The sequence below is a fragment of the Pseudoalteromonas sp. APC 3358 genome (assembly GCF_030408075.1).
Taxonomy (GTDB): Bacteria; Pseudomonadota; Gammaproteobacteria; order Enterobacterales; family Alteromonadaceae; genus Pseudoalteromonas; species Pseudoalteromonas arctica.
In genome coordinates this window covers 1-57,671 of record NZ_JASDCE010000007.1, presented here as the reverse complement: position 1 = coordinate 57,671, position 57,671 = coordinate 1, and the positions used below count along the sequence as shown (strand labels likewise).

General features: G+C 40.0%; 50 protein-coding genes and 1 pseudogene (1 of these 51 running past the window's edge). 27 read left to right on the top strand and 24 right to left on the bottom strand.

Translation table 11 applies throughout. From position 1 onward, the window contains the following. The 3 genes in view from QL995_RS12295 to aldA are tightly spaced (at most 31 nt apart) and all read left to right on the top strand, a layout consistent with a single transcriptional unit that may run on beyond the window. On the top strand, positions 1 to 161 hold the 3' end of the coding sequence (locus QL995_RS12295) for an alcohol dehydrogenase catalytic domain-containing protein (protein WP_290294269.1). It extends 862 nt beyond the left edge of the window; only the last 161 of its 1,023 coding nucleotides appear in the window; its start codon lies beyond the left edge, outside the window; it ends in the stop codon at positions 159 to 161. A gap of 31 nt (positions 162 to 192) precedes the next feature. Next, complete coding sequence (locus QL995_RS12290) at positions 193 to 957, top strand: 2,5-didehydro-3-deoxy-L-galactonate 5-reductase (protein ID WP_033012689.1); 765 nt, start codon at positions 193 to 195, stop codon at positions 955 to 957. Positions 958 to 961: 4 nt separating this feature from the next. Continuing rightward, entirely contained in the window at positions 962 to 2,410 is a 1,449-nt protein-coding gene (gene aldA, locus QL995_RS12285; protein WP_290294268.1) for an aldehyde dehydrogenase, read from the top strand. 72 nt (positions 2,411 to 2,482) lie between these two features. Here aldA and yfaE read toward each other — a convergent pair whose 3' ends face one another. From yfaE to ubiG, 5 genes are all read right to left on the bottom strand, one after another. After that, a complete protein-coding gene (gene yfaE / locus QL995_RS12280; protein ID WP_007583035.1) occupies positions 2,483 to 2,755 on the bottom strand; it encodes a class I ribonucleotide reductase maintenance protein YfaE in 273 nt (90 codons plus the stop codon). Next, positions 2,755 to 3,885, bottom strand: coding sequence for a class Ia ribonucleoside-diphosphate reductase subunit beta (gene nrdB, locus QL995_RS12275; RefSeq protein ID WP_007583038.1), 1,131 nt, complete (start codon positions 3,883 to 3,885; stop codon positions 2,755 to 2,757). Before nrdB ends, yfaE begins: the two co-directional genes overlap by 1 nt. Positions 3,886 to 3,950: 65 nt before the next feature. Next, positions 3,951 to 6,233, bottom strand: coding sequence for a class 1a ribonucleoside-diphosphate reductase subunit alpha (nrdA, locus tag QL995_RS12270; RefSeq protein WP_010552863.1), 2,283 nt, complete (start codon positions 6,231 to 6,233; stop codon positions 3,951 to 3,953). Between the two features lie 408 nt (positions 6,234 to 6,641). Continuing rightward, complete coding sequence (locus tag QL995_RS12265) at positions 6,642 to 7,322, bottom strand: HAD-IA family hydrolase (RefSeq protein WP_290294267.1); 681 nt, start codon at positions 7,320 to 7,322, stop codon at positions 6,642 to 6,644. After that, a complete protein-coding gene (gene ubiG / locus QL995_RS12260) occupies positions 7,322 to 8,032 on the bottom strand; it encodes a bifunctional 2-polyprenyl-6-hydroxyphenol methylase/3-demethylubiquinol 3-O-methyltransferase UbiG (protein ID WP_008171708.1) in 711 nt (236 codons plus the stop codon). Before ubiG ends, QL995_RS12265 begins: the two co-directional genes overlap by 1 nt. A gap of 176 nt (positions 8,033 to 8,208) precedes the next feature. On the opposite strand from ubiG, the gene gyrA reads away from it, so the two are divergent. The 10 genes from gyrA to QL995_RS12210 all read left to right on the top strand — a co-directional run bounded on the left by gyrA (position 8,209) and on the right by QL995_RS12210 (position 19,490). Continuing rightward, a complete protein-coding gene (gyrA, locus tag QL995_RS12255) occupies positions 8,209 to 10,908 on the top strand; it encodes a DNA topoisomerase (ATP-hydrolyzing) subunit A (RefSeq protein WP_007583046.1) in 2,700 nt (899 codons plus the stop codon). 321 nt (positions 10,909 to 11,229) lie between these two features. After that, a complete protein-coding gene (gene serC / locus QL995_RS12250) occupies positions 11,230 to 12,312 on the top strand; it encodes a 3-phosphoserine/phosphohydroxythreonine transaminase (RefSeq protein WP_010552860.1) in 1,083 nt (360 codons plus the stop codon). Beyond that, a complete protein-coding gene (gene aroA, locus QL995_RS12245; RefSeq protein WP_024590150.1) occupies positions 12,312 to 13,589 on the top strand; it encodes a 3-phosphoshikimate 1-carboxyvinyltransferase in 1,278 nt (425 codons plus the stop codon). Before serC ends, aroA begins: the two co-directional genes overlap by 1 nt. A gap of 106 nt (positions 13,590 to 13,695) precedes the next feature. Then, the gene (gene cmk, locus QL995_RS12240; RefSeq protein ID WP_007583052.1) at positions 13,696 to 14,406 is read left to right on the top strand and encodes a (d)CMP kinase; all 711 of its coding nucleotides are present in this window, start codon (positions 13,696 to 13,698) and stop codon (positions 14,404 to 14,406) included. 95 nt (positions 14,407 to 14,501) lie between these two features. Next, positions 14,502 to 16,169 carry a 30S ribosomal protein S1 gene (gene rpsA / locus QL995_RS12235; protein ID WP_002961176.1) on the top strand — a complete coding sequence of 556 codons (1,668 nt, stop codon included), beginning with the start codon at positions 14,502 to 14,504 and terminating at the stop codon, positions 16,167 to 16,169. A 67-nt stretch (positions 16,170 to 16,236) separates the two neighbouring features. After that, positions 16,237 to 16,524 (top strand): integration host factor subunit beta, encoded by a 288-nt coding sequence (gene ihfB / locus QL995_RS12230; protein ID WP_007583054.1) that lies wholly within the window; start codon positions 16,237 to 16,239, stop codon positions 16,522 to 16,524. A 21-nt stretch (positions 16,525 to 16,545) separates the two neighbouring features. Continuing rightward, entirely contained in the window at positions 16,546 to 16,827 is a 282-nt protein-coding gene (locus QL995_RS12225; protein ID WP_007583056.1) for a LapA family protein, read from the top strand. Positions 16,828 to 16,829: 2 nt separating this feature from the next. Beyond that, complete coding sequence (gene lapB, locus QL995_RS12220; protein WP_010552858.1) at positions 16,830 to 17,966, top strand: lipopolysaccharide assembly protein LapB; 1,137 nt, start codon at positions 16,830 to 16,832, stop codon at positions 17,964 to 17,966. 351 nt (positions 17,967 to 18,317) lie between these two features. After that, a complete protein-coding gene (gene pyrF / locus QL995_RS12215) occupies positions 18,318 to 19,022 on the top strand; it encodes an orotidine-5'-phosphate decarboxylase (protein WP_165725806.1) in 705 nt (234 codons plus the stop codon). Positions 19,023 to 19,115: 93 nt separating this feature from the next. Beyond that, positions 19,116 to 19,490, top strand: coding sequence for a hypothetical protein (locus QL995_RS12210; protein ID WP_007583062.1), 375 nt, complete (start codon positions 19,116 to 19,118; stop codon positions 19,488 to 19,490). Positions 19,491 to 19,533: 43 nt separating this feature from the next. On the opposite strand, the gene QL995_RS12205 is transcribed toward QL995_RS12210, so the two are convergent. Together QL995_RS12205 and QL995_RS12200 are read right to left on the bottom strand one after the other, a co-directional pair. Continuing rightward, positions 19,534 to 20,367, bottom strand: coding sequence for a S1-like domain-containing RNA-binding protein (locus QL995_RS12205; RefSeq protein WP_024590152.1), 834 nt, complete (start codon positions 20,365 to 20,367; stop codon positions 19,534 to 19,536). 2 nt (positions 20,368 to 20,369) lie between these two features. After that, positions 20,370 to 21,698, bottom strand: coding sequence for a DEAD/DEAH box helicase (locus tag QL995_RS12200; protein ID WP_007583068.1), 1,329 nt, complete (start codon positions 21,696 to 21,698; stop codon positions 20,370 to 20,372). Between the two features lie 208 nt (positions 21,699 to 21,906). On the opposite strand from QL995_RS12200, the gene QL995_RS12195 reads away from it, so the two are divergent. From QL995_RS12195 to QL995_RS12185, 3 genes are all read left to right on the top strand, one after another. Next, positions 21,907 to 22,914: a rhodanese-related sulfurtransferase gene (locus tag QL995_RS12195; RefSeq protein ID WP_007583069.1), complete on the top strand. Its 1,008-nt coding sequence runs from the start codon at positions 21,907 to 21,909 to the stop codon at positions 22,912 to 22,914. Positions 22,915 to 23,062: 148 nt separating this feature from the next. Then, on the top strand, positions 23,063 to 24,958 hold the full coding sequence (locus QL995_RS12190) for a DUF294 nucleotidyltransferase-like domain-containing protein (RefSeq protein WP_007583071.1): 1,896 nt from the start codon (positions 23,063 to 23,065) through the stop codon (positions 24,956 to 24,958). Positions 24,959 to 24,961: 3 nt separating this feature from the next. Further along, positions 24,962 to 25,672, top strand: coding sequence for a 3'-5' exonuclease (locus tag QL995_RS12185; RefSeq protein ID WP_290294265.1), 711 nt, complete (start codon positions 24,962 to 24,964; stop codon positions 25,670 to 25,672). A 243-nt stretch (positions 25,673 to 25,915) separates the two neighbouring features. Here the strand turns inward: QL995_RS12185 and QL995_RS12180 are convergent, their stop codons facing one another. After that, positions 25,916 to 27,496, bottom strand: a complete 1,581-nt coding sequence (locus tag QL995_RS12180) for a BCCT family transporter (RefSeq protein ID WP_007583074.1) — start codon at positions 27,494 to 27,496, stop codon at positions 25,916 to 25,918. Between the two features lie 626 nt (positions 27,497 to 28,122). On the opposite strand from QL995_RS12180, the gene egtB reads away from it, so the two are divergent. Both egtB and egtD read left to right on the top strand, forming a co-directional pair. Continuing rightward, positions 28,123 to 29,394 carry an ergothioneine biosynthesis protein EgtB gene (egtB, locus tag QL995_RS12175; protein WP_290294264.1) on the top strand — a complete coding sequence of 424 codons (1,272 nt, stop codon included), beginning with the start codon at positions 28,123 to 28,125 and terminating at the stop codon, positions 29,392 to 29,394. Then, positions 29,391 to 30,365: an L-histidine N(alpha)-methyltransferase gene (gene egtD, locus QL995_RS12170; RefSeq protein WP_197151496.1), complete on the top strand. Its 975-nt coding sequence runs from the start codon at positions 29,391 to 29,393 to the stop codon at positions 30,363 to 30,365. The genes egtB and egtD overlap by 4 nt, the downstream gene beginning before the upstream one ends. Before the next feature lie 18 nt (positions 30,366 to 30,383). On the opposite strand, the gene QL995_RS12165 is transcribed toward egtD, so the two are convergent. The 6 genes from QL995_RS12165 to pxpB form a co-directional block, all read right to left on the bottom strand. Continuing rightward, positions 30,384 to 31,247: a PhzF family phenazine biosynthesis protein gene (locus QL995_RS12165; protein ID WP_290294263.1), complete on the bottom strand. Its 864-nt coding sequence runs from the start codon at positions 31,245 to 31,247 to the stop codon at positions 30,384 to 30,386. Further along, entirely contained in the window at positions 31,231 to 32,904 is a 1,674-nt protein-coding gene (gene asnB, locus QL995_RS12160) for an asparagine synthase B (protein WP_010552851.1), read from the bottom strand. The genes QL995_RS12165 and asnB overlap by 17 nt, the downstream gene beginning before the upstream one ends. A gap of 153 nt (positions 32,905 to 33,057) precedes the next feature. Further along, the gene (gene pcp, locus QL995_RS12155) at positions 33,058 to 33,726 is read right to left on the bottom strand and encodes a pyroglutamyl-peptidase I (protein ID WP_080670012.1); all 669 of its coding nucleotides are present in this window, start codon (positions 33,724 to 33,726) and stop codon (positions 33,058 to 33,060) included. Then, a complete protein-coding gene (locus QL995_RS12150; protein ID WP_231389602.1) occupies positions 33,719 to 33,787 on the bottom strand; it encodes a DUF979 domain-containing protein in 69 nt (22 codons plus the stop codon). Before QL995_RS12150 ends, pcp begins: the two co-directional genes overlap by 8 nt. Before the next feature lie 61 nt (positions 33,788 to 33,848). Continuing rightward, a complete protein-coding gene (locus tag QL995_RS12145) occupies positions 33,849 to 34,775 on the bottom strand; it encodes a biotin-dependent carboxyltransferase family protein (protein ID WP_290294262.1) in 927 nt (308 codons plus the stop codon). Further along, complete coding sequence (pxpB, locus tag QL995_RS12140; RefSeq protein WP_290294261.1) at positions 34,768 to 35,433, bottom strand: 5-oxoprolinase subunit PxpB; 666 nt, start codon at positions 35,431 to 35,433, stop codon at positions 34,768 to 34,770. The genes QL995_RS12145 and pxpB overlap by 8 nt, the downstream gene beginning before the upstream one ends. A gap of 256 nt (positions 35,434 to 35,689) precedes the next feature. Between pxpB and msrA the strand changes: the two genes are divergently transcribed. Together msrA and QL995_RS12130 are read left to right on the top strand one after the other, a co-directional pair. Further along, a complete protein-coding gene (gene msrA / locus QL995_RS12135; RefSeq protein WP_166376329.1) occupies positions 35,690 to 36,979 on the top strand; it encodes a peptide-methionine (S)-S-oxide reductase MsrA in 1,290 nt (429 codons plus the stop codon). 134 nt (positions 36,980 to 37,113) lie between these two features. Continuing rightward, the gene (locus QL995_RS12130) at positions 37,114 to 37,890 is read left to right on the top strand and encodes an amino acid ABC transporter substrate-binding protein (RefSeq protein WP_121954421.1); all 777 of its coding nucleotides are present in this window, start codon (positions 37,114 to 37,116) and stop codon (positions 37,888 to 37,890) included. 1,085 nt (positions 37,891 to 38,975) lie between these two features. Here QL995_RS12130 and QL995_RS12125 read toward each other — a convergent pair. The 9 genes from QL995_RS12125 to QL995_RS12085 form a co-directional block, all read right to left on the bottom strand. Further along, positions 38,976 to 39,857, bottom strand: coding sequence for a LysR family transcriptional regulator (locus QL995_RS12125; protein WP_165727509.1), 882 nt, complete (start codon positions 39,855 to 39,857; stop codon positions 38,976 to 38,978). A 334-nt stretch (positions 39,858 to 40,191) separates the two neighbouring features. After that, positions 40,192 to 40,848, bottom strand: coding sequence for a CoA transferase subunit B (locus QL995_RS12120; protein ID WP_077537942.1), 657 nt, complete (start codon positions 40,846 to 40,848; stop codon positions 40,192 to 40,194). A 14-nt stretch (positions 40,849 to 40,862) separates the two neighbouring features. Further along, positions 40,863 to 41,561 carry a CoA transferase subunit A gene (locus tag QL995_RS12115; protein WP_007580250.1) on the bottom strand — a complete coding sequence of 233 codons (699 nt, stop codon included), beginning with the start codon at positions 41,559 to 41,561 and terminating at the stop codon, positions 40,863 to 40,865. 261 nt (positions 41,562 to 41,822) lie between these two features. Continuing rightward, the gene (locus tag QL995_RS12110) at positions 41,823 to 42,719 is read right to left on the bottom strand and encodes a hydroxymethylglutaryl-CoA lyase (protein WP_197103346.1); all 897 of its coding nucleotides are present in this window, start codon (positions 42,717 to 42,719) and stop codon (positions 41,823 to 41,825) included. Continuing rightward, positions 42,719 to 44,722: an acetyl/propionyl/methylcrotonyl-CoA carboxylase subunit alpha gene (locus QL995_RS12105; RefSeq protein ID WP_290294260.1), complete on the bottom strand. Its 2,004-nt coding sequence runs from the start codon at positions 44,720 to 44,722 to the stop codon at positions 42,719 to 42,721. The genes QL995_RS12110 and QL995_RS12105 overlap by 1 nt, the downstream gene beginning before the upstream one ends. 8 nt (positions 44,723 to 44,730) lie before the next feature. After that, entirely contained in the window at positions 44,731 to 45,501 is a 771-nt protein-coding gene (locus QL995_RS12100) for an enoyl-CoA hydratase/isomerase family protein (RefSeq protein ID WP_165721566.1), read from the bottom strand. Positions 45,502 to 45,513: 12 nt separating this feature from the next. Beyond that, positions 45,514 to 47,121, bottom strand: coding sequence for a carboxyl transferase domain-containing protein (locus QL995_RS12095; protein WP_024590170.1), 1,608 nt, complete (start codon positions 47,119 to 47,121; stop codon positions 45,514 to 45,516). A gap of 10 nt (positions 47,122 to 47,131) precedes the next feature. After that, a complete protein-coding gene (locus QL995_RS12090; RefSeq protein WP_290294259.1) occupies positions 47,132 to 48,307 on the bottom strand; it encodes an isovaleryl-CoA dehydrogenase in 1,176 nt (391 codons plus the stop codon). A 55-nt stretch (positions 48,308 to 48,362) separates the two neighbouring features. Beyond that, positions 48,363 to 48,797, bottom strand: a complete 435-nt coding sequence (locus QL995_RS12085; protein ID WP_007580242.1) for a MerR family DNA-binding transcriptional regulator — start codon at positions 48,795 to 48,797, stop codon at positions 48,363 to 48,365. 330 nt (positions 48,798 to 49,127) lie between these two features. On the opposite strand from QL995_RS12085, the gene QL995_RS12080 reads away from it, so the two are divergent. The 7 genes from QL995_RS12080 to QL995_RS12050 all read left to right on the top strand — a co-directional run bounded on the left by QL995_RS12080 (position 49,128) and on the right by QL995_RS12050 (position 56,895). After that, positions 49,128 to 50,309, top strand: a complete 1,182-nt coding sequence (locus tag QL995_RS12080) for an acetyl-CoA C-acyltransferase (protein ID WP_024590172.1) — start codon at positions 49,128 to 49,130, stop codon at positions 50,307 to 50,309. A 125-nt stretch (positions 50,310 to 50,434) separates the two neighbouring features. Continuing rightward, positions 50,435 to 51,925, top strand: coding sequence for a CoA-acylating methylmalonate-semialdehyde dehydrogenase (locus QL995_RS12075; protein ID WP_290294257.1), 1,491 nt, complete (start codon positions 50,435 to 50,437; stop codon positions 51,923 to 51,925). Between the two features lie 169 nt (positions 51,926 to 52,094). Further along, on the top strand, positions 52,095 to 53,252 hold the full coding sequence (locus tag QL995_RS12070) for an acyl-CoA dehydrogenase family protein (RefSeq protein WP_197236705.1): 1,158 nt from the start codon (positions 52,095 to 52,097) through the stop codon (positions 53,250 to 53,252). Positions 53,253 to 53,262: 10 nt separating this feature from the next. Beyond that, positions 53,263 to 54,054, top strand: a complete 792-nt coding sequence (locus tag QL995_RS12065) for an enoyl-CoA hydratase (protein ID WP_290294256.1) — start codon at positions 53,263 to 53,265, stop codon at positions 54,052 to 54,054. After that, positions 54,054 to 55,205 carry an enoyl-CoA hydratase/isomerase family protein gene (locus QL995_RS12060; RefSeq protein WP_290294255.1) on the top strand — a complete coding sequence of 384 codons (1,152 nt, stop codon included), beginning with the start codon at positions 54,054 to 54,056 and terminating at the stop codon, positions 55,203 to 55,205. The genes QL995_RS12065 and QL995_RS12060 overlap by 1 nt, the downstream gene beginning before the upstream one ends. A gap of 10 nt (positions 55,206 to 55,215) precedes the next feature. Beyond that, positions 55,216 to 56,115, top strand: a complete 900-nt coding sequence (gene mmsB, locus QL995_RS12055; RefSeq protein ID WP_290294254.1) for a 3-hydroxyisobutyrate dehydrogenase — start codon at positions 55,216 to 55,218, stop codon at positions 56,113 to 56,115. A 9-nt stretch (positions 56,116 to 56,124) separates the two neighbouring features. After that, positions 56,125 to 56,895: an SDR family oxidoreductase gene (locus QL995_RS12050; RefSeq protein WP_149592399.1), complete on the top strand. Its 771-nt coding sequence runs from the start codon at positions 56,125 to 56,127 to the stop codon at positions 56,893 to 56,895. Positions 56,896 to 57,021: 126 nt separating this feature from the next. Here the strand turns inward: QL995_RS12050 and QL995_RS21715 are convergent. Continuing rightward, positions 57,022 to 57,304: pseudogene (locus QL995_RS21715) on the bottom strand (phage integrase N-terminal SAM-like domain-containing protein); the annotation flags it as partial. Positions 57,305 to 57,671: the final 367 nt, after the last annotated feature.

The window sequence follows — 57,671 nt, the reverse complement described above, 5'->3', positions numbered from 1 at the left end:
CCGATTTTGATTGGGCTATCGAATTAATTTCATCGGGCCAAATAGATCTTAAACCTTTCATTAGTTCGGTTAGTTCGTTAACTGATATTGGTAGTGCATTTGCGAGTATGGATGGAAATCCAGAAGGCATGAAAGCGCTTGTTGAATGTAATCCACAATAATAAAAATTATAAAGGTATGAAAATGAATCAGATGCTAGAAAAATTTAGCTTAGAAGGCAAAGTAGCCCTAGTTACAGGTTGTAAGCGCGGTATTGGTAAAGGTATTGCACTAGGTTTAGCGCAGGCTGGCGCTGATATTATTGGTGTATCTGCAAGCTTAGAGCTTGAAGGCTCAGAAGTAGAAAAAGAAGTTAAAGCCCTTGGCCGAAACTTTAAAGCCTACCAATGTGATTTTGGTGATCGTGATGCGCTTTATTCTTTTATTAATGATGTAAAAAGTGATTTTTCAAAAATTGATATTTTAGTTAATAATGCAGGTACAATCCTACGTGCTCCTGCGGCTGAGCATGGTGATGATTTATGGGATAAAGTGATTGAAGTTAACTTAAATGCTCAATTTATTTTAAGCCGCGAAATAGGCAAACAAATGATAGAACATGGCGAGGGTAAAGTTATTTTTACAGCTTCTTTGCTTACCTTTCAAGGTGGTATTACAGTACCAGGTTACGCAGCTAGTAAAGGTGCTATTGGGCAATTGGTTATGGCGCTTTCAAATGAATGGGCTGGCAAAGGCATTAATGTAAATGCCATTGCGCCAGGTTACATTGATACCGATAACACTGAAGCATTACGCAATGACAAAGAGCGTAATGCAGCCATCTTAGCGCGCATTCCACAAGGTCGATGGGGAAATCCTGAAGACTTTAAAGGGCCCGCAGTGTTCTTGGCTTCTGAGGCTGCTAGTTATGTAAACGGCGCTATTTTATTGGTTGATGGCGGATGGATGGGGAGATAGTACAATGAACTTTCATAATAATGTGAATTTTATAAATGGTGAATATGTCGCTTCTAAAGTAAGTGGCACCATTGAAATATTAAGCCCATCTACGGGTAAAAAAATTGGTGAAATACCAAAAGGCTGTATAGAAGATGCGCAGTATGCACTTGAGTCAGCGAATGTAGGCCAGAAAAAGTGGGCTAAATTGACAGCTCGCACACGTCAAAATATATTGCGCGTGTTTGCTAATAAAATTCGTGAAAATAAAGATATTCTTGCACCAATGCTTGTTGCAGAGCAAGGTAAATTGCTATCAGTTGCACAAATGGAAGTCGACGTAACAGCGACTTTTATTGACTATGCATGCGACCATGCACTTACTATTGAAGGCGATATTTTACCTTCAGATAACGAAGATGAAAAAATATACATTCATAAAGTGCCACGTGGCGTAGTTGTTGGTATTACTGCGTGGAATTTTCCGCTGGCATTGGCTGGTCGTAAAATTGGACCTGCGTTGATTACAGGTAACTCTATTGTATTAAAACCTACTCAAGAAACACCTTTAGCAACCACCGAGCTGGGTCGTTTAGCAAACGAAGCGGGGATTCCTGCTGGCGTGATAAACGTTATTAATGGATCAGGTTCTGTTGTTGGCCAAGCATTGTGTGAAAGCCCAATTACTAAAATGATCACCATGACAGGCTCTACTGCTGCAGGTAAGCAAATTTATAAAACTAGCGCAGAATATATGACGCCTGTAATGCTTGAACTTGGCGGTAAAGCCCCGATGGTTGTTATGGCAGATGCCGACCTTGATGAGGCTGTTGAAGGTGCGCTTTGGGGTCGCTTTGCTAACTGCGGGCAAGTATGCACCTGTGTTGAGCGTTTATATGTTCAAGAGTCTGTGTACGATGCGTTTATGGCTAAATTTATACCAGCTGTAAAAGCACTTCGTGTTGGGGATCCTATGAACCCAGATACACAAATGGGTCCTAAATGTAATCAACGTGAAATAGACAACATTGATCACATAGTTCAACAAAGTATTCAACAAGGCGCTTCTGTCGCCACTGGTGGTAAAGTTGCTTCTGTTGAGGGTTTCGAAGGTGGTTGTTGGTACGAACCAACGTTACTTGTAGACGTTAAGCAAGATAACATTGCAGTGCACGAAGAAACTTTTGGGCCAGTACTCCCAATTGTCAAAGTTAAAGATATGGATCAAGCGATTAAATACTGTAACGACAGTATTTATGGCTTAAGCGCTTATATATTTACGCAAAACTTTTCAGATATTAATAAAGCAATTAACGATTTAGAAGTGGGTGAAGTTTATATTAACCGTGGTATGGGTGAGCAGCATCAAGGTTTTCATAATGGCTGGAAACAGAGCGGCTTTGGCGGCGAAGATGGTAAATTTGGTTTAGAGCAATATCTAGAGAAGAAAACCGTTTATTTGAAAGAAAAATAAAACTTAGCCGTAATGCACCTTAAGAAAAAAGCCAATAACGTTTTCATTATTGGCTTTTTATTTGTCAGAAAATTACTTTAAATTAATACTTACGTTGCCATTGGGTTTACAGCAGCACAGGAGTATTTCGCCTTCGCGCACAAACGCAAGTGGCTCTTCGTTATATTCAACACTACCTGACACTAACGTTGCTCTACAGGCGCCGCAGTAACCTTCGCGGCATTGGAATGCGACGTCTATTTTCATGGACTCTAAGCACTGTAAAAGAGAAGGGCAGCCAGCGGTAAATTCTATACACTGGCTGTTTTCTGCAAGCGTTATGCTTGCAGTAGACTTGTCACTCATTATAAATCAAAATCACCAAATTCTGATGCATCAACTTGAGAGTCTATTTGACCAACAAGGTATGAGCTAATTTCTGCTTCTTGCGGTGCTACTTGCACATTATCAGACACTAACCACGAGTTTATCCATGGGATAGGGTTACTGTTATTTTCAAACTGTGCTGGCAAGCCAATGGCAGTCATACGTGCATTAGTAATGTATTCAACGTACTGACATAAAATATGTTTATTTAAGCCAATCATTGAACCATCTTTAAATAAATACTCAGCCCACTCTTTTTCTTGCTCTGCAGCATCAACAAACATTTTAATCGCTTCGTCGCGGCACTGGGCTGCAACAATCGCCATTTCTGGGTCATCTTTACCGTCTTGCATAATGTTTAAAATATGCTGAGTACCCGAAAGGTGAAGTGCCTCATCGCGCGCAATAAGCTTGATGATTTTAGCGTTACCTTCCATCAATTCACGCTCAGCAAACGCAAACGAACATGCAAAGCTTACGTAAAAGCGAATCGCTTCAAGAATATTTACCGACATCATAGCTAGGTATAGTTTCTTTTTAAGCTCAAACAAATTCACGATAACAGTTTTACCATTAATCTCGTGCTTGCCTTCACCGTATAAATTGTAAAGCGATACAGAGTTGATTAAGTCGTCGTAGTATTTTGTTACGGCATCAGCACGTTCGCTAATTTTATCGTTGCTAACAATGTCATCAAAAATAAGTTCAGGTGCTTGTGTTACGTTACGGATAATATGTGTGTATGAGCGGCTGTGAATCGTTTCACTAAATGCCCACGTTTCTATCCATGTTTCAAGCTCTGGTAGCGATACAATGGGAAGTAGGGCCACGTTTGGCGAGCGACCTTGCACACTATCAAGTAGAGTTTGGTATTTTAGGTTACTTAAAAATATATGCTTTTCGTGATCGGGTAACGCTTGAAAGTCTAAACGGTCTTTACTTACATCTACTTCCTCAGGACGCCAAAAGAAAGACAGTTGCTTCTCGATTAATTTTTCAAAAATAGGGTATTTTTGTTGGTCGTAACGAGATACGTTTACAGTTTGGCCAAAAAACATTGGCTCTTGCATTTGGTTATTATGGTTTCGGCTAAAAGTAGTATAAGACATGTTTATCACTCAAAAAACTATCAGAAAAAGCGGGCTTAATGCCCGCTTAAAATAAAAATCAGCAGTTATATTTTACACGCGCCGCCTTCACAATCATCATCTTCCACTTCTGGAGTATCTTCTTGCATATCTGAGGCACCATCACGAGTATTGTGGTAGTACAAGGTTTTAACACCTAGTTTGTACGCGCTTAGTAAGTCTTTTAATAAGACTTGCATAGGTACTTTACCGCCTTCGAACTTGTTTGGATCATAATTTGTATTTGCAGAAATTGTTTGGTCTACAAATTTTTGCATTATACCAACAAGCTGCAAGTAACCATCGTTTGATGGAATGTCCCACAGTAGCTCGTATTGATCTTTTAAACGCTCATACTCAGGAACAACTTGCTTTAAAATACCGTCTTTACTTGCTTTAACGCTAATATGTCCACGTGGTGGTTCAATACCATTTGTTGCATTAGAGATTTGCGACGATGTTTCTGATGGCATTAACGCACTTAGTGTTGAGTTACGCATACCGTGCTCTTTAATATTTGCACGCAGTGTATCCCAATCAAGATGAAGTGGCTCATCACAAATTTTATCTAAATCACGTTTGTACGTATCTGTTGGCATAATGCCTTGTGAATACGTTGTTTCGTTAAACTTAGGACAGGCACCACGCTCTTTAGCAAGCTCGTTTGATGCTTTCATCAAGTAGTATTGAATCGCTTCAAATGTTTTATGAGTCAGTGCATTTGCGCTGCCATCTGAATAACGCTTACCGTTTTTAGCTAGGTAGTATGCGTAGTTAATCACGCCTATACCTAACGTTCGACGACCCATAGTTGCATTTTTAGCAGCCGGTACTGGGTAGTCTTGGAAATCAAGTAAGTTATCAAGTGCGCGTACTGCAAGTTCAGCTAGCTCTTCAAGCTCATCAAGTGATTCTATTGCACCTAAGTTAAACGCAGAGAGTGTACAAAGGGCAATTTCGCCTTCTTCGTCATTTACGTTATTAAGTGGCTTAGTTGGCAATGCAATTTCTAAACATAAGTTAGATTGGCGAATAGGCGCAACTTTAGCAATGAACGGGCTATGTGTATTACAGTGGTCCACATTTTGTAAATAAATACGACCTGTACTTGCACGCTCTTGCGCAAACATAGAGAAAAGCTCAATCGCTTTAATGCGTTTTTTACGAATCGATTCGTCTTGTTCGTATTTTACGTAAAGCGCGTCAAACTCAGCTTGGTCTTCAAAAAATGCATCGTAAAGACCAGGCACATCTGATGGGCTAAATAACGTAATGTAGTCGTCTTTAATTAAACGAGAGTACATTAGTTTATTAAACTGTACGCCGTAATCTAGGTGGCGAACGCGGTTATCGTCTACACCACGGTTATTTTTAAGTACAAGTAGGTTCTCTACTTCTAAATGCCAAAGCGGGTAGAACAATGTTGCAGCGCCGCCACGTACACCACCTTGCGAACAACTTTTAACAGCTGTTTGAAAGTGCTTATAAAAAGGAATACAACCTGTGTGGTACGCTTCGCCGTTACGAATATGGCTACCTAGCGCACGAATTCGACCAGCATTAATACCAATACCTGCGCGTTGTGAAACGTATTTAACAATAGCTGACGACGTTGCATTGATTGAATCAAGGCTGTCGCCACATTCAATTAATACACACGAGCTAAACTGGCGAGTAGGTGTACGTACACCCGACATAATTGGCGTTGGTAGAGATATTTTAAATAACGATACTGCGTCGTAAAAGCGCTTAATGTAAGAAACGCGTGTTTCACGTGGGTAGTCAGAGAATAAGCTCGCTGCTACTAAAATATATAAAAACTGTGCACTTTCGTAGATTTCACCCGATACACGGTTTTGAACGAGATACTTACCTTCAAGCTGTTTTACAGCCGCGTAGCTAAAGTTAAGATCGCGAGAATGATCAAGATATGCATCAAGCTCGTCTAATTCTTGCTCTGTGTAATCTACTAATAAGTGAGCATCGTAGCGTTTATCGCCAACCATTTTTGTTACGTGGTCAAATAAACGTGGTGGCTCAAATTGACCGTACGCTTTTTTACGTAAATGGAATACAGCTAAACGTGCAGCTAAGTATTGATAATCAGGCGATTCTTTTGAAATCTGATCCGCTGCTGCTTTAATGATGGTTTCGTGAATGTCTTTAGTACGAATACCGTCGTAAAACTGAATGTGCGATTTTAATTCAACTTGCGAAACCGAAACGTTGCTTAAACCTTCGGCGGCCCATTCAATAACGCGATGGATCTTATCCAGATCAAGAGGCTCTTTGCGCCCGTCACGTTTGCTTACAGATAACTGTTGGTTCATTTGCCTGTATTCCTTGGGAATTATGTATTTTGACCAATGCTTTATGCCTCGCCGAAGCAAGGTACATACTCATTTATTATAGGTTTCACCGTATTGGCGAATTTAATTGAATAACATTTGGCCACAATATCTGGTGTTGTTCAATTTAGAGATCACAAGATAGTGTGGTCTGAGTTGTTTTGCAAGGGACATAATTGCCCCTGTTTGTGGATAACTTTGGGATAACGCATTTGTGTTAGTAGACACTCACCTTCGAACAATCATTTAAGTTGAAATATGCAAAAATCAACTAATGATCTGCTAAATTTACTCATTTTAAAAATAAATTTTGACTGCTTTTTTTATCAGCAAGCTTTGTGTGAAAACTAACACAATCACAATATATAGTGTTTAATAATTAACATAGCACTATATATGGTTAAAACCATCAATTGGGCTTAGCCAGTTAAAATTGGCTTCCCAAGCTATCGCTTCATCTTTACTTGGGATGTAACCCCAAAGTGCCGTTGCGGTATGCATACCTGCTGCTTTGCCTGCTTGTATGTCACGCTGTGCATCACCAATGTATAAACAACGGCTTGGTTCTACCTGCATAAACTTTGCACAGTGTAGCAGTGGTAGAGGTGATGGCTTAGCTTCAGCTAATGTGTCGCCACTTATTACTACACTGGCATTTTTTAATGCGGGAATAGCTGCCACTAAAGGATCGGTTAAAAACCCTGGTTTATTAGTCATGATCCCCCATTTGATCTTTTTCTGATCAAGGGCGATAAGTAACGATTCAACTCCGCTGAAGCAACGTGTGTGATTTGCTATGTTTGTGGCGTACTCGTCAACTAATTGCTTTATAAGCTCGCTTTGGGGTTGTTTAGCCCATAATTCTTTAAAACCAGCCTCTAATAATGCGCCTGCGCCGTTAGATGCCGCAGGACGGTATATATCACTACTAACAGGTTCTATTTTATTGCTAATAAGGACTGCGTTTAAAGCGGCACCTAAATCATCAGCGGTGTCGAGTAGGGTGCCGTCTAAATCAAATAAAAATGCATCGTATTCAATAAGGGGTCGGGGGGCTTGAGAGTTAGCCATTAAGCTAACTTCTCAAAATAAAGTATGTAATTTACGCTAACGTCACTATTGAGCGTATATTGCTTTGATAGTGGGTTATAAGAAAGCCCTGTACTTGCACGAACTTTTAAACCGGCTTGCTCTGCCCATGCAATAAGCTGTGCAGGCTTTATAAACTTTTTATGGTCGTGTGTACCTTCAGGCACCATTTTTAAGAGTTTTTCAGCGCCAACAATCGCGTATAAATATGCTTTAGGTGTTTTGTTCAGGGTTGAAAAAAACACGTCCGCGCCTGGTTTGGCAAGTGCAGCTACAGCATGAATGATAGATGCTGGGTCGGGAACGTGCTCAAGCATTTCCATACACGTTATTACATCAAAGCGCTCAGGGTACTGTGTTGCAAACTCTTCTGCAGGCACTTTTATATAATCTACATTTACGCCAGTTTCTAAACTGTGCAACTTAGCAACGGTTAGAGGCTCTTGGCCCATATCGATGCCAGTTACTTTTGCACCCATACGCGCCATGCTTTGGCTTAAAATACCGCCGCCACAGCCAACGTCGAGTGTTTCTTTATCGAATAAGCCTTGCGTTTTGTTTGCTATAAAGTCTAAACGTAACGGGTTAATTTCGTGAAGAGGTTTGAATTCTCCGTCTAGGTCCCACCAACGCTCAGCGATGGCTTCAAATTTTGCTATTTCTGCGTGATCTACATTTTGATGTTCGGTCATAAAATACTTCCTCGTCAATCTGAGGCCATTATATAGGGCTAAATTGATAAATCGCAAAGTTTTGCGCCTGTAAATTAAAATTAATTGTGATAGCATGGCTGTTAGAAATAATAACAATACTCTTAATACCCAATACCGGGTTGTTGAGAGCTGATACTGAAGGAATGTGATATCAAATGACTGATCTCGCCAATGAAATTCTGCCAGTCAATATTGAAGACGAGTTAAAAAACTCCTACTTAGATTACGCAATGAGCGTAATAGTAGGACGTGCATTACCAGACGTACGTGACGGCTTAAAACCTGTTCATCGCCGCGTTTTGTTTGCAATGAACGAGCTTAGTAATGACTGGAACAAGCCTTACAAAAAATCGGCCCGTGTGGTCGGTGACGTAATCGGTAAATACCATCCACACGGCGACAGTGCAGTTTATGATACGATAGTTCGTATGGCTCAGCCATTCTCACTACGTTATATGCTTGTAGATGGCCAAGGTAACTTCGGTTCGGTTGATGGTGATTCAGCAGCGGCAATGCGTTATACAGAAGTACGTATGGCAAAAATGTCGCATGAGTTATTAGCCGATCTTGAAAAAGAAACGGTTGATTTCGTTCCTAACTACGACGGCACTGAGTTCATCCCTGACGTGTTACCTACGAAAGTCCCTAATTTATTAGTGAATGGTTCGTCGGGTATTGCAGTAGGTATGGCTACAAATATACCACCACATAACTTAACTGAAGTTGTGAACGGTTGTTTGGCACTTATTCAAAATCCTGATTTAACTATTTTAGAGTTAATGGATTATATTCCTGGTCCTGATTTCCCAACGGCTGCAATTATCAACGGTAAAAAAGGCATTGAACAAGCCTATTTAACTGGCCGTGGTAAAGTGTACATGCGTGCACGCGCCGACGTCGAAACCGATGAAAAAACAGGCCGTGAAACAATTATCGTTCACGAAATTCCTTATCAAGTTAATAAAGCCCGTTTAATTGAAAAAATTGCTGAGCTTGTTAAAGATAAGAAAATTGAAGGTATTAGTGCACTACGTGATGAATCAGATAAAGACGGTATGCGTATCGTTATTGAAATTAAACGTGGTGACGTAGGCGAAGTTATTTTAAATAACTTGTATTCACAAACTCAGTTACAAACTGTGTTTGGTATGAATATGGTTGCATTAATTAACAACCAACCTAAGTGTTTTAATCTAAAAGAAATGCTTGAAGAGTTTATTATTCACCGCCGTGAAGTAGTAACTCGTCGTACCGTGTTTGATTTACGCAAAGCGCGTGACCGTGCTCATACGCTTGAAGGTTTAGCAATTGCGCTTGCAAACATTGACCCAATTATCGAGCTTATTCGTAAATCACCTACACCTGCTGAAGCTAAAATTGCTTTAACTGCACGTCCGTGGGAATTAGGTCATGTACAAGGTATGCTTGAAAAAGCAGGCGAAGATAATGTAGCCCGTCCAGATTGGCTTGCTGATGATTTAGGTATTCGCGACGGTCAGTACTATATTTCTGAGCAACAAGCTCAAGCAATTCTAGATTTGCGTTTACACAAGCTGACTGGTCTTGAACACGAAAAAATCTTAACTGAATATCAAGCGTTGTTAGAGTTAATTGCTGAGCTACTTTATATTTTGGCAACACCTGAGCGTTTAATGGAAGTTATTCGTGACGAACTAGTTGAAATTAAAGCGCAGTATGGCGACGAACGTCGTACCGAGATTAATGCAGCGGCTCACGATATCAGCCTTGAAGACTTAATTACCGAAGAAAACGTTGTTGTAACGCTTTCTCACGAAGGGTATGTGAAGTATCAGGCATTGTCTGATTACGAAGCACAGCGTCGTGGTGGTAAAGGTAAGTCAGCAACGAAGATGAAAGATGAAGATTTCATTGAACGTCTGTTAGTTGCAAATACACACGATACTATTTTATGTTTCTCTACGGCCGGTCGTTTATATTGGCTTAAAGTGTATCAGTTACCACTAGCAAGTCGTGCAGCGCGCGGTAAGCCAATTGTTAACTTGTTACCACTTGAAGCTGATGAACGTATTACTGCTATATTGCCAGTACGCGAGTACGCAGAAGATAAATATATCTTTATGGCAACTGCATTCGGTACAGTTAAGAAAACACCATTAACGGCTTACAGTCGTCAACGTGCAAGCGGTATTATTGCTGTTAACTTAAATGATGGCGATAGCTTGATTGGTGTTGATATTACCGATGGTAGCAACGAAATTATGTTGTTCACTGATGCAGGTAAAGTTGTACGCTTCAAAGAAGCTGAAGAAACAACAGTTGTTGATGAAAACGGCAACCCAGTATTAGACGAAGAAGGTAACCCTGAGATTCGCTTCAAAGGTGTTCGCCCAATGGGTCGTACTGCTACAGGTGTTCGTGGTATTAAAATGCCAGACGAGCAACGCGTAGTATCGTTAATTGTACCAAAAACTGACGGTGCCATTCTAACGGTAACTGAAAATGGTTACGGTAAGCGTACACAACTTGAAGATTACCCATCTAAGAGCCGTGCAACACAAGGTGTTGTATCAATTAAGGTGAGTGAACGTAACGGTGCTGTTGTTGGTGCTGTGCAAGTTGATGACAACGATGAAATAATGATTATTTCGAATCGTGGTACCTTAGTACGAACTCGCGTTAATGAAGTTTCAACGGTTGGACGTAACACACAAGGTGTTATTTTGATCAGAACTATTGACGGAGAGCAAGTAGTTGGTTTACAACGTATAGAAGAGATTGAAGTTACAGAAAGTGACTTAATTGATATTGAAGACGTTGAAACAGTAGATACGGTTATTGATGAAGTAGCGGATGATAATCCTCCTTCAGAATAATTTATATTGAAAAAGCGGCCTTGGCCGCTTTTTTTAATGTTGTTGAAAAAAATTAATAGGGTGTGAAATTATACTCATACCAATTCGCTTAATTAAGAGATCTATTTTGAGGGTGGAAAAACGTGTTGATAGCTAGGCAAAAAATTCGCTATTTAGTTGTTCTAAATGAGAATTTTTTAACGCAAGTAGCGACACGTTTAGCCCCGCAAAATGATTAAGTATTATTGCGGATTGGTATTATTCATTAAATTTTAAAGGTTTAGCGGATTGGTATTAAATGTTCATGCTTAGTAGTTAAATTACTGGAATGAGGCAAAGGTAATGAGTAAATATAATTTTTGTGCGGGGCCAGCTATGCTTCCGCAAGCGGTTATGAAAAAAGCGCAAAAAGAGTTTCTAGATTGGCAAGACCTAGGTGTGTCTGTGATGGAGATTAGCCATCGTAGTAAAGAGTTTTTAGCGCTTACAGCTAAATGTGAAGCTAGCCTTCGTCGCCTAATGAATATTAGTGATGAATTTGAAGTGCTGTTTATGCATGGTGGTGGTCGTGGCCAGTTTAGTGCTGTGCCATTAAACTTACACCAAGAAGGCAAAACAGCGTTTTATTGCGAGAATGGCGTATGGTCGAAAAGCGCCAGAGATGAAGCGAATAAGTTTACTCAAACGTCTTTTACGGATGTCCGTAATGATGCTGATGGTGAGTTTTCAATTAAAGACGTTGCTGACTGGGAATTACCAGAAGACGCTGCGTACATCCACTATTGCCCTAATGAAACTGTCGATGGCTTAGAGATTTTTGATGTACCAAGCCACCCAACAGCTCCGATTATTGCTGATATGTCTTCAACTATTTTATCGCGTGAGATAGACGTTAATAAATTTGATTTGATTTACGCTGGTGCGCAAAAAAATATCGGTCCATCAGGCATATCAATTGTTATTGTTCGTAAAACATTACTTGAGCGCGAAGGTTTGCCAAAGCCCGGTATTTTAGATTACGCACTTGAAGCAAAGCAGGGCAGTATGTTTAATACCCCACCTACCTTTGCTTGGTATTTAGCGGCTGAAGTGTTTGAATGGCTTGAAAGCAATGGTGGGGTAAAAGCCATGGAAGCACAAAATATTGCTAAAGCAAATTTACTGTATGATTTTATCGATAACTCAGATTTTTATTCAAATATAGTCGCTAAACATTGCCGCTCACGCATGAATGTTCCATTTTGGTTAAACGATGAAAGCTTAAATAGCAAATTTGTTGCTCAATCAAACGAGGCCGGTTTACTTGCACTTGAAGGTCACAGAATTGTGGGCGGTATGCGCGCAAGTATTTATAACGCTATGCCTCTTGAAGGTGTTCAAGCACTTGTAGATTTTATGGCTGCATTTGCAAAGGAGCACAGCTAATGGAGCAGCTCCGTTTAGAACCTATTTCTAAAGTAAATGGCACGGTAACCCTACCAGGTTCAAAGAGTCTATCGAACAGAATTTTATTATTAGCAGCACTGGCAAACGGTACCACCGTTGTAGAAAACTTACTTGATAGTGACGATATACGCCATATGCTGGGTGCTTTAAAGTTATTAGGTGTTAATGTAACTTTAAATGATGAACACACTGTAGCGACCGTAGAGGGAGTTGGTGGTGTGTTTAATACACCTACTGAGCCCTTGTTTTTAGGTAATGCAGGTACTGCTTACAGACCTTTAACGGCTGTACTTGCTGCCGTTGCTGGTGAGTATGAGCTAATTGGCGAGCCACGTATGGAAGAGCGTCCGATAGGTCACTTAGTTGATGCTCTACAAGCGCTTGGTGGTGATGTTACTTATACAAAACACAAAGACTATCCACCACTTAAAATTGTAGGTGGTCAAATAAAAGGTGGTGAGGTTGAAATTGACGGTAGTATTTCAAGTCAATTTTTAACGGCTCTATTAATGGCAGCGCCATTATTTAGCGGTGATACAACGATAACGATTAAAGGTACTTTAGTATCTAAACCTTATATTGATATTACGCTTGATGTAATGGCACGTTTTGGTGTTAATGTTGAACACAGTGATTATGCAACTTTTAAAGTTAAAGGTGGTCAACAGTATCAATCACTCGAACGAATTATGGTTGAAGGCGATGCATCTTCTGCTTCTTACTTTGTTGCTGCGGCTGCAATTGCTGGCGGCGAGATTGAAATTAAAGGCGTGGGTGCTAAATCAGTTCAAGGTGATATAGGCTTTGCTAAAGTAATGGAGCAAGTAGGCGCGAAAATCGATTGGTATGATGAGCGTTTAGTTGTTCGCAAAGGCGAATTAAAAGGCGTAGATATTGACGCTAATGCAATTCCTGATGCTGCTATGACCCTTGCAACTGTTGCTCTTTTCGCTAAAGGCCCAACTGCCATTCGTAACATTTATAACTGGCGAGTAAAAGAAACAGACCGTTTATATGCGATGGCAACTGAGCTTAGAAAAGTAGGTGCAGAAGTGGTAGAAGGGCATGACTTTATAGAAATTACACCGCCTAAACACTTCAACGATGTAGCAATAGACACTTACGACGATCACCGTATAGCCATGTGTTTTGCAATGGTTGCCGTTGGTGGAAAGCCAATAACGATTAATGATCCAAAGTGTACCTATAAAACATTTCCTACATTTTTCAATGTTTTAGCGTCAGTCAGTGAATAAGCTAATTAGAAGTAATTACAAAAGTTACACACTAATAGCAGATATATTTTAATAACTGACGTATAATGTCGCGGTTTATTTAGGTGTGCATTGCAGGAGGTTTTAAATGCAGGCGTTATTAATGCCCGTGATCACCGTTGATGGCCCAAGTGGTTCAGGTAAAGGAACTGTTTGTCGCTTGTTAGCCGACAAGTTAGGGTGGGATGTATTAGATAGCGGTGCGATTTATCGCGTTTTATCTTTAGCTGCACTTCATCACCAAATTGCATTAGACAATGAAGAAGGGCTTGTCCCTCTTGCTGCAAATTTAGATGTGCAGTTTTTGGTAGATAGCCAAACTAATGCAGGAAAAGTTATTTTAGAAGGCGAAGATGTAACCACTACTATTCGTAATGAAGAAGTAGGTGCTGCAGCATCAAAAGTTGCAGCATTACCTCGCGTTCGTGAAGCGTTATTACGTCGCCAGCGTGCATTTCGCACTGAAAACGGCTTAATTGCCGATGGCCGTGATATGGGCACTGTGGTTTTTCAAGATGCGCCGTTAAAAATATATTTAACAGCAAGTGCAGAAGAGCGTGCTCGTAGACGCTTTGTTGAGTTGAATACGCGCGGTCTTGATGTTACACTAAGTGGTCTATTACAGGACATTCAAGCTCGTGACGAGCGCGATATGAATCGTGCCGTTGCTCCGCTTGTACCTGCAGATGATGCTATTGAGCTTGATACTAGCGAGCTCAATGCACAGCAAGTGTTTGATAAGGTAATAACTTTATTGGATATTGCAATCTCTGAAGGTAAGCTTCCTAAACGAAGCTAAACACATTTTATGCGCCAGCAGGATGCCAGTGCTATTTTAACAACCCCATGCAGCATGGTTGCTTATTGGTATTAATATATGAGACGTATATTCGTATGTCAGAAAATTTTGCGCAGTTATTTGAAGAAAGCTTAAAGGGTTTTGAAGCAGAGCAAGGCTCTATCGTTAAAGGTACAGTAATCTCTATCGAGAATAACATTGTACTTGTAGATGCTGGTCTTAAATCAGAAAGTGCTATCCCTGCAGAGCAGTTCAAAAATGCTGCTGGTGAACTTGAAGTTGCTGTAGGCGACGAAGTAGATGTTGCACTAGATGCAATTGAAGACGGTTTCGGTGAAACTATTCTTTCTCGTGAGAAAGCTAAGCGTCACGAAGCATGGATCCGTCTTGAGAAAGCATGTGAAGAGCAAGAGACTGTTACTGGTGTTATCAACGGTAAAGTTAAAGGCGGTTTCACAGTTGAAGTTGATTCAATCCGTGCTTTCCTACCTGGTTCACTTGTTGATGTTCGTCCAGTACGTGACACAACTCACCTTGAAGGCAAAGAGCTTGAATTTAAAGTAATCAAGCTTGACCAAAAACGTAACAACGTTGTTGTTTCACGTCGTGCAGTTATCGAATCTGAAAACTCACAAGAACGTGAAGAGCTTCTTGCTAACCTTGTTGAAGGCCAAGAAGTTAAAGGTATCGTTAAGAACCTTACTGACTACGGTGCATTCGTTGACCTTGGTGGTGTTGATGGTCTACTACACATTACTGATATGGCTTGGAAGCGTGTTAAGCACCCTTCAGAAATCGTTAATGTTGGCGACGAAATCGCAGTTAAAGTTCTAAAATTCGACAAAGATAAAACTCGTGTATCTCTAGGCCTTAAACAGCTTGGTGAAGATCCATGGGCAGCTATCGCTGGTCGTTACCCAGAAGGTTCTAAACTTTCTGGTCGTGTTACTAACCTTACAGATTACGGCTGTTTCGTGGAAATCGAAGAAGGCGTTGAAGGTTTAGTACACGTTTCTGAAATGGATTGGACTAACAAAAACATCCATCCTTCAAAAGTTGTTAGCTTAGGCGACACTGTTGAAGTTATGGTTTTAGAAATTGACGAAGAACGTCGTCGTATTTCTCTTGGTCTTAAGCAATGTATTGCTAATCCTTGGCAGGAATTTGCTCGTCTACAAAACAAAGGCGATCAAGTTACTGGTAAGATCAAATCAATCACTGACTTCGGTATCTTTATCGGTCTTGACGGTGGTATTGACGGTCTTGTACACCTTTCAGACATTTCTTGGAATACACCTGGCGAAGAAGCTGTACGTGAATTCAAGAAAGGCGACGAAATCACTGCTATCGTATTGCAAGTTGACCCAGAGCGTGAACGTATCTCTCTAGGTGTTAAGCAAATCGAAGCTGACCCATTCAATAACTACCTTGATGCAAACAAAAAAGGTGCTATTGTTAAAGGTAAAGTGACTGAAGTTGATGCGAAAGGCGCAACTGTTGAACTTATCGAAGGCGTTGAAGGTTACATCCGTGTAGCTGATATCGCTCAAGAACGCGTTGAAGATGCAACTACTGTTGTTTCTGTAGGCGACGAGATTGAAGTTAAATACGTTGGTGTTGATCGTAAGAACCGCACTTTAAGCTTATCTGTAAAAGCTCTTTTCGAAGCAGAAGAGAAAGAAGTACTAGAGAAGCTTAAGAAAGAAGAGCCAGTGTTTGAAAACGCAATGGCAGCTGCTTTCGCAAATGCACAAAAAGACTAATATATAATTAGTTTTTAGTTGGAAGGGCATTTTTTGCCCTTCCTATATCTCTTTTTAAGGAAACGCTATGACTAAGTCAGAACTGATAGAAACACTTGCGGAACAACACGCACACGTTCCAGTGAAAGATGTTGAGAATGCTGTAAAAGAAATTCTTGAACAAATGGCCGGCTCATTATCTACTTCAGATCGTATTGAGATCAGAGGTTTTGGTAGTTTCTCTTTGCATTTCCGCGCTCCTCGCACAGGTCGTAATCCTAAGACTGGCGATACAGTTGAGCTTGAAGGAAAGCATGTACCTCATTTTAAACCAGGCAAAGAATTACGCGACCGCGTAAATGAAAGTATTGCCTAGTTAACTTAGTGGAGTAGTTACTTGTTCAAGGTATTAAAAATTATTCTGGTTGCGCTATGCCTCATCAGTGCATTTGTATTAGGGTCACAAAACCCACAGTTAGTACAAATAAATTATATTATAGCCAGTAATACACTACCTTTAGCTGTAATAATAAGTATCTGCTTTTTATTAGGTGTTTTAGTGGGTTGTTTTATTAGCTTTAAATTGTTTTCACAATTAAAGTGGCAAAACTACCGCTTAAAAAAGCAATTAGCGCCTGAAAAAGATAAAAAAAAGCTTGCCGCGAATAAAGACACCTAACTATGATTGAGCTTTTGTTTTTACTATTACCTGTTGCCGCCGGTTACGGCTGGATTATGGGTAAAAACAGTGCTAAAAACCAAGCTCATCAACTAAATCGTCAGATCACTTCTGAATACAGCAAAGGCTTAAAGTTTCTACTCGACAGAGAAGAAGACCAAGGCTTAGAGCACTTGATTAATTTGCTTGAAGTTTCAGCTGACTCTGTTGAACACTATTCTACACTTGCCACCATGTTTCGCCGTAGAGGTGAATTAGACCGCGCAATTAAAATTCATGAACTTCTATTAAAACACCCAGGCTTAAATGAACAACAAGCTGCAACTAGCCGTTTAGAACTTGCCGAAGATTATATAATGGCTGGTCTACTAGATAGTGCAGAAGAGCACTTAGTTTGGTTAGTTAAGGCTGGCCATGTAGAAGCGCTAGACCCTATTATTACTTTATATTCGCAAACCCGTGAATGGGAAAAAGGCATCAACATGTTTGAAGCCCACAGCGAACTATTTTCAAAAGAACAACAATTTAAAGCGATTGCTAATTTTTATTGTGAATCAGCTTTAAGTGATAACACACCCCAACTAATGAGAAAAGCGATTAGCTTAAATTATAAAGCCGTACGTCCGCTTTACGAGTTAGGATTAGTTGCTTACGCGAAAGAAGATTACGTTAAAGCTATTTATTACTGGCGTGAGCTTGTATCACAATTCACTTTGTTTGCGCCGTTGTTTATTGATGAGCTAGCTCACAGCTATAAACAATTAAATTTAACGCATCAATTTCATGAATTAGTCAGTGACTTGTTAGAAAAGGGCGGTGTATTAATTAAAATAAAACATTGCCAAGCATTGCTTGAGCAAGGACACACTAAACAAGCCTTTGAATTTCTAACTGATAGCTTAAAACGTCAACCTACTATTCGTGGTTTCAGTTTTTTACTGCAATTAATGGGTGACCAAAATAAAAATACTAAAGAAGTACTTAATGAAATTGATAAGCTTGTAACCTCTTATATTGCTACAAAACCTGATTTCCAATGTCAGCATTGCGGTTTTACAAGCTACACCATATATTGGAATTGCCCTTCTTGTAAGCATTGGGAAACCATTGTTCCAAGTCGAGGCTTAGACGGATTTTAATAACCCCTTAAATAATATCGGATTTAACTATGATAATTTTAGCAAATTAAACTGAGAGTTTACTGGGTTGGAATCTTTTGATGTTGTGTCTATATAAATTTCTCTACACCTTCTCTCAAATTACCAGCTAGCACTATTGCATTAAATCTACTTATACAATTACTTTATATCAATTCGCTTAATTAAGTGGTCTGTTTTGAGGTAAGAAAATTGTGTCGATAACAAGGCAAAAAATTTCGTAATATTATTGTTCTATATAAGAAATTTTTAACGCAGTTAGCGTCAGATTTGGTCCTCAAATTGATTAAGTATTATTGCGGATTGGTATTATAGCCATACATTAGGATAGTCATGTCTTTCGAACACTCAAAAAAAATTCTTATAGCATTAGATTACGATGATCAAGAGGTTGCTTTAAACTTTGTTAAACAACTTTCTCCTGATACATGTCGTCTTAAAGTAGGCAAAGAGATGTTTACTTATTTTGGACCTGCATTTGTTAAAGAGTTAATTGATTTAGGTTTTGATGTTTTTCTAGATTTAAAATTTCATGACATCCCTAATACAGTAGCTAAAGCTGTTACTGCAGCTGCGAAAATGGGTGTGTGGATGGTAAACGTTCATGCTTCTGGTGGTTTTGAAATGATGAGCAAAGCTAAATCGGCTCTAGAACAATTTGGCGATAAAGCGCCATTACTTATCGCGGTTACTGTATTAACAAGCATGGATGAAACAGAACTAAAGCGTTTAGGCGTTGATAAATCTGCTCAAGAGCAAGTTATATATTTAGCTAAGCTTGCAAAGGAAGCAGGGCTTGATGGCGTTGTGTGTTCTGCACAAGAAGCAAAAGCTTTAAAAGCAGAGTTAGGTGAGAACTTTAAACTTGTAACACCAGGTATACGTCCTGAAGGCAGTGATGCTGGCGATCAAAAGCGTATTATGACTCCTAAGCAAGCAATAGATGCAGGAAGTGATTATTTAGTTATAGGCCGACCTATTACTCAGGCGGATGATCCCGTAAAAGTGCTTAGTGATGTTAATAGGTCTATAGAATAATTTAACAAAAAGCAGCAATATAGTGCTAAAAGCCCTTACCTCATGTGTATTTTATGTTACATTATTAGGATTGAAATGTAGTAGGGGTTTGTTTTGAAGTTATTATTAGGTTTTATAATTATTATTGTTGCGGGTTTTTCAGTAAATAAAAATCTTTTTTCTAATAAAGCATATGATGATGTTACATCAGTAACAGATATAATCACGAATTACCCTGTCAATATGTTCGATTTTAAACAAACAATGCAAGATTATGCACACCACCTGTGTTACAAAAATGAGGATACACTTACATCTCAGCATATAACAGTAACTGATTGCATATCTAAGCTTGATGATAAAAAAATAGAATGCGAAAAGAAGGTTTTTCGCTTGGCACCGCTTAACCTAGAGTCAAAAGGTGAAGTGCTTGATTATTCAAGGCAATATACGCAATGTACATTGCCTTATAAGTATATTTTAGGTTAATTACAAACAGATAATATTAGTAATTACAGCCTATTATTTATAATTAGGATCTTAAGCGAATGGATTTCGCTTCAATATCTATCAACTCTTGTTTGAATAATCCACCAATTGCTTTTTTATAGTTAGCTTTACTAGTAGAAAACATCTTTTTTATTGCTTCAGGTTCAGATTTATCACCTAATGGGATAACACCACCTTCATTTTTTAGTTTTTGCATAATAGTTTCACCAAGGTCACTTACTTTTCCCATACCTGGTTTTTCTAATACAACATCAATTTTTCCATCTTCACGTACTTTTTGAATGAAGCCTTTAAGCTTTTGACCCACAAATAAGCTTTTAAATACCATATTATAAAAAACAACACCGAAATGCGATTCTTCAATTAATACCTTGTAGCCAATATCTGTTTTGCCAGCAACAATTAAATCCACTTCTTGTAAGTGAGTATATTGCGGCTCATCTTTAGATAGGAAGCGATTAAAGTTGTTTGATGCACAAATACGTTGGCTTGCATTATCAAGGTACAAACGAACTAAATATGAGTGACCTTCTTGCATGCGTGGTTTTTGTTCGTTAAACGGGGTTAGTACATCTTTCTCAAGACCCCAATCTAAAAATGCACCAATACTATTAATTTCTTTAACGCGAAGCAGGGCATATTCACCTACTTGTGCGTGTGGCTTTTTAGTTGTGGCAGTTGCTAAGTTAGCGTTGTCTAAAAAGATAAATACACTAATGCTATCGCCCGCTTCAAGCTCATGTTTAATTTCTTGTTTTGGTAAAAACACTTCACCTAAATCATGACCGTCTAAGTAAGCACCTTCGTTACTCACTTCTTTTACAAATAATGTTTGTGTGGTTCCTAGGTAACTCATAATTATTCCTGCTCAGTCTTTTTTTTACGGCGCATTGGTGTATCGCCATCAATGTTCATTGGTGCTTTAATTGGTGCTGTTGGCTTTTTAGGTTTGGCTTTGCGTTTAAATACAGGCTTTTTAACAGCGGCGGATTTTTCTTTAGATTTATCCCATGTTGCCTCAGGCTTTTTCTCTTTTAAACCTTTAAACTTAGCTTTTAAGCCCTCTACGCTCGCAAATTTTAACTCATCATTTAAAAATGCTTTAATAGCTAAGTAACTTGCCCAATCTTTTGGGCCAACTAATGAAATTGCGTTACCTTTAAAGCCAGCTCGTCCTGTACGACCTATGCGGTGTACATACTCTTCAGCGTGTTTTGGTAAATCAAAGTTAATAACATGCGTTACACTTAGTAAATCTAAACCACGAGATGCAACATCGGTGGTGATTAATATTTTAAAGTTTTCGCGACTAAACGAATCCATTATATCTAAACGTTTATTTTGTGTTAAATCACCAGCAAGCGCTACAGACTTGAAGCCTTTGGCATTAAGCGCTTCACTCAAGCGACTCGTGTCAGAACGTGTTGCTGTGAAGATAATACATTGACCAACATCATCTTGATTCAAAAAGTGCTCTAATAGCGCTTCTTTATGATCAAGGTGATCGGCTAGATATAAAGTTTGTTTAATATCGCTATGTTGCTCGTTCGCTGCACTTAGCGTAATTTGCTTTGGTTTTTTTAATAGGTTACGTGATAGAGCATCTACTTGTGCATGGTCAAGTGTTGCAGAAAACAATAACGTTTGACGTAAACGGTGATTAGCTTGCTCGTTAATCATTTTTAACTGCTCGGTAAAGCCTAAATCTAAAATACGATCGGCTTCATCAAAAATAAGCAGTTCTAGTCCACTCAATTGTAATGAACGTTTTGTAATGTGATCAGCTAAACGCCCTGGTGTAGCAACTACGAATTGTGGGTCGTTTCTAAGTGCTTTTATTTGGTCATTAAAGTTTTCACCACCAAGTATTTTTACGGCCTTAATGGCTGTGCCTGCAATTAATAAACGCAGCTGAGTAAATACTTGCGTAGCAAGCTCACGAGTAGGAGCAACAATAAGTACACGAGGATCGCGTTTACTGAGTGCTTTTTGTTTCATAACCCTTTGTACAGCAGGTAATAAAAACGCCAAGGTTTTGCCCGACCCAGTTTTAGACTGAGCGAAAATGTCATGCCCTGCAAGTGCGGTAGGCACTGCATGCGCTTGAATATCGGTGGGCTGGGTGATCCCTTGATGTGCTAGTTGTGTTTCAAGGCGTGTATCAATCCCAAGATCAGTAAACTGCAATGTGTGTTTCTCCAAAATGAGCAAATTAAGTCTATAAATTTATCAGCGCATTATAGCTTACACAGATAGGTCGCTAACAGTAAAAACCAATCTATAGCGCTATTTTTTGCAATTAAACTAAAAAAGCGTAAAATACGCGCCCCATATGCGCCGGATTTACGATTCGGTAAACGCCAATACTGGCTAACAAGGCAAAATAGGAAATATAATGACTGTTGTTCATAAAGATAATGTAACGGGCGATCACTTTGTAGTATGTGCGCTGTATAAATTTGTTGGTTTACCTGAATTTGAAGCTATCCGTAAGCCGTTGCTTGAAGTGATGGAAGCAAATGAAGTACGCGGTACTTTACTACTCGCTGCCGAAGGTATAAACGGCACTGTTTCTGCAAAACGTGAAGGGATAGACAACTTATTAGCATGGCTTGATGAGCAACCAAATTTAAAAAACATTGTAACAAAAGAATCTTACGATGATGAATGCCCGTTTTACCGCACTAAAGTAAAACTAAAAAAAGAAATTGTAACGATGGGCGTTGAAGGCGTAGATCCGCTTAAAGTTGTGGGTAGCTATGTAAAGCCAAATGAGTGGAACGCACTTATATCTGATCCAGAAGTAATTTTAATTGATACACGTAATGATTACGAAATTGAAATTGGTACATTTCAAAATGCAGTCGATCCAAATACTAAAACTTTTCGCGAATTTCCACAGTGGGCTAAAGAAAACTTAGACCCTGAAAAACATAAAAAAGTAGCGATGTTTTGTACCGGTGGTATCCGTTGCGAAAAATCGACGGCCTACATGAAAGAGCAAGGTTTTGATGAAGTTTATCATCTTGAAGGCGGCATTTTAAAATATCTAGAAGAAGTGCCAAAAGAAGAAACCATGTGGGAAGGCGAATGTTTTGTATTTGATAATCGCGTTGCGGTTGATCACGACTTACAAAAAGGCTCTTATGATCAATGCCACGCGTGCCGTATGCCAATTACAGAAGACGAAAAGTTAAAGCCTGAATACATGGAAGGTGTATCTTGTCACCATTGTATTGAAGAAGTGACAGACGAGCAGCGGACACGTTTTGCGGAGCGCCAAAAGCAAATAGAATTAGCGCAAGCCCGTGGCGAAGGCCATATTGGTAATGAGGCACAAGCTGTTTTACAGCAACGTAAAGAAGCCAAAAAAGCCCAAAAAGACGCTCAGCGCGGTAAATAAATTTTTACAATAAGTATTACATTTAAAGAGTCTATTTAGGCTCTTTTTTTGTGCCCAAAATTGTGCAGTAATTGTTTTCACACTCCGATGATAGTGTTAATCTGCAAAACATATTTAGTCATTTTAATGCGCATACAGGAAGGGATTTATGCAAGCCGAACAAGTTGAAATCGCACAATTTTTAGCACAACATCCTCCTTTTGATGACTTACCTCAAAAAGCGCTTAATGAGCTAGCTCAACAAGTAGAAGTTGCTTATTTTAGAGCAAAAACAGACATTTTAAGTTTTGGACAAGACATATCTGATTTGTATGTGATTAGAAGTGGTTCTGTAGAAATGTATCGCCGAAATGGTGAGCTATACAATCGTTTGGCCATTGCAGGAATATTTGGTCAAATGGGTTTATTGATGAACCGTAAGGTGCGTTTTCCTGCAACTGCTCTTGAAGATACGTTAGTTTATTGTATAAATGTCGAGCTATTTAATCGTTACTGTGATGAGTTTGATGCGTTTGCTGATTACTTTGAAACAGATGGTAACGTGCGTTTACATCAAGCTATTGTTGAACAAGCCGATGGCAATGACCTTACAACCGCTAAAGTAAAATCATTAATTCACAGAGATGTAGTCACCGTAGATGCAACATCTACAATACAAGATATCGCTAAATTAATGACCGAAGAGGCGGTATCGTCAGTTTTGGTAACCGATGTAAATAAACCAATAAACGACGATCCTGAGGAAGATGATGGACAAGTCGTTGGCATAATAACCGATAGGGATTTACGCTCAAAAGTAGTGGCTAAAGGGCTTGATTTTAACACACAAGCAAAAGAGATTATGTCTACTAACTTAGTGCTTTTAGATGCTAATGACTATATTTTTGAAGCGGTACTGGCCATGCTCAGAGATAATCTCCATCATTTACCCGTAGTACAAAAAAGACGCCCTATAGGAGTTATCTCCCTCTCTGATATTTTACGTTACGAATCGCAAAGCAGCTTATTACTTGTACGCGGCATACTTGCTCAACAAACAATTGAGGATTTAGCGCATTATGCACGCCAATTACCCAATGTTTTTGTGCGTATGGTTAACGAAGATGCAAATTCACACATGATTGGTACTGCCATGGCCGTTATCGGACGTACTTTTAAACAAAGATTACTTGTATTAGCTGAAGAAAAGTTTGGTCCACCTCCCGTTCCTTATTGTTTTATTGCACTGGGCTCCATGGCTCGCGACGAGCAACTTATTGTAACTGATCAAGATAACGCACTAATTTTAGATGACAGTTACGACGATGAAAAACATAACGCGTACTTTCAAAATATTGCCGATTTTGTGTGTGATGGCTTAGCGCAGTGTGGTTACACCTACTGTGATGGAGAAATAATGGCGTCGTTTAAAAAATGGCGTAAAACTCGCTCAGAGTGGTTCGATCAATTTGCTGATTGGATAGCCCAGCCAAAACCACAAGCACTGCTTAATAGCTCTATATTTTTTGATTTAGACGGTGTGTGGGGCAAAACCAAGTGGGCCGACGAGCTTAAAATATTTATAGCGAAACAAAGTAAAGTGAATCGTATATTTCTAGCAAATATGGCAGCAAATGCTCGAAATAGGACACCACCTCTTGGCTTTTTTAAAGGCTTTGTTATGGAGCATAACGGCCAACATAAGCGTTCAATGAACTTAAAACGAAGAGGTACTGCACCACTTTCTGATGTTATACGTGTACACGCATTAGCTATTGGTTCGCGTAAACAAAACTCGTTTGAGCGATTAGAAGATATTATTGAAGCTAAGCTATTACCGCAGGGTAAAGCGCAAGATTTACGTGATTCACTTGAGTATATTGCCATGATGCGAATTCGCCATCAAGCGTGGCAAATAGAGAAGGGCGAAGAGCCTGATAACGACTTAGACCCACATTTACTGTCTCCTTTTGAACAGCGAAACTTGAAAGAGGCATTCGCTATTTTAGAAAAAGCACAAAGCTATTTAAAATTTAGCTACACAGCAAATTCTGGTGTGAAGTAGCCTATGAATCAGCGTAATTACAAAGCAGTTGATTGGCAAACTAGATACAACGAGCTTGCCAACAACACCGAAAATAAACTTCTAAAACACTTTTATGCAGGTGCTTATAACCAAGATAAAGCCGCTGTAGAAGATGTGCCTTTTGTAGCAATGGACTTTGAAACAACAGGTTTAAATAGCCAGAACGACGATATAGTGAGTGTTGGCTTAGTGCCGTTTAATTTAAAGCGTATTTATTGCAAACACAGTCGGCATTGGGTTGTTCAACCAAGACGTAACCTGCATGAAGAATCTATTTTAATCCATGGAATAACGCACTCTGAGGTGGATGATGCCCCTGACTTTAACCGAATTATTGAACCTTTACTTGAAGCGCTAAGTGGCAAAGTTGTCGTGGTGCATTACGCTGCAATAGAGCGCCATTTTTTAAATAATGCGTTATTACTGAGGCTTAAAGAAGGTATTGAGTTTGCACTTGTTGATACAATGGAGCTAGAAAAAAGAGCACTAAAAGCAAGGCAGGGAGTATTAGGTCGATTGTTTAACACAAAACTTGGATCGCTCAGATTAACAGATTGCCGCGAGCGATACTCATTACCTCCATATAATAACCATAATGCTTTAACGGATGCGCTTGCTACAGCTGAGCTCCTACAAGCGCAACTGAGTCATCATTACCGTGTAGATACTCCAATTTCAGAGTTGTGGGTATAATACTAATACGCAATAATGCTTTAATGATTTTAGGGGTTAAACCTGACGCTAGCTGCGTTAAAAATCTCTCATTTAGAATAACTAAATAACGAAATTTTTGCCTTACTATCGATACGATTTTCCTGCCACAAAATAGATCACTTTATTAAGCAAATTGGTATGATTTTAAATAGTTAAACAAAAAAGCGCCGCAAAAATTGCGGCGCTTTTGTTACTAAGTAAAAGTGTTACTTACTCAAAGTATTATTTAATTGAGCGAGGCTCAGTTCGTAAACCTAAAACTAAGCTTAAACACATAAATAACAATACAATAGTGAAAGGTAATCCTGCTGATACAGAGCCAGCTTGAAGTGCTTGAATCGCTTCAGTCCCGCCTATCCAAAGTAATGCAGCGGCTACCGCACCTTGAGTCACAGCCCAAAAAATACGCTGTGGTACTGGAGCATCAATTTTGCCACCGGCAGTGATTGAATCAATTACCAAAGAACCAGAGTCCGATGAAGTAATAAAGAAAACCAATACTAAAATAATTGCTACAAATGATAAAATGTTCGCCATAGGTAATGCATCAAACATTTGGAACATAGCTAAAGGTACTTCAGTTAGGCCATTAGCACCTAGTTCACCTACACCGTTGATTACTTGATCAATTGCAATTCCGCCGTATATAGACATCCATAAAATAGTAACAGCAGTAGGAACAAGCAATACCGCAATTAAGAATTCACGAATTGTACGACCACGTGATACACGCGCGATAAACATACCTACGAACGGTGACCAAGAAATCCACCATGCCCAATAAGATACAGTCCACCCGTGCATCCAAGTTTCATCTTCACGACCATGAGGATTACTTAGTGGGATGATATTTTCTATATACCCCATAACAGTAGTCGGGATATTACCTACAGAAACAGCAAAGCCTACTAAAAAAACAAAGATAAGCAAAACTAAGGCGATTAGCATATTGGCATTACTAAGTACTTTAACGCCGCCATCAATCCCACGAATTACTGAAACAATAGCTAAAAGTGAAACACCTATAATGACTAAAATTTGTGAACCAACTCCGCCTGAGGTACCAAATACATGGTCTATACCTGCAGAAGCTTGCTGTGCCCCAAGTCCTAAAGAAGTAGCAAGACCAAACAGGGTTGCAAGCACGGCTAAAATATCGATAAGGTGACCTGGCCAGCCCCATGCTCTATCACCTAAAATAGGATAAAAGATAGAACGAATAGACAGTGGTAAGCCTTTATTATAAGTAAAAAATGCAAGCGAAAGCCCTACAACGGCATAAATAGCCCAAGGGTGAAGGCCCCAGTGAAACATAGTCGCACCCATTGCTACTTTTGCCGCCTCGGGTGTATTAGGTGTTACATTCAGTGGTGTTTCAAACCAGCCTGTATAATAAGCAAGTGGTTCAGCAACGCCCCAAAACATTAAGCCAATACCCATTCCCGCAGCAAATAACATAGCTAACCATGAGATACGTGAGTGAGTCGGTTTAGCATCATCACCACCTAAACGAATGTTACCGTAAGGTGAAACAATAAGCGCTAAACAAAAAACAACGAAAAAATTAGCAGCCCACATAAATAAGGCGTCAAAGTTATTGATAATATCTGTTTTTATACCATCAAGAGCAGATTTAGCCGTTTGTGGATCGGTAACAAGAATGGCGATTAAAAAAATGACAATCAGTCCGGCACTTATGCCGAAAACAGAGTTATGTATATCAAGCCCCCATTTTTGTACGTTGTCTTGACCTACAGTGTAGTCTGTACTGTCAATACTATATTTGTCATGATTTTCCTTCATGCAATACCTCTTTAGTTGTCCTAACAAGCCAAAATAAATTCGGCGTCATATCGAATTACATTAGCCTTTAAATATTAAGTAAATGTAATACCATAATTATTTGAAGACTAACTAATTTGAAGAGTGATCATACAGCTAGTAGTGTATGAGTTAAATATTAAATGTAAATGAATTTGCATTTAAAACGCTGTTTATATAGCCAAATTCATGATTCTTTTATTTAAAAAGCCCTAAAATTGTAAATTCAGTGAACGTTAAAATTTAGTTTGCTATTAAAAGTATTAATTTACTTAGTTAAGTAAAAAAAGATCACTTTTAAGCAACTTAATTAATGCTTAAATACTAGGGCTTGTTGACCTTTTAGGATTGAAATTTGTTCTATTTAGGAGCGATTTAATCGATCCTAGGTTTGTAATCTAACGGTGCTGTTACAAATCTGCGTTATTCTACATGCTTACATACACTGAGAATAATCAAAAACTGAGCAGTAAAGAGCAAATTTCCCTCCAGGGCTAGTATAAATTTATAAGCTGATAAGCATCTTTAATCAAGTTGTAATATGAATATGATTTAACACAACACTAAGCTATATTTTATAAATAGATAGGCAAAGGATTAATACTATTATGCGTGAATGCGCTTTAAACAATACCAATCAAAACGAACTTGTTAAACGCTTTTGCAGCGTTAGAGGCGAAAGCCTGGCTATTATTGAACCACTCACTGTAGAAGATTGCCAATTACAAGCTATGGCAGATGCCAGCCCAAGTAAATGGCATTTAGCGCACACGACGTGGTTTTTTGAAACGTTTTTACTTAGTGTTTATTGCAAGCAGTACACTGTGTTTAACTCTCACTACCGAATGCTTTTTAATTCTTACTACAATGGTATTGGAGAGCAATTTAAGCGCGCACACCGAGGTAGTTTATCTAGGCCTAGTTTAGATGAAGTGCTAGCTTACAGAGAGCATGTTGATAGCTGTGTGGTTGAATTACTTAAAACTGAAGTTAGCCCACAAATTAAAGATATTATTGAACTTGGGTTACACCACGAGCAACAGCATCAAGAACTAATGCTGATGGACATCAAATATAACTTTTCAGTAAGTCCATTATTTCCGCAATATAAAACATCGTTTTTAAATAGCCAAAACAAATCAACTGATATTAAGCCCCTTAATTTTATAAACTTTGAGCAAGGTATTATCAATATAGGCACAAATGCCGACGATGAATTTGCATACGATAACGAGCGCCCTAAACACCAAGTATTAATTCATCCATTTAGCTTCGCCAATAGGTTGGTCACTAATGGGGAATATTTAGAGTTTATAAATGCAGGCGCGTACAGCAATCCACAGTATTGGTTAAGCGACGGTTGGGCAAATATACAAAACAACGCTCTAACGCAACCATTGTATTGGCATTGTATAGATAACGAGTGGTTTGAGTTTACACACTATGGATTAGAACCTCTCAATTTAAATGCCCCGATCTGCCATGTTAGTTATTTTGAGGCCAGTGCCTATGCTAATTTTGTAAAGGCTCGCTTGCCTACAGAGTTCGAATGGGAATATGCAGCTAAAAATACACCTTCAACAGAGATTAATAATCACTACCTAACACCACAGCAAGCAAAAGGTGATGCTGAAATAAATCAGTTAACTGATTCGTGTTGGCAATGGACGAACAGTGCATATTTACCATACCCCGGTTTTAAGCCTATTGAAGGAATAGCAGGGGAATACAATGGTAAATTTATGAATAACCAAATGGTGTTACGTGGTGGGTGTGTGTTTACCCCTCAAAACCATTTACGACAAACATACCGTAATTTTTATTACCCGCATCAAGCGTGGATGTGCAGCGGGATAAGACTAGCTAAGGATATAGTATGAGCCAAGTAACAGCGATTAAGCAAAGCAACATAACCGACACTGAATTTCTAAACGACGTGATAAGCGGATTAACTCAACAACAAAAAACGCTTCCGTGTAAATATTTTTATGATGATAAAGGTGCTGCATTATTTGAGCAAATAACAACCTTACAAGAGTATTATGTTACACGTACTGAGCTTTCTATATTAGAGCAACACTCAAAGTCGATTGCTCAAATGCTACCTGAAAACCTCTCTATTATAGAGCCCGGCTGTGGCTCGGGTAAAAAGGTAGCCTATTTATTAGCGCATATGGCAAACGTTAAAACCTTTGTACCGTTTGAAATATCTGAGGAGATGCTCAGTTATTCACTTGCACATTTGTCGCCGTTATTTCCAGATTTGGCAATTTCGCCATTATTAGGAGACTTTACACATAGCCAAATGGTCAAACAGCTAACCAAAGACACCGCTTTAGACAGTCAAACTAATTTGGTGTACTTTCCGGGCTCTACTCTTGGTAATTTTGCCCCAGTTAAAGCCATAGAAATTATGAATAATTTCCATCGCTTATGCGGTGTAAATGGTTATGTATTAATTGGGGTTGATTTAGTAAAAGAGCGTCAAGTGTTACTTGATGCATATAACGATAAAGCGGGAGTTACCGGTGCTTTTAATAAAAATTTACTACAACGTATTAATAACGAGCTAAACGGCACATTTAATATAGATAACTTTAGCCACGAGTCACGCTTTAACGAGCAACATAGCCGTATCGAAATGCATTTAGTAAGTAATCGTACTCAAAGCGTGATTATAAATGATCAGCAAATAGACTTTATAGAAGGCGAAAGTATCCATACAGAAAACTCTCACAAGTACACGCTCGAGTCGTTTAAGCAGCTTGCAGCGCAAGCTAATTTAAAGTTAGAGCAAACATGGCAAGACGATAGTAACTATTTTGCCCTGTGTTTATTAAGACCGCTTTAAGCATTACTTAAGTTATGTTTAGTAAATGACAACTTTAGCATTGTTAAACTCATAGTTTAGCAATGCGCCATTATTTGATTGTTGTGTAAGCTTGGCTTTATTTAAACCGTGTAGTCTAAATAGCAGGGGGGCAATAACAGATACCGCAGAGCCTGTAGCACTGTCTTCATTTACACCAAACTGGGGTGCAAAGTATCTAAAATGCGCTATTGCATTTTTTTTGTCAATATTTTTTATACTAAGCGCTATAACAGCATTTTTATGGTTTTTATTCAACGCGTTAAAATCAACGTGTAAGCTTTTTAAATCGTCTTTTTCAACTGCTTTATCGAATTCTTCATTAAATAATACAACCGTATAACCGTTTTTATCAGCGGTAGTGTAGGCTGCTTTTATTGCTACTGAAAACACACTTTTTAACTCACCTTCAGCTAACTCGCTTTTTTTAGGCTCTATGCTTTTTAGTAACAGCTGAGCGCGTTGTTTTTTTACTCTTATAGTAAAGCGCTCATTACTCATTGAAGTAAATACTTCAGGACAATAACCAAAATGGTCTATTAAAAAATTAGCGGCTGCTAAAGTACCATGTCCACAGCGTTTAATTTCACTCGTTTGGTTAAACCAGCGAATTTTACAATGGCGTTTAGTTATCTCATTTTGATTTAAAAATACGGTAGCAGGGTAAGTTGATTGTGATGCAATATATTGCATTGTTTTTGAAGTTAACCCATTTTTATAAATAACAATTAAAGCACTTGAGCCTTTTAAGTTATGTGCAGGGCTATAAAAAACAGATTCGGTGGAAGTGAGCTCTATAAAGCGAAGCGTAAGCCATTTAGGCTTACGCTTCGCTAAACAAAGAGTATTAACCTTTGCTTGCATATGCGTCGTTATGAACGCCCGCAGCACGACCTGATGGATCTGCATTGTTTTGGAACGATGCGTCCCATGCAAGTGCTTCAGGAGTCGAACACGCTACCGATTTACCATGCGGTACACATTTAGCTGATGCATCACCAGGGAAATGCGATTCAAAAATAGTACGGTAGTAGTAAGCTTCTTTTGAATCTGGTGTATTAATAGGGTATTTAAACTTTGCATTTGCAAGCTCTTGATCGCTTACTTGCTCGTTTACAAACTCTTTTAACGTATCAATCCAGCTGTAACCAACACCATCTGAAAATTGCTCTTTTTGACGCCATAGCACTTCATCAGGTAAGTAACCTTCAAAGCCTTCACGTAAAATGTGTTTTTCAATTTTTCCATCTTTACACATTTTAGCTTCAGGGTTGATACGCATAGCAACATCAACAAATTCTTTATCAAGAAACGGTACACGTGCTTCTACGCCCCATGCCGCCATTGATTTATTAGCACGTAAACAGTCAAACATATGCAGTTTTGATACTTTACGGTTTAGCTCTTCATGAAACTCTTGTGCGTTAGGGGCTTTATGGAAGTATAAGTAACCACCAAATAGCTCATCAGCACCTTCGCCAGATAACACCATTTTAATGCCCATTGCTTTAATTTGGCGAGCCATTAGGTACATAGGTGTAGAGGCACGAATAGTTGTTACGTCATAGGTTTCTATGTGGTAAATCACTTCACGTAATGCATCAATACCTTCTTGAATGGTAAAAATGATAGGGTGGTGAATAGTACCAATCATGTCAGCTACTTTTTGTGCAGCCGCTAAATCAGGCGAGCCTTCAAGGCCTACTGAAAAAGAATGCAGCTTAGGCCACCATGCGTCGCTTTCGTCGTTATCTTCAATACGTTTTGCAGCAAAGCGCTGGGTAATAGCAGAGATAACCGATGAGTCTAAACCACCAGATAGTAATACACCGTAAGGCACGTCACACATTAATTGGCGTTTAACGGCCGCTTCTAATGCATCTTTAACGTCTTGCGCTTCTGCGCTGTTATCTTTAACTGCATCAAATGTTTCCCAATCACGTTTGTAATAAGGCGTCATTTTGCCATCTTTGCTATACAGGTAATGCCCTGGTGGAAATTCTTCAATATGCTTACAAATTGGAGAAAGTGCTTTTAGCTCAGAAGCAACGTAAAAGTTACCGTGCTCGTCGTGACCGGTGTAAAGCGGGATAATACCAATATGGTCACGGCCAATTAAGTAAGCGTCATTTTCTTCGTCGTATAAACAAAATGCAAAAATGCCATTTAGATCATCTAAAAAGTCAGGCCCTTTTTGTTTATACAGCGCTAAAATAACTTCACAGTCTGATTGAGTTTGAAAAGTAAAATCAACATCTAGCTCTGCTGCAAGTTCTTTATGATTATAAATCTCGCCGTTAACCGCCAAAATATTTGTTTTTTCAGGATTGTATAAAGGCTGTGCACCGCTTGATACACCAACAATAGCTAAACGCTCATGCACTAAAATAGCTTTTTCAGATGCATATACACCAGACCAATCTGGGCCACGGTGTCTAAGCAGCTTTGACATTTCAATTGCTTGGGTACGCAATTGAGTGGGATCAGATTTAATATCTAATACCCCAAAAATTGAACACATAGTAACTCCTCATTCCTATTATGTGTGCAGCAGAGCCAATTTGCTGTGCTGCGAAACCTTGTTTTATCAGAAAAAATTACTCAAGTCACATAGCTTTTACAATTAATTAAGAATAATTTATGCACCAAGCTAGATGTAATTGCACCAAAGTGGTTAATGCGTGGTTCCTGCTGCTATTTTTACGTCGCTATTATTGTTCAAAGCTTGTGCAATCATAACTCTCAGGGCATTAATAACGGTTTCTTCGCTCATGCTTGGTGCGCCATTGTGGTGCACAGCTTGGCTTGGTAAATAAGGAATATGCACAAAGCCACCTTTCATTACAGCGCAGTGATCATTTATGTAATGCATAAGACCATACATAACGTGATTACACACATACGTACCTGCTGTATTGGAAATGGCAGCAGGTATATTGCTGTTGTGCAATGCTTGTAACATGCGCTTTATTGGTAAGTTTGTGAAATAGGCATCAGGGCCATTTTTTTCTATTGGTGTATCGATAGGCTGCTTACCTGCATTGTCTTTAATCCGTGCATCGTCAACGTTTATTGCAATACGCTCAATTGATATTTCGCTGCGCCCACCAGCTTGGCCTATACATAAAACAACCGCCGGATTGTGCGACTCAATGGCGTTTATAAGCTGACTGATAGACGTATTAAATTCACAGGCAAGTTCTAGTGTGCATATTTTGTGTTTCATGATGATAGTTTCATCAAGTTTTTGCACTGCTTGCCAAGAAGGGTTTATAGCTTCGCCACCAAAAGGAGCAAAGCCAGTTATTAATACACACGGCATAGTAGAAGTTGATTTAGTCATTAAACACCAAGCTATACATTAAAATAATATTAACGGCGAGTAAGGTAACGGCCGTCGGAATTTGAACCTTTATTACATGGTACCTATTTTTAAAATCTAGGGCGTGTTGATTCTAGAATATTTTATAGGTTATTTTTAAGTGCAAGGCTCAATTGATGTAGGTGCCCGTTAAGTTTCTGCTTCGCCTTTGCTGCTTCTTCAAACGTTACATATTTAAATTCAACAGTATCTAAAGGTCTAAATTGTGCAAATTGATGTAAGTCGGCTTCAATTACAGTCCCTAAAAGAGGGTAACCCCCGGTTGTTTGACCATCGTTAAGTAGCACAATAGGCTCACCATTCGGTGGCAGTTGAATACTCCCAGGACTCACCCCTAGTGATGGCAAAGAGTGCGAATGTGCCAAATTATTTTTATGCTCAAGCCTTACGCCCATTCGGTTGCTGTTACTACTAACTTTAAATGGGGTAGATACAAAGTTGTTAAGTAAAGGCTCGCCTAACAAATTAGCATGAGGGCTTGGGTGCAGTCGTATAAGCTTGCGCTGGGCGGGAGCAATTGCGCCTACTTTTATAAACTCTCCATAATAAGGAGTAATAGGTATTTCATCACCAGTGGCGAGAGCTCTACCTTCAATACCACCAAAACATGCGTTTAAATCTGTAGATTTAGAGCCCATAACTTCAGTATTTTGTATACCGTCTTTCACTGCTAAATAAGCTCTTAAGCCGGCTCTACCAGTAGCAAAACTCAGTAATTGTTTGTTTTTTACTGTGTATGTCCAACCAGGGTAAATTGCTTGTCCATCAAGGGTTGCTTGCAAATCTGCACCATGAAGCGCAATTACTGTGTCGCAGGTGAATTCCAGCTCGCACAAACCAACGGTTATTTCTAAAACGGCATCATTGTCGTTATTGTTAAGTAATCTATTAGCAATTATTTGTGCAAAGGGGTCTAAGCTACCCGCTTTGCTTACACCTAAATGACGGTAGCCATTACGGCCAAAATCTTGAATTGTAAGTAATACACCACTTTTAAGTACTTTAATCATGAGTTGCTCCTTTATTAACTAGCGGAACAAATTCAAGCGTATCGCCTGGTTGAATTAAACAAGGTTGCTCAGAGGTCGAATCAAACAAAGCAGTATCTGTATGGCCTATTATGTGCCAACCACCAGGGGTATCTGCGGGGTAAATTCCGGTTTGTTCAGCACCTATCGCAACAGAGCCTTTAGGAACTTTAATGCGTGGCTCATCACGCCTTGGCGTATGTAATTGCTCATCTAAGCCATGTAGGTAAGCAAAACCGGGCTGAAAGCCTAAAAATAAAACGTGGTACTTGGTTTTACTATGAATATTAATAACCTCATCAGCGCTTAAATTATGATAACGAGCCACGTAATTAATATCCTCACCCTTGTATATGGTTTCGATTAAGTGATGCTGCCCCTTAAAAGTACTCGTTTTAATATCATTCCACAGCGAAGATAGCACTTGTAACCACTTATTTAAGTGTTTACCTGATTTTAAATAGAGAGTGAGCGAGTTCATGGCCGGCACCAAATCGGTAAATTCATCAGTGCTTTTACAGTGGCTAGCTAAAGCCCAAATTTTCTTTTGAATAGAGAGTCTATCTGTAGCGTCTAAATGCGATGCATCAAGTAGTAAACTACTGTTTGTTAATGCATAAATATGGGGAGCTGGCTTCATTAAATAAACCTATTTGTACAACATAATTTAAACCTAACACAGTTTTATTAATTTATTTACACCATTGCGACTAAGTGGTTATGTTTAGTGTTTATTTACCCAGCTTACTTTAAGAGTGTTTTTATATTCAATTAATCGTATTTAACTTATTGAGGACTAAAACTTAATACATTTCGTACTAAATAAGTAATTAGGTTGAAATGAAAATTAAGATAAGGAGGTCTTAATTAGCACGCACTTGTTTATGAGGTACTTTATGAAACACCAGCATTTATTATATTTATCAGGCGCTGCTATTATATTTAGCGCAGGCAGCTTTGCTTTATCTATGGAAAAGGTAGAACACAGTAATGTAGAAGCCACCATGCATGTAGAAACCATTGTACTGGGGTCTGGTTGTTTTTGGGGAGCAGAAAAACGCTACGAAGCGCTTAATGGCGTTATTGATGCTGAGTCGGGTTATGCTGACGGTAATGGGTTTAAAGCAACGTACAGAAATATTACTGATCAGTCTCGTCGTTTTGACGAGGACAATTATGCTGAAGTTGTGCAAGTTATGTATAACAGCAATATAATTTCAGCAGAAGACCTCTTAAAAAACTATTTTGAAAGTCACGATCCTACGCAAAAAAATCGCCAAGGTAACGACATCGGTACGCAATATCGTTCAATTGTATTAACGACCACTGATGCACAAGCTAAAGTAGCTGAGCAAGTTAAATCGCAATATCAGCAGCTTTTAACTGATGCGAGCTACGGCAAAATCGAAACGGTTATTAAACCGCTTACAGGTTTTGTATCGGCAGAAGAATATCACCAAAATTATCTAGAAAAGAACCCTAATGGCTATTGCCCCGATCATTCTACAGGCGTAGTTTTTAATAAAACACCCGTAGAAAAAGCAGACAACAGTGCTCTACTCGCAGGTAAGCAAATAGTGGTACTTGATTCTCGTGATTACTGCCCGTACTGTGAAAAATTTAAAAAAGCAGTCGCAAATGATTACAAAGGCACAATACCTATGACATTTCGTCATGCTGACCAACTTAATGATTTAACTATTAAGTCAGCCACGTGGGCAACGCCGACTATTTTGTTTCTAGAAAATGGCGTTGAGGTATATGGCCGTCAAGGCTATGCAACACCTGAAGAGTTTTATAAAGCATTAGGCGCTTTTAAATTAGGTAACAGTGATGCTTATAAAGTTGCATTCGATGCACGAACAGATAGACCTTATTGTAAAGAGTACAAAGAGTTTAAAAATACACCTGATGGTACTTTTGTTGATAAATTAAGTGGAGAGCCGCTATTTGATACAAGCGATAGGTTTAACTCCGGTACTGGTTGGTTGTCGTTTAAGCACCCAGTAAAAAGTAGTGTAACGCAGCATGACGATAGCAGCTGGGGAATAACACGTATTGAGCTACGTTCTAAAAGTACAGGTATTCATCTTGGTCATTTATTCCCAGGAGAAGGCCCTAGAGGCACAGACCGCTACTGTATAAACGCAACAGTACTCGATTTTGTACCAAGAGATAAAAGCTAAACCTTTTACTTTGTAAAGCCTGATTTTAATCAGGCTTTTTTTTGAATAAAATAAAATAGATTTATCATATTCTTTGCAAATTTGTTAAAATTAAAGCGTTGAGCTACACATCAATAATATAACTTAGGCTGTAAATGAATCAATTTATAAAAATAACAACGCAGTTAATGTATTTGCCTTTAGCTTTCTTAATTTTTATAACCGATGCTAAGTCGGCAACGCACTATGTCGTCGGTGTAGAGAATATAGAGTATCTACCTTACTTTGATGGTAGTGGAACAAATGGTGCTGACTATTATGGCTTCAGTGAAGAGTTGCTCAATTTATTTGCACAGCAGCACGATTTTGAATTTGAGTTTTACACGCTGCCAATTAATCGTCTTTATAAAGAATTCATTGATCACCATCATGTTGATTTTAAATATCCAGATAATCCACAATGGAAACCAAGTTATAAAGCTTCCTTTGGTGATTTAAATGAAATTATTTATTCGCAGCCAACCGTTGTGACTAAAACGGGTATTGCGAGTTTAAATAAAAATATCACTATTGATGAATGCGTTAGTTTTGCAACGGTGAGAGGGTTTACGTCTCAAAGCTTTAAACCTTTAATGAATAACGAAAACGTTGAGCTAATTGAAACAGCTAACGTAATGGAATTAATAGAGATGCTTTTAAAAGAGCGAGTGGAGTGTATTTACATATCTAACGATGTATTAAACTATAATATCGTTAAATATTTCAAATTAACCCGACCCGTTTATTTTCAAAACGAATTGCCGACAGATTTACAAGCCTTTTTATTATCGTCGATTGACTATCCTGAGGTAGTTAAGCAATTTGATACATTTTTGCTTTCACATAAAGTGCAAATAAGTAAATTAAAAAGAGAGTATCAAATAAAAAATTAACTAAAAAAGCCCCGTAAGTTATAACTTACGGGGCTTTTTAAAAGGTATTAACCTGTATATAACTATATTATGTATGTGCTTAATAATAAAAACAGTTCAAGCCAAGTCACCACCTAACTTGAACCGCTTTTCACACTGACAACATCTTCACACACAATATAAAGATTCTGTTTACGACTCTTACGTAGCCTTGTAATGCATATCATGTGGTTGAGCCAAGAATAAAAACAGTTCAAGCCAAGTCACCACCTAACTTGAACCGCTTTTCACACTGACAACATCTTCACACACAATATAAAGATTCTGTTTGCTACGCTTTAGTAGCCTGGTAATGCATATCATGTGATTGAGCCAATAATAAAAACAGTTCAAGCCAAGTCACCACCTAACTTGAACCGCTTTTCACACTGACAACATCTTCACACACAATATAAAGATTCGGTTTGCTACGCTTTAGTAGCTTTGTAATGCATATCATGTGGTTGAGCCAAGAATAAAAACAGTTCAAGCCAAGTCACCACCTAACTTGAACCGCTTTTTCACACTGACAACATCTTACACACACAATATAAGATTCTTTTCACTGCTAAATTTGAGTTACTAAAACTCAAAAGGTTGCATTTATTGCTCTTAAAAAACAAATTAACTAAGTTGTTTTGAGCTGATGAAGTAACTTTAATATTTAACTTTATTTTCGACAAACGATAAAAATGAAACCAATGAGTGAAAAAAATTAAACTATAGACTTTAGTCTAATGCTCGGCGTTAAGTTTATGTATTTAAATAAAAAATATTATTCAAATTTGCAGGGGGTTATACCAATCTTCTTATATATGGGGTCTATTTAACGTTAAGAAAATTACGCTAGAACTAGGCAAAAATTTTTGTATCTAGTTGTTCTCGGCAATTGCTCCCTGCATTGCTCTACCTCCTGCATCCATGCAGTCGTAAATAAAAAATTTTTAACGACGTAATAGTGCAATTTAATTCGTTAAATTGATCAAAGATTTATGCAGGTTGGTATTAGACGAGTTCAGTAATAAAACACAGAGTGGGTTGTATTACTGAACTCGTCTAATAGAGGATTATTCTTGGATTTTTCTAAACGTATTTACAACCCACTTCGCAAATAAATCAAGCGGGTGATTAGGCGTGCTTGATTCGTGCTGTACTAAATAGTATTTATCTTTAGTTGTTAAAGGCTGCTCGAATAATTTATAAAGCCATTGCTCATCTAACCAGCTTTGACTAATAGGCAGTGGAATAAGCGCAATGCCCATGCCTTGCTGCGCTGCACGCGCTACACCAAACATGCTATCTATTTGAATAATCTGCGAAGGAGAAAAGTCATCAATACCCGCTTTTTCGGCCCACTGGTGCCATGCCCAAGGGCGAGCTTTGTGGAGGATCAGCGGAACTTGGTTAAGCGCTTGACGATGATCGTCTTTCCATTGATCGAGCAATTTTTTATTACATGCAGGAATATATTCAAGGTTAAACAACTCTGTTGCTAATCCTTCCGTAGGTTTACCAGAGGACAATACAATAGATAAATCGCTATGACGCGTTAACTCTTTGCGCGTCTTGAGCGTGTCCATTTGCAGGTTTATATTAGGATGCTCTGACGTCCACTCACTTAATTTAGGCATGAGTAGCTCGCTGGCAAAAAACTCAGGCAACGTAATTGTCAAATTTGTATTTTGCTGCATCTGACTAAACTCGTTAATGGTGCCCTCTAACATTGTGATGATAGGAGACACTGCATCAAAAAAGTTTTTACCCGCTGTGGTTAAGCTAATTGAACGCGTTTTACGTTGAAAAAGTTCAATACCAAGTTGTTCTTCAAGTTGTTTTATTTGATGGCTTACCGCAGACGGCGTTAAGTACAGCTCATTAGCTGCATGCTTAAAACTTAGGCTTCTTGCGGCAAAGCAAAAAGAGCGAAGGCCACGAATAGGAGTTTGCATGTTTTCCAGAATTATTTAATTTATTGAGACGCCTTACTTAGGCAAAATTTGAACCAACTATTTAATATATAAATATCAGTAGGTTAAAAATAAATTTAACGCTAGTTCACAAAAAGGGTGCAGACTATCCACAAAATAGTGCAAAGAATCTAAGCGCTTACATTTAATTTATATTTGTATTATAGATAAAATTTACTACAGATGTATGAATGACGGTAAAAATAATGGCAAAAGATAAAAAAAATCCCTCGTGAGAGGGATTTTGGGTAACTCAGCGCCATTGGCACTGGGAATGAGGTCGGTACAGGGGAAAGCGTTATTTTTAAGCTAAAGCCTAAAAAACCATTTCTGGTACTTCACCGTCAACAAGTAATTTACCTGCTGTTTTACTAATGATTTCATCAACAGTTACGCCCGGAGCGCGTTCTAATAAATGAAATGCGCCGTCTTTAACTTCTAATACGGCTAAATCTGTTACTATTTTTTTTACGCAATTAACGCCAGTAAGCGGTAAAGAGCAGGACTCTAATAGTTTAGAGTCACCATGCTTACTTGCATGGGTCATAGTAACAATAATATTTTTCGCGCCAGCGACTAAATCCATCGCGCCACCCATGCCTTTAATCAGCTTTTTAGGGATCATCCACGATGCGATGTTGCCGTTCTGGTCAACTTCAAATGCACCCAGAACAGTTAAGTCTACATGACCACCCCGTATCATGGCAAAACTATCTGCACTATTAAATATGGCTGCACCTTTAGCTGCTGTCACGGTTTCTTTACCCGCGTTAATCATATCGGCATCTAGCTCTGCTTTAGTAGGGTACGGGCCCATGCCTAAAAGGCCATTTTCGGACTGTAACATAACTTCAATATCATCCGGTACATAGTTTGCGACGAGTGTCGGAATTCCTATGCCCAAATTTACGTAGTAACCGTCTTGAAGTTCTTGTGCAACGCGCATTGCAACTTGTTCACGTGATAATGCCATAATTATGCTCCTGCTTAATCTCGTGTTGTTACACGTTCAATGCGTTTTTCAAAGTTGCCTTTAATAACGCGATTTACAAAAATACCCGGGGTATGAATTTGGCTTGGTTCAAGCTCGCCCGGCTCTACAATTTCTTCTACTTCGGCAACGGTAATTTTACCAGCCGTTGCTGCCATTGGATTAAAGTTCATGGCGGTGTGTCTAAACACTAAATTACCGTAACGATCGGCTTTCCACGCTTTAACAATAGCAAATTCACCCGTTATAGACTCTTCTAAAATATATGGGCGACCATTAAATTCTTTTACGTCTTTGCCTTCAGCCACAGGAGTACCGTAACCGGTTGCCGTGTAAAATGCAGGTATACCCGCGCCACCAGCACGCATTTTTTCAGCAAGTGTACCTTGAGGTGTAAGCTCTACATCAATTTCGCCACTCAATAACTGCTGCTCGAATAGGGCGTTTTCGCCAACGTATGAGGCAATTACTTTTTTAATTTGTTTGTCTTGTAATAAAATACCTAAACCAAAGTCATCAACACCACAGTTATTAGATACTACAGTTAAGTTTTTTGTTTGCATGTGCTTAATTTGTTTAATTAAGCCCTCAGGAATACCACATAAACCAAAACCACCGGCAATAATGGTATCGCCGTCTTTTAATCCTTCCATTGCAGCTTCGTAGCTATAAACTACCTTATCAAAACCGGCCATGAGTCTCTCCTCATTGTGTGCTATTTGTTGTTAACTATCTTGAATCATCATTTCATAAGATAGCTATTTAACCTGAACTCTGGTTAATAGATTTACTAACATATGAATCAGGGTGATATTTAAATTTATTTTCTCTAGCCAGAGATTTTCAGTGAAAACAAGGCGAATTTACGCGTCAATAGCTGGCCTATTGCAAGTAAATTCAACGCAGTTAGTGCTGAAAATAGCTGCTCGAGATAGATTTATTATCCAGAGCTCAGGTTATTTTGTGTGTAGTGCCACAGATACTTTGCTCACAGGTTGCTTACCAAGTGCTTTGGTTATCTCCCAGCCAGCGTCACTTAACCTTTGTAAATCAATTCCGTGTTCAATGCCAAGCCCTTGCAGCAAGTAAACTACATCTTCGGTGGCAACATTTCCTGACGCACCCTTAGCATAAGGACAGCCACCAAGGCCTGCAACTGCCGCGTCAACCGTTGCTATACCTAGGCTTAAGGCTGCGTAAATATTTGTAAGCGCTTGACCGTAAGTATCATGAAAATGCACGGCCAACTTGGCTTTATCAATGTGCGTTAAAAGTAACTCGATTAATTGCGTTACTTTTTTAGCGGTGCCAACACCAATGGTATCGCCAAGGCTTACTTCGTAACATCCTAAATCTATTAGCTTTTGCGATACATTAAGTACTGCTTGCGGGTTAATTTCACCCTCATAAGGGCAACCTAGCACACAGCTTACATAACCACGTACGCGGATATTATTCGCTTTAGCAAACGCCATTACTTCGCTAAAGCGTTCAATACTCTCATCTATTGAGCAGTTTATGTTTTTTTGACAAAACGACTCACTTGCAGCGGTAAATATAGCAAACTCTTTAATGCCGGCAGCGTGCGCTGCATGTGCACCTTTTAAGTTAGGTGTAAGGGCGCTTAAATTTACATCGGGTAAATTAAGGGCTGATATTACATCCGCTGAGTCTGCCATTTGCGGCACCCATTTAGGGGAGACAAACGCGCCTGCTTCAATATCTTTTAAACCTGCAGCACTTAGGGCGTTAATAAGTGCTACTTTATCGGCTGTGCTTACTGTTTTTTCGTTTTGTAGGCCGTCTCGCGCGCCAACTTCAACAATACGTACTTTACTTGGAAAGGCACTCATTATGCACCTTCCTCTGTTGTATCTTCTACTATAGCAAGCAGAGCACCATGCGTTACCAATTCACCTTCACCAAAACAATAGCTTTTTAAAATGCCGTCATGCGGTGCGTTAAGCGTGTATTCCATTTTCATGGCTTCAATAATAACAACCGCATCACCTTTGGTAATTGTGCTACCAATGTCGATTAAGTGCTTAACTACCGTGCCATTGAGCGGGGCGGCAAGTGGCAGTGCTTCACTTTCGTGCGAACTAATATAATGTTTATCAACTAGTTCAAGCCTAGTTTGCAGTGCTTTATTCATCACCGTCACACTATTGCCAACAGTATTATTACCTACCGTAGTTACGTGCGCGCTATGTTTTTCGCCATTAATAAATACACTGCAAAGACCATTATTTAATGTGCCTTGTAGGTTAAATACGTGCTCGTTATGCGTAATACTATAGCCCGCTGACGTTTTTATAGCGCTTAGCTGTAAATCGGCAAAAGGGATTTTAATTGCTTGCGGAGCATTGAGTGTAAAACCGCTGAGCTGTTGCCACGGACTTGCGCTGTTTGGCGCATTTTGGGTGTTAGTTAACGATTCTAAATATGCAAAAGCACCAATAAGTTGGCTTGCTTGCAATAACGGTTTATTAACCGCAACTAACGAGTCACCTTGCTCTGCAATAAAGTGCGTACTTGGCGCACCTTGTTCAAAGGTAGGGTGGCTTGCTAAGTTATGTAAAAAGCCAATGTTAGTGCTAAAACCCGCTAAATGAAATTGCTCAAGGGCATGTTGTAAACGGCTCAAGGCTTGTTCGCGATTGTCGTCGTGCACAATAAGTTTTGCAATCATCGGATCGTAAAACGGGCTGATTTCGTCGCCTTGTGCAATGCCTGTATCAATGCGTACAAATTCGCTGTTAAGTGGTGTATGTAGCGCTTCAATAGTGCCCGAGCACGGGATGAAGTCGTTAGCTGGATCTTCTGCGTATATACGCGCTTCAAAGCTATGACCCTGCAATTGAATATCACTTTGTGTCAGTGGCAGTGTTTGCCCACCCGCAATATTAATTTGCCAATTGACTAAATCTACACCGGTTACCATTTCGGTCACTGGGTGTTCTACTTGAAGGCGCGTATTCATTTCCATAAAGAAAAATTCATCGCCACACAGTAAAAACTCAACCGTACCTGCGCCTCTATAATTTATAGCCAGTGCACAACGCACAGCTGCTTCGCCCATTTCTTTGCGTAGTGCGTCAGATAAACCCGGAGCAGGGGCTTCTTCAATTACTTTTTGATGACGACGTTGTAAAGAACAATCACGATCGCCTAAATAAACACAGTTACCGTAGTTATCTGCAAATACTTGCACTTCTACATGGCGAGGTTGGTTTACATAGCGCTCTAATAACACTAAGTCGTTACCAAAACCGGCAATCGCTTCACGTTGCGCACCTTGTAGTGCGCTCATAAAGTCTTTTGCTTTTTGTACAACGCGCATGCCTTTACCACCGCCGCCAAAGGCAGCTTTAATTAGTACAGGGTAGCCAATTTTTTCAGCTTCACTTTGTAAAAAAACAGGGTCTTGTTTATCGCCGTAATAACCAGGTACTAATGGCACATTAGCAGCTGCCATTATTTCTTTAGCGCGGATTTTAGACCCCATTGCTTCAATGCTACTTGCTGGTGGCCCTATAAAAGCAATGTTATTAGCTTCGCAGGCTTTAGCAAATTCGCTGTTCTCAGATAAAAAACCATAGCCTGGGTGAATACAATCAGCGCCGCAGTCTTTGGCAACTTGTAAAATTTTGTCTGCTACTAAATACGAATCTTTACTTGGCGCAGCACCAATATGGTAAGCCTCATCAGCCATTTTTACGTGCCCGGCATGTTTGTCTGCATCAGAATAAACCGCGACCGTGGTTAAGCCCATTTGTTTTGCGCTACGCATTACTCGGCACGCAATTTCTCCACGATTGGCAATCAGTATTTTTTGTAATCGTTGTGTGTTCATAATCAATCCTACAGTTGCCAAGCGGGTGGGCGTTTATCAAAAAAAGCAGTTAGCCCTTCTTGGCCTTCCTCAGATACGCGAATTTTTGCAATACGCTCTGCGGTAAGCTCAATGAGTTCATCGGTTATTGGTTTATTTGCTACATCGTTAATTAATGCTTTTGCTGCTTTTACTGCAACAGGTCCGTTATCAATCAGTGTTTGCAGCATATTATCGAGCGCACAGTCTAAATTACCGGTTACTTGATGAATTAAACCAAGTTGCTTAGCAGTATGTGCATCAAACACTTCAGCCGTTAAAAAGTATCTGCGAGCAGCGCGCTCACCAATGGCTTTAATGACGTATGGGCTAATAACAGCCGGAATAAGACCCAGCTTTACTTCGCTTAAACAAAATTGCGCATCGTCTTTACTAAGGGCTATGTCGCAACAAGCTATTAAGCCCAGAGCACCACCAAAAGCAGCACCTTGCACAGCGCAAATTGTAGGATGGGGCGAGCTTGCCAATACCTGCATTAATTTAGCTAATTGCATTGAATCGGCTAGATTATCTGCGTAGTTGTTATCCGCCATCGATTTCATCCAGGCTAAATCGGCACCGGCTGAAAAGTGTTTACCCTCTGTTTTTAAAACCAGGGCACGAATATCAAGCGTATTTGCATGTTCAATACACTGAATCAGCTCGTGTATTACTTCACTGTTAAATGCGTTTCTTTTTTCTGGGCGGCTTAACACAAGTACAGCCACATTAGATTTTGTTATTTGTAGTGTTACTGACATTTTGCGCTCCGGTTACATTCTAAATACGCCAAATTTCGAATCACGTTTTGGTGCGTTATTCGCAGCTGTTAACGCAAGCCCTAATACATTACGCGTGTCAGCAGGGTCTATAATACCGTCATCCCACAAGCGTGCGCTGGCGTAATACGGATGACCTTGCTCTTCGTACTGGTCAATAATTGGCTTTTTAAAGTCGCTGATTTCTTGCTCGCTCATGCTTTGACCTTTGCGTGCTAAACCATCTTGTTTAACTTGGGCCATTACACCCGCTGCTTGCTCGCCGCCCATGACCGAAATACGGGCATTAGGCCACATCCACATCATGGTTGGTTCAAATGCACGGCCACACATTCCGTAGTTACCTGCGCCGTAAGAGCCGCCAATAAGTACTGTAAATTTAGGCACATCAGCACACGAAACCGCCATCACCATTTTAGCGCCGTGCTTTGCAATGCCTTCGGCTTCGTATTTTTTACCCACCATAAAGCCGGTAATATTTTGTAAAAACACTAAAGGAATATTGCGCTGAGCACACAGCTGAATAAAGTGTGCGCCTTTTTGCGCCGACTCACTAAATAAAATACCGTTATTAGCCACTATGCCAACGGGGTTGCCATAAATGCTGGCAAAACCGGTGACTAACGTTTCACCAAAATAGCGTTTAAATTCATCAAATGATGAGTCATCTACAGTGCGGGCTATTACTTCGCGTACATCAAACGGCTTTTTAAGGTCGGTGCCTACAATGCCGTAAAGCTCGTTAATATCGTAACGCGGTGGTTTTACATCCTCTAGAAGAGGGGCGGTCGGACGTGTGAAGTTAATACGTTCTATACATTGGCGCGCAATAGAAAGCGCATGAGCATCGTTTTCAGCGTAGTGATCGGCAACACCCGACACTTTACAGTGCACATCGGCGCCGCCTAGTTCTTCGGCTGTTACTTCTTCGCCTGTTGCTGCTTTTACAAGCGGCGGACCTGCTAAAAATATAGTGCCTTGATCTTTTACAATAATGCTTTCATCGGCCATAGCAGGTACGTACGCACCACCTGCGGTACATAACCCCATTACCACGGCAATTTGTGGAATACCTTTACCCGACATACGGGCTTGATTGTAAAAAATACGACCAAAATGCAACTTGTCCGGAAATACATCGTCTTGCTCAGGCAAGTTAGCACCGCCCGAATCAACAAGATAAATACACGGTAAGTGGCAGCGCTCTGCGATGTCTTGTGCGCGTAAATGCTTTTTAACGGTAAGCGGAAAATACGTACCGCCTTTAACCGTGGCATCGTTTGCAATAATCATGCATTCAATGCCTTTAACACGGCCTATACCGGCTACAACACCGGCGCACGGTATTGCTTGTTCGTACACACCAAAGGCAGCAAATTGCGATATTTCTAAAAACGGTGAGCCTTCGTCAATTAACGTACTTATACGGTCGCGTACAAATAATTTACCACGGCCTTCGTGGCGCTCCTTTAATGCAGCGCCTCCGCCTTGGCTAATTGTTGCTACTTTACTGCGTAAATCATCCACCAGCGCCGACATGTTTTTATGGTTTTGAACAAACGTTGGATCGTGAGGGTTAACGCTCGATTTTAAAATCGTCATGGTTTAATCCTTAACGGCTTTCAGTGAAAAGTTCGCGACCAATAAGCATACGGCGTATTTCTGATGTACCTGCACCAATTTCGTATAATTTAGCATCACGAAGCAGGCGACCCGTTGCGTATTCGTTTATGTAGCCATTGCCACCTAAAATTTGAATCGCATCAAGCGCCATTTTAGTCGCAAGCTCTGCTGCATATAAAATGGCACCTGCTGCATCTTTACGGGTTGTTTCACCACGGTCACAAGAGCGAGCTACCGTATATACATATGAGCGCGCAGCATTCATTTGTGTATACATGTCGGCTACTTTGCCCTGAATTAACTGAAATTGACCAATAGGGGTGTCAAACTGTTTACGCTCGTGAATATACGGTACCACTATGTCCATACACGCTTGCATTATGCCAAGCGGGCCTGCTGCAAGTACTACGCGTTCGTAATCAAGGCCACTCATAAGTACTTTAACGCCTTCGTTTAAGTTACCTAAAATGTTTTCCTCTGGCACTTCGCAGTTTTCAAATACCAGCTCACAGGTGTTTGAGCCACGCATACCCAGTTTGTCTAGCTTTTGCGCCGTAGAAAAACCAGGAAAGTTGCTCTCAACAATAAACGCGGTAATACCTTTAGCGCCGGCGTTTAAATCTGTTTTAGCGTAAATAACGAGTGTGTGTGCGTCGGGGCCATTGGTGATCCACATTTTGTTGCCGTTTAAAATGTACTTATCGCCTTTTTTCTCGGCTTTAAGTTTCATCGATACAACGTCAGAGCCCGCATTAGGCTCGCTCATTGCAAGGGCACCAATATGCTCGCCACTAATAAGCTTTGATAAGTATTTTTCTTTTTGAGCTTGTGTGCCGTTACGGTTAATTTGATTAACACACAGGTTAGAATGTGCTCCATAGCTTAAACCTATAGAGGCACTGGCACGGCTAATTTCTTCCATAGCAATAACATGTTCTAAGTAACCTAAACCGGCGCCGCCAAGTTCTTCAGATACGGTCATACCCAGTACGCCCATTTCGCCCATTTGAGTCCAAAGTTGATTTGGAAAAGCGTTATCTAAGTCCGTTTTTTCAGCAAGCGGGGCAATCTCCTGACTCGCAAAACTGTTTACGTGGTCGCGGATCATATCGGCGGTTTCGCCAAGGCCAAAGTTCATTTCTTTATATAGTGAAATAGTGCTCATGATTCATTCCTGTGTGACGTGTGTGTTGTCAGTGTGTTGTTATTTTAAAATAAACTTACTCGTCTATTTTATTAAGCGTGTCTCTGCAGCGGCGCTCGGCCGTCACCAACTCCATAAGAACAACTTTAATGTCGTCCATTTGTTGAGATAGGTCAGACTTTTTATCGGCTATTAAATCAAGCATGGTAACCAGCTGCTTAGCACTCGACTTATCAGCGTCGTACAGTTCAAACAAACGGCCTGTTTCAGCAAGCGTAAAGCCCAATCGTTTACCACGTAATATTAGTTTTAAACGCACTTTGTCGCGTTTTGAATAAATACGTGTTTGACCATTACGCTCTGGGGTTATTAACCCTTGATCTTCGTAAAAGCGAATAGAGCGGGTAGTAATGTCAAATTCTTTAGCGAGTTCGCTAATGCTAAATGTTTGTTCATTACTAGCCGGCATTTTGGCTGAGCTTGCAAAGTTTGTTTGATTATCTGGTTTCATAATTGTATTTACCTCATTCGAATAACCCCAATATAAGTGAAGTTTACGTAAAGGTAAAGCTTGGTGTGTTTTGAAACTATTTATAAAGGAGTGTTGGCGCGAAGAGTTGACTTATTTTATTAATTTTCAGTAGGTTAATTTTATTTCCTCAGTGTGCCCTAACAGCTGGAAAATAATGCTTACACTTATAAAACTAAAAATTAAGCTGTTTTTAGTTGACGTTGGCGTAAACGTTAGTATTGTGTGTAGGTATTAAATAATAAATAAATACTAAATTAATAGAGCAAATATACTAACAATTATTTGCATTAAATTACAACGGAGTTAGTTATGACTTTAGAATCAGTGGTAATTGTAGCAGCAAAACGCACCCCAATGGGTGGTTTTATGGGAGCGTTAAGTGATGCGCAGTCTACTGAGCTTGGCGCTACCGCCATTGCCAGTGCACTTGCACAAACTGGTTTAGCTAATGATGCAATAGACGAAGTAATTATGGGCTGTGTATTACCAGCAGGGCTTGGGCAAGCGCCCGCACGCCAAGCAATGTTAAAAGCAGGCCTTGCACTTAGCACTGGCGCTACAACAATTAACAAAGTATGTGGCTCTGGTTTAAAAGCCGCCATGCTTGCAAACGATTTAATTAAAGCAGGCTCTATCCAATCTGCCATTGCCGGTGGCATGGAAAGCATGACAAACGCACCGTACTTTATTCCAAAAGCACGTGGCGGTATGCGCATGGGTCACGGCGAAATAAAAGATCACATGATGAGCGATGGCCTTGAAGATGCTTACGATAACAAAGCAATGGGTTGTTTTGCACAAGACACCGCCGACGAATACGGCATTGGTCGCGAGCAAATGGATGCATTTGCATTAGGCTCATTAAGTAAAGCAAAAGCAGCAATACAAAATGGCAGTTTTGATAACGAAGTTGCCCCGCATACGATGCAAACACGCAAAGGCGATGTAACAGTTTCGATTGACGAGCAACCAGGTAACGCCCGCCCAGAAAAAATTCCAAGTCTGCGTGCAGCCTTTAAAAAAGACGGCACTATTACAGCCGCTAATTCATCGTCAATTTCAGACGGTGGCGCGGCGCTTATATTAATGAGCGAATCAAAAGCAAAAGAGCAAGGCTTAACACCGCTTTGTAAAATTGTGGCGCACAGCACGCATTCTCAAAAACCAAGTGAATTTACAGTAGCACCAGTAGGTGCAATAAGCAGCGTGCTTGAAAAAGCGGGTTGGGCTGTAAACGATGTTGACCTTTGGGAAATTAACGAAGCATTTGCCATGGTAACCATGCTTGCTATTAACGAGTTAAAACTTGATGAAAGCAAAGTAAACGTTAACGGCGGTGCATGTGCATTGGGTCACCCAATTGGTGCAAGCGGCGCGCGTATTTTAGTAACGCTTATTCATGCCCTTAAAAACCGAGGCCTTAAAAAAGGCATTGCGTCTTTATGTATTGGTGGCGGTGAAGCGGTTGCTATGGCCGTAGAAGCGTATTAACTAGGTATTTAATAGTTATAAGAAAGCTGTACGAATAACTATAAAAGCGCTGCACTAATAATACTAACAAAGCGGCGCTACCAATTTTAAAAGAGAACACACAACTCACACACTAGGATTTAATCATGCACCAAGTACCACTACTTATTAATGGCGAATTTATTCAATCAGCATCAAAAGAGCTTATCGATGTTATAAACCCAGCAACTCAAGAAGTACTTGCACAAGTGCCATGTACCACAGAACCAGAAATGGACGCGGCAATTGCCTCAGCCTCTGAGACGTTTAAAACATGGAAAGACGTACCCATTACTGAACGTGCTCGTATTATGATGAAGTACGCTGCGCTATTAAAAGAACACCATGATGAGCTTGCTACCATTATTTGCCATGAATTGGGTAAAACGTTTGAAGATGCAAAAGGCGATGTTTGGCGCGGTATTGAAGTAGTAGAACAAGCCGCTAACGCACCATCATTAATGATGGGTGAAACAATGGAAAACGTAGCGCGTAAAATCGATACGTATTCTTACATGCAGCCACTTGGCGTATGTGCCGGCGTTACTCCGTTTAACTTCCCTGCAATGATCCCACTTTGGATGTTCCCGCTGGCTATTGTGTGTGGTAACACCTTCATTTTAAAACCGTCTGAGCAAGATCCACTTACACCAATGCGCTTAGCAGAGCTATTTATTGAAGCCGGCGCACCAAAAGGCGTATTACAAGTTGTTCACGGTACAAAACCACAAGTAGACCGCCTATTAGAAGATAAAGCAGTGCGCGCTATTTCGTTTGTTGGCTCGTGTGGTGTAGGTGCTTATATTTATTCTAAAGGCACACAAAATCTTAAACGTGTGCAAGCGTGTGTTGGCGCTAAAAACCACATGGTTATTATGCCTGATGCAAGTAAATCGCACGTTGTAAACAACCTAGTAGGCGCATCTGTCGGTGCTGCTGGCCAGCGTTGTATGGGTATTTCGGTTGCTGTGTTTGTAGGCCAAGCAAGTCAGTGGGTAGATGAAATAAAAGCAGGCTTTGAAAATGTACGCCCAGGCGTGTGGGATGATGCAAATGCAGCATACGGTCCACAAACATCAAAAGCAGCAAAAGCACGTATTTTATCACTCATTGCCGGTGGTAAAGAGCAAGGCGCTACTTGTTTAATTGATGGTTCTGACTTTACGGTTGAAGGCTTTGAGCAAGGTAACTGGGTTGGCCCAACGTTATTTACCGATGTTACAAAAGAGATGGATTTATACAAAGAAGAAATATTCGGCCCAGTACTGGCGTGTATGTTTGTAGACACGCTTGATGAAGCAATCGCACTTATTAACGACAGCCCTTACGGTAACGGCACCTCATTATTTACGTCAAGCGGCGCAGTGGCTCGTAAATTCCAACACGAAATTGAAGTAGGCCAAGTAGGTATTAATGTGCCAATTCCGGTGCCACTTCCGTTCTTTTCGTTCACAGGTTGGAAAGGCTCGTTTTATGGCGATACTCACACGTACGGTAAACAAGGCATTCGTTTTTACACAGAAACTAAAACGATTACCTCACGTTGGTTTGAAGACGACATTGCGTCGGGTCCAAATATGAGCATTAACTTAAAATAATCGTAATTAAAAAATGAGTAAATAAAAGAATAATTAATAATAAAGATGGGCGCGAAGGCTACTTCACACACAACACACATAAGCCTTCGCCGCTCGTCACGAACTACTCCCGTGACGGGAAACACTAACAACACAACTAACATAACTTACACAATTAAAGAGGTCTAACATGGACTTTAACTTATCTGAAGATCAACAAGCCTTTGCTCAAACAGCACGTCAATTTGCCGAGTCAGAACTTGCGCCCCATGCAGCAAAATGGGACCGCGAACATATTTTTCCTAAAGACACGATTAAAGCTGCAGGCGAGCTTGGTTTTTGTGGTTTATACACGCCAGAGGAAGCAGGCGGCCTTGGTTTATCTCGTTTAGATTCGAGTATTATTTTTGAACAACTTGCTATGGGTTGTACCGCAACAACGGCCATGTTAACCATTCATAATATGGCTACCTGGATGGTAGCAAGTTTTGGTACCGATGCCGTTAAAGACAAATACGTAGAGCAATTAGTAATGGGCGAGTTACTTGCCTCTTACTGTTTAACAGAGCCAGGCTCTGGTTCAGACGCCGCATCACTTAAAACAAAAGCCGTACTTGAAGGTGATGAGTACGTTATTAACGGCTCAAAAATGTTTATATCGGGCGCGGGCGAAACCGAAGTATTAGTTGTAATGGCACGTACAGGCGGCGAAGGCGCTGCGGGTATTTCGGCATTTGTAGTGCCTGCCGACGCAAAAGGCGTTGAATACGGCAAAGCTGAGGAAAAAATGGGTTGGAACGCACAACCAACACGCCTAATTAGCTTTGAAGATGTACGCATTCCTGCGCATAACTTATTAGGCGCAGAGGGCGAAGGCTTTAAATTTGCGATGCAAGGCCTTGATGGCGGCCGAATTAACATTGCCACATGTTCAATTGGTACAGCGCAAGCGGCGCTTAATACAGCCCGTGAATATTTAAAAGAACGTACACAATTTGGTAAACCATTGGCTGCGTTTCAAGCATTGCAATTTAAAATTGCCGATATGAACACCGAGCTTGTAGCTGCGCGCCAAATGGTTAGGCTTGCTGCATTTAAACTTGATAATAACGACGTTGAAAAAACCACTTACTGCGCCATGGCTAAACGCTTTGCTACTGATGTTGGCTTTACCGTGTGTAACGACGCACTGCAAATTCATGGTGGTTACGGTTACATAAAAGAATACCCGCTTGAGCGCCATGTACGTGACGTACGCGTTCATCAAATTTTAGAAGGCACTAACGAAATTATGCGTGTAATTATTGCGCGCCGAATTTTAGCGCAGTCAGCAAACGACGTTTTATAAGGAGCAATGTATGTCAGAATCTAAATCTAATCCGAGTATTGAACTAACAACCGAAGGTCATGTTGCTATTTTAACGATGTCTAACCCCCCAGCAAATACCTGGACAAAAGACACCCTAGTTGATTTAAAAAATACCGTTAATGCGCTTAATAATAATAAAAATGTTTATGCATTAGTACTGACTGGTGAAGGCGAGAAGTTTTTTAGCGCAGGTGCCGACCTAAACGTATTTGCTGGTGGCGATAAAGGCGTAGCCGCCGATATGTCGCGTGTATTTGGTGAAGCATTTGAAGCGCTTACTAATTTTAGAGGCGTGTCGGTTGCAGCCATAAACGGCTATGCAATGGGCGGCGGGCTAGAAGTCGCCCTTGCGTGCGATATACGTATTGCGGAAGAGCAAGCACAAATGGCGCTCCCTGAAGCTAAAGTTGGCTTATTACCGTGTGCGGGTGGCACACAAAATTTAGCATGGCTAGTTGGCGAAGGCTGGGCAAAACGCATTATTTTATGCGGCGAGCGCTTAAAAGCTGATAAAGCCCTGCAAATTGGCTTAGTTGAAGAAGTAGTACCACAGGGTGAAAGCTTTGCGGCAGCATTAAAACTGGCCAACCAAGTGGCCGATCAAAGCCCCACCTCAGTTGCAGCATGTAAAACATTGATTCAAAAAGGGCGCCATCAACCAATGGCAAGTGTATTGCCTCTTGAGCGCGAGTTATTTGTTGGTTTATTTGATACCGAAGATCAACAAGAAGGCGTAAATGCCTTTTTAGAAAAACGCCGCGCTAACTGGGTAAATGGCTAATGAGTGCTTTAACATTATTAAATAGCGCCGATGGGCCCGTGGTATTTGAAACCGCAACCGCAGAAAATGGCAGTTTAATTGGGCTTATTACACTCAATGCTCCAAAAGCCTTAAATGCACTTAATTTTGAGATGATCAAGTTACTTGAACCGCAATTGCGAGCTTGGCAAGACGATGATGCTATTGCTATGGTCTTGTTAAAAGGCGCAGGCGATAAAGCATTTTGCGCCGGTGGCGATGTTGTAAGCCTTCATCATGCAATGGCGCAAGGTAAACCAACAAGCTTAGTTGAAGAGTTTTTTACGCTTGAGTACAAGCTTGATTACCTTATTCATACCTTTGATAAACCTATCCTCGTTTGGGGTAACGGCATAGTAATGGGCGGCGGTTTAGGGCTAATGGCCGGTGCTAGCCACCGCGTTGTAACTGAAACATCACGCATTGCCATGCCAGAGCAAACCATAGGTTTATACCCTGATGTAGGCGGCAGTTACTTTTTACATAAAATGCCACAAAGTGTGGGGCTATTTTTAGGGCTAACGTCGGCATCAATTAACTGCGACGACGCGCGTTTTGTATCGCTTGCCGATCACTTTATCGACAGCACTAAATATGATGCCATGCTTGCGCAAATTTTAGCAGCTAAATGGGGCAAAACCGCAAGCTTAAATCATGAGCGTTTAACCGATTTACTCACCGGTTTAGACAACCAGTCGGCGCGTATGCCAAAAGGCAATGTAAAAGCTAATCTCAAAACGATTCAAAAGCTGGGTGAGTTTACAACTTTGCAGGAGCAGGTAGATTATATTTTAGGGCTAACCACTGACGATAAGTGGCTACAACGAGCTCAAAAATCACTTAAACACGGATGCCCACTAAGTTGCGCACTTGTAAGTGAACAATTAAAAACAAGCAAAGGCAAAAGCTTATTAGCGTGTTTTAAAATGGAGCTGGGTATGTCTGTTCGCGCTGGCGAAGTAGGTGAGTTTCAAGAAGGTGTAAGGGCGCTATTAATAGATAAAGACGGCGCGCCTAATTGGCAATACAAAACACTTAGTGATGTACCACAAACAATAATAGACAGCTTTTTTGTTAACCGCTTTGGCGAAAACCACTCACTCAATGGCTTAGACACGCCAATACACAAATAAAGGAAAGACGATGACTAAACTCAATATCGGTTTTATCGGCTTAGGCAATATGGGCGGCCCAATGGCGGCTAACTTAATTAAAGCTGGACATACTGTGAGTGTGTTCGATTTAAACCAGTCGGTCGTAAATGAACTTGCAAGCAAAGGCGCAAAAGCCGCAGTTGATGCAAAGCAGTGCGCAACCAATGCTGACGTACTTATTAGTATGTTACCTGCAGGCAAGCATGTTAAATCGCTGTATTTAGGAAATAACGACGACAGCGGTTTAATTAACGTGCTGAGCAAAAATACATTAGTAATTGATTGCTCAACAATAGATGCAGAATCAGCACGCACTGTAGGCAGTGCACTTGGCAAACAAGGCATAAGCTTTGTAGATGCACCGGTATCGGGCGGTGTTGCAGGCGCAACCGCAGGCACACTTACTTTTATTGTAGGCGGCGAGAAAACCGCGTTCGATAAAGCACATACAGTGCTGAGTGATATGGGTAAAAACATATTTCATGCAGGCGATATTGGTGCAGGGCAAGTAGCAAAAATATGTAATAACATGTTACTCAGTATTTTAATGGCAGGCACCAGCGAAGCACTGCAAATGGGTATTAACAACGGCCTCGATCCTAAAGTACTTAGCGACATAATGACAGCAAGTTCGGGCCGTAACTGGACGCTTGAACTTTACAACCCTTGCCCTGGTGTAATGGATACAGCCCCTGCTAGTAACGATTATAAACCAGGCTTTATGGTCGATTTAATGGCTAAAGATTTAGGCCTTGCCATGGAAGCCGCGCAGCAAAGTAATTCATCAACCCCTATGGGTTCAATGGCTAAAAATTTATACACTATGCTACAGCACCAAGGTGCGGGTAGTGATGACTTTAGTGCCATTTTTAAACTGTTTTCTAAGTAGGAGCAACGCGTGGAAATTAAAAATAACACGGTAGTGATAACCGGTGGCGCGCAAGGTTTAGGCTTTGCAATGGCGCAAAAGTTTGCACTTATGGGTGCAAACATTGCATTAATAGATATGGCACAAGACTTATTAAACAACGCATGCGAGCAATTGACACAGCTTGAAGGTGTAACCAGCAATATTAAAGGTTATGCAGCAAACGTAACAAATGAGAGCGAAGTAGAAAACGTATTTAATACCATTAACAGCGATTTTGGCCACATTGGTGTGCTTATAAATAACGCCGGTATTTTACGCGACGGCATGTTTATAAAGGCTAAAGACGGCAAGGTGGTAAAAAAAATGTCTCTTGAGCAATTTCAATCAGTGATTGATGTAAACCTGACCGGTGTGTTTTTAGCAGGGCGGGAAGCTGCAAGCCACATGATTGAATCAGGCAAAGGCGGCGTTATAGTTAATATGTCGAGCGTAGCGCGCGCAGGTAACATAGGCCAAACAAACTACGCAGCATCAAAAGCAGGCGTAGTGGCACTTACCACTACATGGGCTAAAGAACTAGGTCGTTTTGGTATACGTGTAGGCGCTATTGCACCAGGTGTAATAAGCACCGCCATGACCGACGCCATGAAGCCCGAAGCCAAACAGCGTATGCTAGCAGTAACACCGGTAGGGCGTTTAGGTGAAAGCGACGAAATTGCCCATACTGCACAATACATTATCGAAAACGACTTTTTTACCGGCCGTGTGGTAGAAATAGACGGCGGTATTCGTTTGTAAAACAAGCGGGATTAAGATTGATTTAAAAAGCATGGCGCTTGTAGGCTGTGCTTTTTTGTTTTAAATCGGGGAGTTTATAATCTTGAAAAAGGGCTGACAATGGCGTTGGCATTTTGTTGTGAAATTAGTTGCTCGTTTGCTTTTAATAAAACCTAATGAGAGTGGCTTATTAATCACTTCTTTAAATAAAAAGCTCAACGCATTTAAGGCTTGTGTTTGAGTGTTAGGAGCAGCATTTTGTTGGTTGAATAAACGAGTTTAAAAAAGCTAAAAAAAGTTCGACCTCATTATCTCCCATCGTTGTTGGGTGCCTCATAGAGTTAAATCGAATAAACGAAGCTATCCAGTATAAGTACGCTTTAATAGTACTTTTAGCATAACGCTTTAGATACATTTGTTCGGCTATCATAGTTAAAAAGGTGATTTCATGATATGAATCTCTAGTAAAAGTTAACTGTATATATAGACAGTGCTTGTTGTTTTGTCCAATATTACTGATCTCCACCATTTCGGTGTATTTGTGCATTGATTAAAAATAATTTCCAGTTAACTAATTGTTTACAGGTGTTTATTTGATGGTTAAGATAAATGCACTGTAATATATGGACATTTGTCGGTTTATAAAACGACAAATGTCGTAGACAAAATTGTTAGTATGCAGGGAGGCACTTTTGAAATTATCAATATCTCTTTTACTATTACTATTTAGCTTCAATACTATTTCTAAAGATCTATCAATTGAACTGCTCAACCTAATTAAAGAAGAGTCATTTTTA

Excerpts from the sequence above, each read along its gene's own strand:
- QL995_RS12290 (WP_033012689.1), top strand. The coding sequence starts at position 193 with ATGCTAGAAAAATTTAGCTTAGAAGGCAAAGTAGCCCTAGTTACAGGT.
- aldA (WP_290294268.1), top strand. The coding sequence starts at position 962 with ATGAACTTTCATAATAATGTGAATTTTATAAATGGTGAATATGTCGCT.
- yfaE (WP_007583035.1), bottom strand. The coding sequence starts at position 2,755 with ATGAGTGACAAGTCTACTGCAAGCATAACGCTTGCAGAAAACAGCCAG.
- nrdB (WP_007583038.1), bottom strand. The coding sequence starts at position 3,885 with ATGTCTTATACTACTTTTAGCCGAAACCATAATAACCAAATGCAAGAG.
- nrdA (WP_010552863.1), bottom strand. The coding sequence starts at position 6,233 with ATGAACCAACAGTTATCTGTAAGCAAACGTGACGGGCGCAAAGAGCCT.
- QL995_RS12265 (WP_290294267.1), bottom strand. The coding sequence starts at position 7,322 with ATGGCTAACTCTCAAGCCCCCCGACCCCTTATTGAATACGATGCATTT.
- ubiG (WP_008171708.1), bottom strand. The coding sequence starts at position 8,032 with ATGACCGAACATCAAAATGTAGATCACGCAGAAATAGCAAAATTTGAA.
- gyrA (WP_007583046.1), top strand. The coding sequence starts at position 8,209 with ATGACTGATCTCGCCAATGAAATTCTGCCAGTCAATATTGAAGACGAG.
- serC (WP_010552860.1), top strand. The coding sequence starts at position 11,230 with ATGAGTAAATATAATTTTTGTGCGGGGCCAGCTATGCTTCCGCAAGCG.
- aroA (WP_024590150.1), top strand. The coding sequence starts at position 12,312 with ATGGAGCAGCTCCGTTTAGAACCTATTTCTAAAGTAAATGGCACGGTA.
- cmk (WP_007583052.1), top strand. The coding sequence starts at position 13,696 with ATGCAGGCGTTATTAATGCCCGTGATCACCGTTGATGGCCCAAGTGGT.
- rpsA (WP_002961176.1), top strand. The coding sequence starts at position 14,502 with ATGTCAGAAAATTTTGCGCAGTTATTTGAAGAAAGCTTAAAGGGTTTT.
- ihfB (WP_007583054.1), top strand. The coding sequence starts at position 16,237 with ATGACTAAGTCAGAACTGATAGAAACACTTGCGGAACAACACGCACAC.
- lapB (WP_010552858.1), top strand. The coding sequence starts at position 16,830 with ATGATTGAGCTTTTGTTTTTACTATTACCTGTTGCCGCCGGTTACGGC.
- pyrF (WP_165725806.1), top strand. The coding sequence starts at position 18,318 with ATGTCTTTCGAACACTCAAAAAAAATTCTTATAGCATTAGATTACGAT.
- QL995_RS12205 (WP_024590152.1), bottom strand. The coding sequence starts at position 20,367 with ATGAGTTACCTAGGAACCACACAAACATTATTTGTAAAAGAAGTGAGT.
- QL995_RS12195 (WP_007583069.1), top strand. The coding sequence starts at position 21,907 with ATGACTGTTGTTCATAAAGATAATGTAACGGGCGATCACTTTGTAGTA.
- QL995_RS12190 (WP_007583071.1), top strand. The coding sequence starts at position 23,063 with ATGCAAGCCGAACAAGTTGAAATCGCACAATTTTTAGCACAACATCCT.
- QL995_RS12185 (WP_290294265.1), top strand. The coding sequence starts at position 24,962 with ATGAATCAGCGTAATTACAAAGCAGTTGATTGGCAAACTAGATACAAC.
- QL995_RS12180 (WP_007583074.1), bottom strand. The coding sequence starts at position 27,496 with ATGAAGGAAAATCATGACAAATATAGTATTGACAGTACAGACTACACT.
- egtB (WP_290294264.1), top strand. The coding sequence starts at position 28,123 with ATGCGTGAATGCGCTTTAAACAATACCAATCAAAACGAACTTGTTAAA.
- egtD (WP_197151496.1), top strand. The coding sequence starts at position 29,391 with ATGAGCCAAGTAACAGCGATTAAGCAAAGCAACATAACCGACACTGAA.
- QL995_RS12165 (WP_290294263.1), bottom strand. The coding sequence starts at position 31,247 with ATGCAAGCAAAGGTTAATACTCTTTGTTTAGCGAAGCGTAAGCCTAAA.
- asnB (WP_010552851.1), bottom strand. The coding sequence starts at position 32,904 with ATGTGTTCAATTTTTGGGGTATTAGATATTAAATCTGATCCCACTCAA.
- pcp (WP_080670012.1), bottom strand. The coding sequence starts at position 33,726 with ATGACTAAATCAACTTCTACTATGCCGTGTGTATTAATAACTGGCTTT.
- QL995_RS12145 (WP_290294262.1), bottom strand. The coding sequence starts at position 34,775 with ATGATTAAAGTACTTAAAAGTGGTGTATTACTTACAATTCAAGATTTT.
- pxpB (WP_290294261.1), bottom strand. The coding sequence starts at position 35,433 with ATGAAGCCAGCTCCCCATATTTATGCATTAACAAACAGTAGTTTACTA.
- msrA (WP_166376329.1), top strand. The coding sequence starts at position 35,690 with ATGAAACACCAGCATTTATTATATTTATCAGGCGCTGCTATTATATTT.
- QL995_RS12130 (WP_121954421.1), top strand. The coding sequence starts at position 37,114 with ATGAATCAATTTATAAAAATAACAACGCAGTTAATGTATTTGCCTTTA.
- QL995_RS12125 (WP_165727509.1), bottom strand. The coding sequence starts at position 39,857 with ATGCAAACTCCTATTCGTGGCCTTCGCTCTTTTTGCTTTGCCGCAAGA.
- QL995_RS12120 (WP_077537942.1), bottom strand. The coding sequence starts at position 40,848 with ATGGCATTATCACGTGAACAAGTTGCAATGCGCGTTGCACAAGAACTT.
- QL995_RS12115 (WP_007580250.1), bottom strand. The coding sequence starts at position 41,561 with ATGGCCGGTTTTGATAAGGTAGTTTATAGCTACGAAGCTGCAATGGAA.
- QL995_RS12110 (WP_197103346.1), bottom strand. The coding sequence starts at position 42,719 with ATGAGTGCCTTTCCAAGTAAAGTACGTATTGTTGAAGTTGGCGCGCGA.
- QL995_RS12105 (WP_290294260.1), bottom strand. The coding sequence starts at position 44,722 with ATGAACACACAACGATTACAAAAAATACTGATTGCCAATCGTGGAGAA.
- QL995_RS12100 (WP_165721566.1), bottom strand. The coding sequence starts at position 45,501 with ATGTCAGTAACACTACAAATAACAAAATCTAATGTGGCTGTACTTGTG.
- QL995_RS12095 (WP_024590170.1), bottom strand. The coding sequence starts at position 47,121 with ATGACGATTTTAAAATCGAGCGTTAACCCTCACGATCCAACGTTTGTT.
- QL995_RS12090 (WP_290294259.1), bottom strand. The coding sequence starts at position 48,307 with ATGAGCACTATTTCACTATATAAAGAAATGAACTTTGGCCTTGGCGAA.
- QL995_RS12085 (WP_007580242.1), bottom strand. The coding sequence starts at position 48,797 with ATGAAACCAGATAATCAAACAAACTTTGCAAGCTCAGCCAAAATGCCG.
- QL995_RS12080 (WP_024590172.1), top strand. The coding sequence starts at position 49,128 with ATGACTTTAGAATCAGTGGTAATTGTAGCAGCAAAACGCACCCCAATG.
- QL995_RS12075 (WP_290294257.1), top strand. The coding sequence starts at position 50,435 with ATGCACCAAGTACCACTACTTATTAATGGCGAATTTATTCAATCAGCA.
- QL995_RS12070 (WP_197236705.1), top strand. The coding sequence starts at position 52,095 with ATGGACTTTAACTTATCTGAAGATCAACAAGCCTTTGCTCAAACAGCA.
- QL995_RS12065 (WP_290294256.1), top strand. The coding sequence starts at position 53,263 with ATGTCAGAATCTAAATCTAATCCGAGTATTGAACTAACAACCGAAGGT.
- QL995_RS12060 (WP_290294255.1), top strand. The coding sequence starts at position 54,054 with ATGAGTGCTTTAACATTATTAAATAGCGCCGATGGGCCCGTGGTATTT.
- mmsB (WP_290294254.1), top strand. The coding sequence starts at position 55,216 with ATGACTAAACTCAATATCGGTTTTATCGGCTTAGGCAATATGGGCGGC.